Origin of the sequence: Marinomonas spartinae (assembly GCF_900089775.1) — a bacterium.
Lineage (GTDB): Bacteria > Pseudomonadota > Gammaproteobacteria > Pseudomonadales > Marinomonadaceae > Marinomonas > Marinomonas spartinae.
Genome location: NZ_FLOB01000013.1, coordinates 57,672 through 99,755, shown reverse-complemented (window position 1 = coordinate 99,755; position 42,084 = coordinate 57,672). Strand labels below are relative to the sequence as shown.

General features: G+C 44.6%; 40 protein-coding genes (1 of these 40 cut by a window edge). 12 read left to right on the top strand and 28 right to left on the bottom strand.

Annotation, left to right across the window (positions count from 1 at the left end; all coding sequences use genetic code 11):
• Positions 1-255: 255 nt before the first annotated feature.
• Positions 256-378: a hypothetical protein gene (locus MSP8886_RS22705; RefSeq protein WP_281197870.1), complete on the top strand. Its 123-nt coding sequence runs from the start codon at positions 256-258 to the stop codon at positions 376-378.
• A gap of 308 nt (positions 379-686) precedes the next feature.
• Here MSP8886_RS22705 and MSP8886_RS18715 read toward each other — a convergent pair whose 3' ends face one another.
• The gene (locus tag MSP8886_RS18715; protein WP_067019475.1) at positions 687-1,907 is read right to left on the bottom strand and encodes an EAL and HDOD domain-containing protein; all 1,221 of its coding nucleotides are present in this window, start codon (positions 1,905-1,907) and stop codon (positions 687-689) included.
• A gap of 139 nt (positions 1,908-2,046) precedes the next feature.
• Between MSP8886_RS18715 and ilvD the strand changes: the two genes are divergently transcribed.
• From ilvD to MSP8886_RS18700, 3 genes are all read left to right on the top strand, one after another.
• On the top strand, positions 2,047-3,891 hold the full coding sequence (ilvD, locus tag MSP8886_RS18710; protein WP_067019472.1) for a dihydroxy-acid dehydratase: 1,845 nt from the start codon (positions 2,047-2,049) through the stop codon (positions 3,889-3,891).
• A gap of 148 nt (positions 3,892-4,039) precedes the next feature.
• The gene (locus MSP8886_RS18705) at positions 4,040-4,882 is read left to right on the top strand and encodes a 23S rRNA (adenine(2030)-N(6))-methyltransferase RlmJ (protein WP_067019469.1); all 843 of its coding nucleotides are present in this window, start codon (positions 4,040-4,042) and stop codon (positions 4,880-4,882) included.
• Positions 4,883-4,906: 24 nt separating this feature from the next.
• Positions 4,907-6,145, top strand: a complete 1,239-nt coding sequence (locus tag MSP8886_RS18700; protein ID WP_245659145.1) for a sensor domain-containing diguanylate cyclase — start codon at positions 4,907-4,909, stop codon at positions 6,143-6,145.
• A gap of 93 nt (positions 6,146-6,238) precedes the next feature.
• Here the strand turns inward: MSP8886_RS18700 and MSP8886_RS18695 are convergent, their stop codons facing one another.
• The 3 genes from MSP8886_RS18695 to folA form a co-directional block, all read right to left on the bottom strand.
• On the bottom strand, positions 6,239-7,510 hold the full coding sequence (locus tag MSP8886_RS18695) for a cation:proton antiporter (RefSeq protein ID WP_067019466.1): 1,272 nt from the start codon (positions 7,508-7,510) through the stop codon (positions 6,239-6,241).
• A 311-nt stretch (positions 7,511-7,821) separates the two neighbouring features.
• Complete coding sequence (locus MSP8886_RS18690; protein ID WP_067019463.1) at positions 7,822-8,244, bottom strand: secondary thiamine-phosphate synthase enzyme YjbQ; 423 nt, start codon at positions 8,242-8,244, stop codon at positions 7,822-7,824.
• Positions 8,245-8,307: 63 nt separating this feature from the next.
• Positions 8,308-8,817 carry a type 3 dihydrofolate reductase gene (gene folA / locus MSP8886_RS18685; RefSeq protein WP_067019460.1) on the bottom strand — a complete coding sequence of 170 codons (510 nt, stop codon included), beginning with the start codon at positions 8,815-8,817 and terminating at the stop codon, positions 8,308-8,310.
• A 154-nt stretch (positions 8,818-8,971) separates the two neighbouring features.
• Between folA and MSP8886_RS18680 the strand changes: the two genes are divergently transcribed.
• Complete coding sequence (locus MSP8886_RS18680) at positions 8,972-9,823, top strand: thymidylate synthase (RefSeq protein WP_067019458.1); 852 nt, start codon at positions 8,972-8,974, stop codon at positions 9,821-9,823.
• Between the two features lie 80 nt (positions 9,824-9,903).
• Here MSP8886_RS18680 and MSP8886_RS18675 read toward each other — a convergent pair whose 3' ends face one another.
• The 4 genes from MSP8886_RS18675 to MSP8886_RS18660 form a co-directional block, all read right to left on the bottom strand.
• Positions 9,904-10,815 (bottom strand): hypothetical protein, encoded by a 912-nt coding sequence (locus tag MSP8886_RS18675; RefSeq protein WP_067019455.1) that lies wholly within the window; start codon positions 10,813-10,815, stop codon positions 9,904-9,906.
• Between the two features lie 78 nt (positions 10,816-10,893).
• A complete protein-coding gene (gene lgt / locus MSP8886_RS18670) occupies positions 10,894-11,691 on the bottom strand; it encodes a prolipoprotein diacylglyceryl transferase (RefSeq protein ID WP_067019453.1) in 798 nt (265 codons plus the stop codon).
• Positions 11,692-11,725: 34 nt separating this feature from the next.
• Positions 11,726-14,011 carry a phosphoenolpyruvate--protein phosphotransferase gene (ptsP, locus tag MSP8886_RS18665; RefSeq protein ID WP_067019450.1) on the bottom strand — a complete coding sequence of 762 codons (2,286 nt, stop codon included), beginning with the start codon at positions 14,009-14,011 and terminating at the stop codon, positions 11,726-11,728.
• Between the two features lie 14 nt (positions 14,012-14,025).
• Positions 14,026-14,526: an RNA pyrophosphohydrolase gene (locus tag MSP8886_RS18660; protein ID WP_067019447.1), complete on the bottom strand. Its 501-nt coding sequence runs from the start codon at positions 14,524-14,526 to the stop codon at positions 14,026-14,028.
• A 134-nt stretch (positions 14,527-14,660) separates the two neighbouring features.
• Here MSP8886_RS18660 and MSP8886_RS18655 point away from each other — a divergent pair, with 134 nt between their 5' ends.
• Positions 14,661-15,317: a histidinol-phosphatase gene (locus MSP8886_RS18655; protein WP_067019444.1), complete on the top strand. Its 657-nt coding sequence runs from the start codon at positions 14,661-14,663 to the stop codon at positions 15,315-15,317.
• 83 nt (positions 15,318-15,400) lie between these two features.
• Here the strand turns inward: MSP8886_RS18655 and MSP8886_RS18650 are convergent, their stop codons facing one another.
• Positions 15,401-16,597, bottom strand: a complete 1,197-nt coding sequence (locus tag MSP8886_RS18650) for a class I SAM-dependent rRNA methyltransferase (protein ID WP_067019442.1) — start codon at positions 16,595-16,597, stop codon at positions 15,401-15,403.
• Positions 16,598-16,704: 107 nt separating this feature from the next.
• On the opposite strand from MSP8886_RS18650, the gene MSP8886_RS18645 reads away from it, so the two are divergent.
• Positions 16,705-17,571, top strand: a complete 867-nt coding sequence (locus tag MSP8886_RS18645; protein WP_067019439.1) for an HDOD domain-containing protein — start codon at positions 16,705-16,707, stop codon at positions 17,569-17,571.
• A 235-nt stretch (positions 17,572-17,806) separates the two neighbouring features.
• Here the strand turns inward: MSP8886_RS18645 and MSP8886_RS18640 are convergent, their stop codons facing one another.
• The 6 genes from MSP8886_RS18640 to recJ all read right to left on the bottom strand — a co-directional run bounded on the left by MSP8886_RS18640 (position 17,807) and on the right by recJ (position 25,039).
• Positions 17,807-18,637: an HDOD domain-containing protein gene (locus tag MSP8886_RS18640; RefSeq protein ID WP_067019436.1), complete on the bottom strand. Its 831-nt coding sequence runs from the start codon at positions 18,635-18,637 to the stop codon at positions 17,807-17,809.
• 125 nt (positions 18,638-18,762) lie between these two features.
• Positions 18,763-19,968 (bottom strand): UbiH/UbiF/VisC/COQ6 family ubiquinone biosynthesis hydroxylase, encoded by a 1,206-nt coding sequence (locus MSP8886_RS18635; protein ID WP_067019434.1) that lies wholly within the window; start codon positions 19,966-19,968, stop codon positions 18,763-18,765.
• Positions 19,969-20,062: 94 nt separating this feature from the next.
• Positions 20,063-21,385 carry an aminopeptidase P N-terminal domain-containing protein gene (locus tag MSP8886_RS18630; protein WP_067019431.1) on the bottom strand — a complete coding sequence of 441 codons (1,323 nt, stop codon included), beginning with the start codon at positions 21,383-21,385 and terminating at the stop codon, positions 20,063-20,065.
• A gap of 59 nt (positions 21,386-21,444) precedes the next feature.
• Positions 21,445-22,035 (bottom strand): UPF0149 family protein, encoded by a 591-nt coding sequence (locus MSP8886_RS18625; protein ID WP_067019428.1) that lies wholly within the window; start codon positions 22,033-22,035, stop codon positions 21,445-21,447.
• Positions 22,036-22,354: 319 nt separating this feature from the next.
• Positions 22,355-23,197, bottom strand: a complete 843-nt coding sequence (gene folD, locus MSP8886_RS18620; RefSeq protein ID WP_067019426.1) for a bifunctional methylenetetrahydrofolate dehydrogenase/methenyltetrahydrofolate cyclohydrolase FolD — start codon at positions 23,195-23,197, stop codon at positions 22,355-22,357.
• 117 nt (positions 23,198-23,314) lie between these two features.
• Positions 23,315-25,039 (bottom strand): single-stranded-DNA-specific exonuclease RecJ, encoded by a 1,725-nt coding sequence (recJ, locus tag MSP8886_RS18615; RefSeq protein WP_067019422.1) that lies wholly within the window; start codon positions 25,037-25,039, stop codon positions 23,315-23,317.
• Positions 25,040-25,429: 390 nt separating this feature from the next.
• Between recJ and MSP8886_RS18610 the strand changes: the two genes are divergently transcribed.
• Positions 25,430-26,662, top strand: a complete 1,233-nt coding sequence (locus tag MSP8886_RS18610; RefSeq protein WP_067019419.1) for a sugar MFS transporter — start codon at positions 25,430-25,432, stop codon at positions 26,660-26,662.
• Positions 26,663-26,787: 125 nt separating this feature from the next.
• On the opposite strand, the gene MSP8886_RS18605 is transcribed toward MSP8886_RS18610, so the two are convergent.
• The 9 genes from MSP8886_RS18605 to ffh all read right to left on the bottom strand — a co-directional run bounded on the left by MSP8886_RS18605 (position 26,788) and on the right by ffh (position 34,861).
• Positions 26,788-27,540: a 16S rRNA (uracil(1498)-N(3))-methyltransferase gene (locus MSP8886_RS18605; RefSeq protein WP_067019416.1), complete on the bottom strand. Its 753-nt coding sequence runs from the start codon at positions 27,538-27,540 to the stop codon at positions 26,788-26,790.
• 60 nt (positions 27,541-27,600) lie between these two features.
• Positions 27,601-28,986, bottom strand: a complete 1,386-nt coding sequence (gene thrC / locus MSP8886_RS18600; protein WP_067019413.1) for a threonine synthase — start codon at positions 28,984-28,986, stop codon at positions 27,601-27,603.
• A gap of 13 nt (positions 28,987-28,999) precedes the next feature.
• Complete coding sequence (locus MSP8886_RS18595) at positions 29,000-30,301, bottom strand: homoserine dehydrogenase (protein WP_067019411.1); 1,302 nt, start codon at positions 30,299-30,301, stop codon at positions 29,000-29,002.
• 145 nt (positions 30,302-30,446) lie between these two features.
• Positions 30,447-31,181 (bottom strand): thioredoxin fold domain-containing protein, encoded by a 735-nt coding sequence (locus MSP8886_RS18590; protein ID WP_245659144.1) that lies wholly within the window; start codon positions 31,179-31,181, stop codon positions 30,447-30,449.
• A gap of 104 nt (positions 31,182-31,285) precedes the next feature.
• Positions 31,286-31,648: a 50S ribosomal protein L19 gene (gene rplS / locus MSP8886_RS18585; protein WP_067019408.1), complete on the bottom strand. Its 363-nt coding sequence runs from the start codon at positions 31,646-31,648 to the stop codon at positions 31,286-31,288.
• 69 nt (positions 31,649-31,717) lie between these two features.
• The gene (gene trmD / locus MSP8886_RS18580) at positions 31,718-32,470 is read right to left on the bottom strand and encodes a tRNA (guanosine(37)-N1)-methyltransferase TrmD (RefSeq protein ID WP_067019405.1); all 753 of its coding nucleotides are present in this window, start codon (positions 32,468-32,470) and stop codon (positions 31,718-31,720) included.
• A gap of 21 nt (positions 32,471-32,491) precedes the next feature.
• Positions 32,492-33,037, bottom strand: coding sequence for a ribosome maturation factor RimM (gene rimM, locus MSP8886_RS18575; RefSeq protein WP_067019402.1), 546 nt, complete (start codon positions 33,035-33,037; stop codon positions 32,492-32,494).
• Between the two features lie 15 nt (positions 33,038-33,052).
• Complete coding sequence (gene rpsP / locus MSP8886_RS18570) at positions 33,053-33,301, bottom strand: 30S ribosomal protein S16 (protein ID WP_067019399.1); 249 nt, start codon at positions 33,299-33,301, stop codon at positions 33,053-33,055.
• Positions 33,302-33,478: 177 nt separating this feature from the next.
• Positions 33,479-34,861, bottom strand: a complete 1,383-nt coding sequence (ffh, locus tag MSP8886_RS18565) for a signal recognition particle protein (protein ID WP_067019397.1) — start codon at positions 34,859-34,861, stop codon at positions 33,479-33,481.
• Positions 34,862-34,990: 129 nt separating this feature from the next.
• On the opposite strand from ffh, the gene MSP8886_RS18560 reads away from it, so the two are divergent.
• The 3 genes from MSP8886_RS18560 to MSP8886_RS18550 all read left to right on the top strand — a co-directional run bounded on the left by MSP8886_RS18560 (position 34,991) and on the right by MSP8886_RS18550 (position 37,673).
• Complete coding sequence (locus tag MSP8886_RS18560) at positions 34,991-35,758, top strand: cytochrome C assembly family protein (RefSeq protein WP_067019396.1); 768 nt, start codon at positions 34,991-34,993, stop codon at positions 35,756-35,758.
• 83 nt (positions 35,759-35,841) lie between these two features.
• Positions 35,842-37,098, top strand: a complete 1,257-nt coding sequence (locus MSP8886_RS18555; protein ID WP_067019394.1) for an HlyC/CorC family transporter — start codon at positions 35,842-35,844, stop codon at positions 37,096-37,098.
• Between the two features lie 29 nt (positions 37,099-37,127).
• Positions 37,128-37,673: an NUDIX hydrolase gene (locus MSP8886_RS18550; RefSeq protein WP_067019391.1), complete on the top strand. Its 546-nt coding sequence runs from the start codon at positions 37,128-37,130 to the stop codon at positions 37,671-37,673.
• Here MSP8886_RS18550 and MSP8886_RS18545 read toward each other — a convergent pair.
• The 4 genes from MSP8886_RS18545 to MSP8886_RS18530 form a co-directional block, all read right to left on the bottom strand.
• The gene (locus MSP8886_RS18545; RefSeq protein ID WP_067019388.1) at positions 37,654-37,962 is read right to left on the bottom strand and encodes a YqfO family protein; all 309 of its coding nucleotides are present in this window, start codon (positions 37,960-37,962) and stop codon (positions 37,654-37,656) included. The genes MSP8886_RS18550 and MSP8886_RS18545 overlap by 20 nt on opposite strands.
• A gap of 57 nt (positions 37,963-38,019) precedes the next feature.
• Positions 38,020-38,883, bottom strand: a complete 864-nt coding sequence (locus MSP8886_RS18540) for a DUF72 domain-containing protein (RefSeq protein ID WP_067019385.1) — start codon at positions 38,881-38,883, stop codon at positions 38,020-38,022.
• A gap of 830 nt (positions 38,884-39,713) precedes the next feature.
• Positions 39,714-40,154: a hypothetical protein gene (locus MSP8886_RS18535; RefSeq protein WP_067019382.1), complete on the bottom strand. Its 441-nt coding sequence runs from the start codon at positions 40,152-40,154 to the stop codon at positions 39,714-39,716.
• Positions 40,155-40,407: 253 nt separating this feature from the next.
• The gene (locus MSP8886_RS18530; RefSeq protein WP_067019373.1) at positions 40,408-41,118 is read right to left on the bottom strand and encodes a hypothetical protein; all 711 of its coding nucleotides are present in this window, start codon (positions 41,116-41,118) and stop codon (positions 40,408-40,410) included.
• A gap of 692 nt (positions 41,119-41,810) precedes the next feature.
• Here MSP8886_RS18530 and MSP8886_RS18525 point away from each other — a divergent pair.
• Positions 41,811-42,084: the 5' end (the start) of an FAD-dependent oxidoreductase gene (locus MSP8886_RS18525; RefSeq protein ID WP_245659143.1), read on the top strand. 1,235 nt of this gene lie beyond the right edge of the window; 274 of the gene's 1,509 nt are visible here — the first part of the coding sequence; its start codon is at positions 41,811-41,813; the stop codon falls past the right edge of the window.

The window sequence follows — 42,084 nt, the reverse complement described above, 5'->3', positions numbered from 1 at the left end:
CTGAGTTTCTGTAAGATGGCTTCTTTAAAGGCTCTTGAATGTCTTTGGTAATCCACTGGTTTTAACTTACCGCCCCCTGTCTATTTATAATATCAAATGAGGCGACAACTATCCTGACACAGGGGGATAAGCTCAATCTGCATACAAAGATGCTCACAATAAAACGCCGAAAAGTGAAAAGTGAAAAGTGAAAAGTGAAAAGTGAAAAGTGAAAAGTGAAAAGTGAAAAGTGACGATCTTATTTAGGATAGGTCAATGGAAATAAAAAAAGGCAGCCTAAGCTGCCTTATTTTCACCGTCATCCTATCGGGTAACTCATCCACTGAGCACATCATCCTGACTTTTTACCATCCTAGTACTAGCACCATCCTAGTGTGAGCAATCGCTTTCCTAGCGATTCATTCTCATCCATTGAGCGTCCTGAAAAAGGAGCATCCTATCCACCTACTGTCGCCATTGCTTCATGCACTGCTGCAAATCCTTTGCTTACATCCATGTTGTTCCCGTTCGACAAGGTAAATTTAGCAGAATTTGAGTCAGATACAAGCAAGAAAAAAAACACCGAAAACACAAAAAAGCCTTTTAAAACAATGAAATAAATAAAAATCATCGTAAAAGAACAAATGGCCGACACAACAAAATGTATTTGCCTACAGGATTGTCAGAAATAACCTACAAAACAGCCATTAAAATGTAGCGACAAATTGATCTGTCCACTGTATAGCTTCAAGGTACGTGTCTCTAAGATCAACAAGGTCACTCTCAAGCTTCACCTGTCGTCCATTGTCATAATACTCAATTAGGTCTAACGTTTGACCGACACGACCCGCTCTATTAATGATGGCATTAATAAATTCGTTAGGAAGAGGGAGCTCTTTCAAGACATCACCAAGGCTCATACCAGTACACACATCAATCATGGACAACATACCTGCTAGAAAGTATTTATCGTGATTACCATAGCCACGTTTTTTGGCAAACAGCTCTGCGTGTTTGGCTCGCACCATAATTTGCTCTAGAAGAACCGGACGATCACCAGTCATCTCTGACATCAACAATAAATTCGTTAACGATTTCAACTGATTGACACCAATCAACGAGATTGCCAAACGCACTGAGTCCACAGAGGCAACCAAACCAGTATAAGGAGAGTTAAGATAACGTAATAACTTATGAACCAATCCAACATCCTGACTCACTATGCGCTCTAGTTCATTCATGCTTAAATCATCACTTTTTAACATCTCAGCCATCAATTGCAGTAACGTCATGCTATTGACTTTTGAGCCCTTACTAGAGATGGTCTCCGGGCGTTCAAAGAAATATCCTTGAAAAAAATCCACTTCAAGCAAGCGACAAAAATGATATTCATCCCAAGTTTCAATTTTTTCTGCAATGATTTTCACATCAAAGCCACGGAGCGCTTCAACCTGCCTATGAAACTCATCCTGTCCCAGCGCTAAAATGTCCAACTTAACGTAATCAGCTAGCTCGACAAAAGGCGTCAGTTTAGGCTCAAACACAAAATCATCTAGCGCAATCTTAAAGCCTTGCTTTACCCAACGGCGTAATGAAGCTAAGAGGACAGCATCAAAACCGGAACCTTCTAACACTTCTATCACTACCTTGTTTTGATTTAGTGGCACGCTGCTTGGATTCAGCAAATAACTTCGGGGGAAATTGACAAATGCCTTATTAGAACCCACCAGATTATCCATGCCTATTTCCAATAGGCTCGCGGTAATCACCTGTGCGGTTGCCCCTATATCATCCACCACTTCAGCAACGAGAGAGTACTCACTTTTACGATACAGCAATTCATAGCCCATAATCGCAAGATTATTGTCGACAATTGGTTGACGTGCCAATGAGACCGGTGCGTAATTTAGGATCGAATTATTCGACATAGTTATTCGCTCTCGCCTTAATGTAAAAACCTCACTATTGCCAATGTCTTAATGTTGCCTAAAAAACATCATTGGGAATAGTCAATAAACTTGTTAACATGTGCGTCTATATAAAGCAAAAAAAACTGTGGGGAAATCAATGCCAGCATATCGTTCTAAAACGACAACCTCCGGCCGCAATATGGCAGGCGCTCGCGCTCTATGGCGTGCAACCGGTATGAAAGACGATGACTTTCATAAACCCATTATCGCGGTAGCCAACTCGTTCACTCAATTTGTACCCGGCCATGTTCATTTAAAAGACCTTGGACAGCTCGTGTGTCGTGAGATTGAAGCTGCCGGTGGTGTTGCCAAAGAATTTAATACCATTGCCGTTGATGACGGCATCGCAATGGGGCACGATGGTATGCTTTACAGCCTACCGTCTCGAGACCTCATTGCAGACTCAGTCGAGTACATGGTCAACGCCCACTGCGCTGACGCGCTCGTGTGCATTTCTAACTGTGACAAAATTACCCCTGGCATGCTAATGGCAGCCATGCGACTTAATATCCCTGTTATTTTCGTTTCCGGTGGACCAATGGAGGCGGGGAAAACCAAGTTATCTGAGCACAATTTGGACCTAGTTGATGCCATGGTCATTGCAGCCGATCCAACGGCTTCTGATGAGAAAGTCGCTGAATACGAACGTTCTGCTTGTCCAACGTGTGGCTCATGTTCCGGTATGTTTACCGCCAATTCAATGAACTGTTTGACTGAGGCTCTCGGTTTAAGCTTACCTGGCAACGGCACCGTTCTAGCCACCCACTCAGATCGCCATCGTTTATTCGTTGAAGCGGGTCGTCGTATTGTCGACATCACCAAACGTTTCTACGACAACGATGAACCTCAATGGGCGCCAAGGGCTATTGCTACATTCGAAGCCTTCGAAAATGCCATGACGCTCGACATTGCCATGGGTGGATCTACCAATACCATTTTGCATTTACTCGCCATTGCTCGCGAAGCGGGTGTTGATTTCACCATGGAAAACATCGACCAATTATCTCGCCGCGTGCCTCAACTTTGTAAAGTGGCACCAAACTCCCCTAAATACCACGTTGAAGATGTACACCGTGCTGGTGGTATTTTTGGCCTACTTGGCGAATTAGATCGTGCGGGCATTTTGCATAACCAATGTCATACTGTCCACTCTAATACCATGCTAGAAGCACTGGAAACGTGGGATATTATGCGCGCTCCCACAGCAGAAGTAATGGAACTTTACAAAGCAGGCCCTGCGGGGATACCAACGCAAACGGCCTTCAGCCAATCTACTCGCTGGCCTTCACTGGATGGTGATCGCGCTGAAGGCTGTATTCGTTCCATCGAAAACGCTTACTCGCAAGAAGGCGGTTTAGCCGTACTTTACGGCAACATCGCGTTAGATGGCTGTGTGGTAAAAAGCGCTGGAGTGGACGAGTCCTGCCTAGTATTTGAAGGGCCTGCTCACATCACAGAATCTCAGGATGAAGCGGTTAAAAACATCTTGGATGATAAAGTAAAAGCGGGCGAAGTCGTAATCGTACGTTACGAAGGGCCAAAAGGCGGCCCTGGTATGCAAGAAATGCTCTACCCTACCTCTTACATTAAATCCAAAGGGTTAGGAAAAGCTTGTGCTTTGCTAACAGACGGACGTTTTTCTGGTGGGACATCAGGTTTATCGATTGGTCACGTATCGCCAGAAGCCGCTGCAGGTGGTGCCATTGGTTTGGTAGAAAGTGGGGACATCATCCGTATTGATATTCCAAATCGCAGTATCAATGTTCTGCTCACTGACGAAGAGCTACAAGCACGCCGCGATGCAATGAATACCAAAGGAGCAGGCGCTTGGAAACCAGCCGAAGTGCGCCCTCGTAAAGTCTCACCAGCACTGAAGGTCTATGCTCATTTCGCAACCAGCGCAGACAAAGGCGCCGTTCGCGATTTGGATCAAATTCAATAAGATGATCTTTCAATAAAACTACCTAAGACGCAAAGGCTGCCTTTGATCCTCGTGACAGGGCAGCCTTTTTCTTTATATTCCTATGTTGCCATACTATCATTGCGCGTAAGGAAATCTTTTTCACCCCTTCACTGATGACAGGAACACCATGCTCAGCTATCGTCATATTTACCATGCAGGTAATCACGCCGACATTTTAAAACACATTACAGTCAGTGAAATTTGTCGTCATCTGACAAAGAAAGACACCCCTTTCTTCTATCTAGATACCCATGCGGGCATTGGTCAATACCTACTTGATTCTGAACAAGCACAGAAGAACAAAGAATTTCAAACAGGCATTGCCCGCCTTCTTGGTGAACACCACTTACCAGATGCCGTCGATCACTTTCTCGACATCGTTCGGGAAATGAACCCTAGCGATACATTAACGATGTATCCCGGCAGCCCCAAAGTCGTTGATTACTACACTCGATCCAAAGATAAGATGCATCTTTGTGAGTTACACCCAAACGACTATCCCGTCTTGGCGGCTTTGTTTCCTAATAAGCGCCGTGCCAATGTAGTCAAAGATAATGGTTTTGATGCCGTTCGAGCCATGCTCCCACCACCTCAAAAGCGTGGCTTTGTGCTCATGGATCCTCCTTACGAAGTCAAAAAAGACTACCAACATGTTGTCACGGCATTGCAAGATGGCTATAAACGTTTTGCTACAGGTACTTTCGCTATTTGGTATCCTGTACTCAGTCGCAAACAAGCAAACAATTTGCTAAAAGACGTCGAAAACACCAAGATACGCAATATATTACTACTTGAAATGTGCATCCGTGATTCACAAGAAGAACGCGGTATGGCTGGAAGTGGTATGATCATAGTCAATCCACCTTGGACATTAGAAAAAGAAGCGAAAGATTTCTTACCCATGCTAACGAAATTGTTAGCCGAGGATGACCAATCAAATTGTCAAGTTCGCTGGATCACACCAGAGTAACTTGTTTTAATAGGAGCAGAACTAATGAGCGCCGTGAATAACCCTTTTGAGTTGGCTTTTATCAATATGCCAACCCCCGCTTTCATCATAGAAAGCAAAACGGGCAAGCTAAATGCTGTCAACCACAGCTTCGCGATGTTATTTGAAAATTTTAACGCTGCTCCTGGTGACTCTTGGGTAGAACTAAGTGAAGAAGCAAAATCTGTTGAGGACTGGCTAAATCTCTGCCAGCAAATTCAAAACGGCGACATTGATCGTTGCGAAAGCTTATTAAACATTGGCACCAAACAGATCAATACCCAACTCGAATTTCACTATATGGGCGAGTATGTCTTGGCATGTGTCTATGATACGGACCATATGGATTTAGCCGATGCTGAAAACACCTTGCTGAAATTTGCGTTAACGGAATCCTCAGCAGGCTTATGGATTTGGGAAACCGATTCCGACCTTATATCTTGTTCTGCTTCCATTGCCTTATTACTCGGCTGCTCTCGAGAGCAAACGCCTAAATCGACTCGCGAATGGCACCAGATGGTTCACCCAGACGATGTAGAAAGGCTGAATAATACGGTGACGGAACACGTTATCCATCATCAAAATTATTACGAATGTGAGTACCGTATCCGCAAGGCCGATGGCGAATACATTTGGGTAAAAGAAAGAGGACGCACTTATACGAAACGTCCTGATAGCAGCATAAAAAAAATCATTGGTTTTGTAGAAGATATCAGCCCTCAAAAAGCACTCGAAGCTCACTTGCGTACTCAAGCCACCTTCGATGAGTTAACAGGGCTACTCAATCGAGGCGCAGCGAAAACCCACTTTAGAAAGCAACTTGGCCTTGCCAAGCGTCAATACACCCCATTGACCATGGCGAAAATTCACCTGGATGCCCATAATCGTCTAGCTGATTTACCCATGGAGATTCGTAACCTAAGAATTCAAACACTTGCCCGCCACATTTATAAAAAAATTCGTGAAGCGGATGTACTCGCAAGGGTCGAACCCGATAAACTGCTACTGCTTTTGCCAAATACCAGTGTTAAAGATGCGATGCAGTTGCTGAACCACATCATTCACCCTACCGATAAAGAAAAAGCGTTATTGTTAGAAGGCAAAGCAGACCCTCTCGACTATTGTTTCGGCATTGCCGCTTTTCCAGAAGATGGCGAAGACATAGAAGAGCTTGCACAAAGTGCCAACGATGCTTTAGAAGCAAGCCGATTAGAACACATCAAGGCATCTGGCCAAGCGCAATAACCTACTCCTTGAAGAAAACAAAATCCCCAAACCGGCAGGTCTTGGGGATTTATTGCGCCATTCCTAACGGCCATCCTTAGCGAACAAGATCGCTTATTGGTTTTTCCCTTCCTCAATACTGCGTTTGATAATCGGCGATATGGTCGACCCTTGAACGATGATCGAAAAAATCACCACCACATAGGTAATCATCACCACCAGAGTATGGTAATCACTACCATTGATAACAAGATGCCCCCGTGGAATCGAAGCGGCCATAGCTAGGGCTAATCCTCCACGTAGCCCCCCCCATGTCAGAATCTTAATGGCGTGAGCATCGTAAGTTCGGTAACGGCGAAATACCTTATAAGGTAAGGACACACTAATAAAACGAGCCAGTAGAACCAACGGAATCATTAATACACCGATCCCAGCCTCAGCCCAAGTCACAGGTAACACCACTAACAACAGGCCTATTAAGATAAACAATAGAGAATTTAAGAAAGCATCGACCGTATGCCAAAAGTGAGATAAGGTTTGCTGACTTTGTTCGGAGAAACCCACTGTACGGGTCACATTACCGATGAAAATACCACTAACCACCATGGCCAATGGTCCGGAAATATCCAACAGGTTTGCCAATGCGTAGCCCGCTGTCGGAATACATAAGGTAATCAACAATTCTATACTACTGTCATTACTGCGACAAATTAACCAATGAGACACTAAGGCAATAACCACACCAAATAAAATCCCACCAACAGCATCCACCAAAAATAACTGGGCAACACCTAAAAATGTGGGTGACTCTCCAGAGAAGGCTAGAGCAAAAATCGTCGTAAAAACAACCAAACCAACCCCATCGTTAAACAGCGACTCCCCTTCGACCTGTACCGAAATTTTATCCGGTGCATGCATTTTCTTAATTATCGCTAAGACTGCAATGGGATCTGTCGGACTAATCAGGGCACCAAATAGCATGCAATAAATCAGTGGTACAGCCCAACCCAATGCATTAAGCAGCGCATAGCTTAAAAAACCAACGATAAAGGTTGAAACTAATGTCGACCCTAACGCCATGATGGCAATTTCCCAGCGCTGATGCCTTAGCAAATGCAGATCGATTTCCAAGGCCCCAGCAAACAATAGAAAACCCAGCATTCCCTTTAACAGCAATAAGTTAAAGTTGATGCCTTCCATTGAGGTTTTAATGGCATCCGTTAACTCATTACTGGAAAAATGGGCCAGTGCCATTAACAACAAAGAAATCACCACGGAGCCCGTTGTGATGGCAATTGTCGTTTGTAGTTTGAGGACATATTGATTAGTAAAGGCGATAAAAATCGCCACGACGGATAAGAGACAAAGAAAGTACCACGCGTTCATTTGGATTCCATTTTGATAATTTAAATTAAAACTGGGTATCAGACTTGTATGAGAAAAGCCTTTAAAACGAAAAACCAATGACAAGTGTCAACCTGACGAAGAAGGGCTCTTAGTCTTGATTCTTGGTTTTAAAAACTAAACAACAAAGCGACCGAATGATGCCAAAAAACGTTCACAATCTTCATCGATTGAAGAAATATACTCTATTAAATTCTGTATTTTACCTCGACTCGAATAGTAGTCATCAGGAGAGATAGGCACAGCTATTCCCCTTCATTATCGCTTCGAGAAATGACCGATCAACAAAGAGTTTAAGACTCTCCATGTAATGTCATAAGCAAGCGTCTTGCCCCAGCATGCTCGCGATGCTCTCCTAGATACACCCCCTGCCAAGTGCCCAAATATAATTGGCCATTCTTGATAGGTATGGTTAGAGACGATCCCAACATACTGGCCTTTATGTGAGCAGGCATATCGTCCGCCCCTTCATAAATATGTTCATAATAGGGCTGATTTTCCGGCACCATGACGGAAAAATGCTGCTCCATATCACGACGAACAGAAGGATCGGCATTTTCATTAATGGTCAAAGACGCCGACGTGTGCAACAACTGCAAATGCAACAACCCTACTGATACAGGTGCTAATTCATCTAATCCCCGTTCAATATAATCAGTAATGAGATGAAAACCTCGACGGCTTGCTGGTAACGTCACTTCCCACTGTTGCCACATAGTTTACCTCTATTCTATAACATCGATTAATACTCGCTAATGACTTGGCTCAAAAGAGTCCCATTAGCTTGCACTGCTTCTTTGATAAACTGAAAAACGATAATCGTAAGGATTAGGACCTTCTGCTGCAAAAGATTCCTCCGCCAATAGAGTAAATGAAGGCCAATCTACCTCTGGAAAAAAGGCATCCCCCTCGACTTGTGCGTCCACATGGGTCACATAAAGGCGCTCGGCACGTTCTAAGGCCAATTGGTAAATTTGCGAACCTCCAATCACCATTACCTCTTCTTGCCCATTCACAAGGCAAATGTCTTCACCTAAAGCAATAGCATCGTCTAACGTGTGTACAACGTCTACTCCATCAGCCTGGAATGCCTCATCACGAGTAATCACAATATTGCGACGCCCCGGCAATGGCTTACCAATAGACTCAAATGTCTTACGACCCATCACAATGGGTTTGCCCATGGTGGCTTGCTTGAAATATTTTAAATCGTTCGGTAGATGCCAAGGCAAGGCATTATTGATTCCGATGGTTCGATTCGTCGACATCGCAACAATGAGTGATAGCATAAAAACACCCTTTAAAAATGACACCGCATCACGGCATTGGGTTAAGACAAAGTGAAGTTCTGATATAATCGTTGGCAATCATTATACTCATGGCAAACAAGAATGCATTTCTCATGCTTTACTATCTTTGCCAGCAACCAGACAAGGCCACCCCATGAAACAATATTTAGACCTCTGCCAGCGCATCATAAACGACGGTGAGTGGGTCAACAACGAGCGCACTGGTAAACGATGTCTGACGGTCATCAATGCGGATTTGACCTATGATGTCAGCAAAGGGGAGTTCCCTCTTGTAACAACCCGTAAAAGTTATTGGAAATCCGCTATTGCGGAAATTTTGGGGTATCTACGGGGTTACGACAATGCAGCCGACTTTCGAGCCCTTGGCACCAAAACATGGGACGCTAACGCCAATCAAAATGACGTCTGGCTAAACAACCCTTATCGCAAAGGCGAAGACGATATGGGACTGTGCTATGGCGCGATTGGTCGGGCCTTCCCCAAACCGGATGGCGGTCATATTGATCTACTGCAACAAATCATCGACGATTTGAGCCGTGGTGTGGATAACCGTGGTGAGATTTTGACCTTTTATCACCCAGGGGCATTTCATATGGCCTGTCTGCGCCCTTGTATGTACAGCCACCATTTTTCGTTACTGGGTGACACTCTCTATCTAAACAGCACTCAGCGCAGCTGTGACGTCCCTCTAGGCCTAAACTTCAACATGGTTCAAGTATACGTATTGCTTGCTCTTGTCGCACAGATCACCGGACATAAAGCGGGACAAGCCTTCCATAAGATAGTGAATGCTCACATCTATGAAGACCAGCTAGAGTTGATGCGCGATGTTCAGCTAAAACGCGAACCCTATCCACTGCCAACGCTGAAAATCAATCCAGAGATCAAATCCCTAAAAGACATTGAAACCTGGGTGACTTTGGATGATTTTACAGTGGAAGGCTACCAGTGCCACGAACCTATTGCTTATCCCTTTTCGGTTTAACCTCTCTCAAATTAAAAAAACGGTGAATCCGAAAGGGTTCACCGTTTTTTGTTACACGATTTCGCGTGGTACCGAGACCGCTACACAACATCCTCTCGGCTTAGAAAAACATAATCCAGAATACGTTCACGCCCACCCTGCTCTGCGGTTTTAATCGATGGAATATTATCGTTATCAATGTGTCCTATTAACACTCTGTCTTCTGTGTCATGGGTAAGCTGTTGGCATAAGAGCATTTGTGCTTTAGACGATAAATGTTGGCCTTGATACTCAGGTAAAATCACTTTTTCGATCATCCAATAGGCATGAATAAAACCTCTAAGACTCTCTTCGTAAGCCATAAGACCCACCTTGGTCTGGCCTTGCATTATGATCATAACACTATCCATTTCGATCAATTCTTGCAGATAGTCTTTATCCGTTGGTGACAGCCTGTCTTTTAATTGAGGCATACGGCGATAAGCTTCTTGATAAGACACATCAAGCGTATTTAGACACCATTGAAGGTCAGACATAAGCGCTGTTTTAAGCACAACTTGAGTAGTGGAAGCATCATCAACATTGTTATCCTGAACCGCTTTAGCAGGTAATGAACAGGCGTAAAAGCCCTGATCCCCAATGCCTTTGCCTTTTTCTTTGGCAGGTCGAAGCACACGAATACGTTTGGCTTGCAACGGCTCCCATAGCTTAAATATTTGTTCTGCGGCTTTGGGTGTCAATGGACCGGAACTGGCAGCAAGCTCAATATAAGGCGCTTCTATATTCATATTCAAAAAGCGCGGCCCCGTCAGATAATCCACCCCATCGCAGTGCATGACTTTTTGCAAAAAGAAATCTTGCGGCAACCCCAGCTCTTTAAACGGAAACAAAGCTGAAAAGTCCGCACTCTCACACCAGTCTCGTTGCTCAGACAAATAGGTTTCTAACCCAGATTTTAAGACATCTGGAGCAATGGGAAGAAAACGAAATGACTTGTACAGATAATCCAACATACAACAAAGCTCCTGCTCATCATTCTCAGTAAAAACAAAAAACCAGCACATTGGCTGTTTTTTTTATTTTTCTGCGTTTTATGTTGTGGGGTATTGTTTCATTTTATAACCAAAGACAATCAAAATAATGCCGATAATGACCATTGGCAAAGATAAGACCTGCCCTTCGGTGACCCATCCCCAAGCGAGATAGCCGATTTGCGGATCTGGCTCGCGTACGAATTCTGCCAATATACGGAAAATACCGTAACACAATAAGAATAAGCCCGAGACGCAGTAGCGAGGTTTACTCTTTTTTGAGAAGAACCACAAAATACAAAACAACAGCACACCTTCCATTGCAAATTGATACAACTGAGAAGGTTGACGAGGAAGATGTAATGGGTCTTTGGGAAAGATCATTGCCCATGGTAATGTACTCGGCTTACCCCATAACTCTCCATTAATAAAATTACCAATACGACCTGCCCCTAAACCAATTGGCACAAAAGGCGCCGCAAAATCGGTGACATCCATCCAGTGTTTATTGTAGCGACGAGCAAAGATCATCATCGCAATAATGACGCCAATTAACCCACCATGGAATGACATGCCGCCATCCCAAATTTGAAACATGACTAAAGGGTGCTTGATAAAAACGGGGAACTGATAAAAAAGGATATAGCCAATACGCCCCCCTAAAATGACCCCCAATGCACCATAAAAGATCATGTCACTGACCATTTCTTGCGTCCACAAACCATTGGATTTCTTAGCACGATAATTCCCTAAAAGATACGCGCTAGCAAAGCCAACTAAGTACATAATACCGTACCAATGTACGGCAAGTGGGCCTATGGAAATGGCAACAGGATCAAAATCTGGATAAGCTATCATAACGGTAGGAACAACCTTTTAATGGACAACTAAATTAATGCGTTGTGGTTTTTGCTGGACGCACCAAACGTTCGATATTTGCTTCGCGCATTAATCGCGTCATGGTCTGAGTCACAGCGTCAGCATGAGTAAGATGAATCACCTGATCCAACATGTTTTGCGCTTGATCCATGGAGATATTGCGGATAACCGCTTTTACTTTCGGTAAGCTGGTGGAACTCATCGATAGCACATCATAGCCCATGGCCATTAATATGATGGCTCCCATAGGATCGCCCGCCATTTCACCACAAACACTTAAGTTAATCCCTTCGTTTTTCACTTGTTTTACAATCGAGTGCAAAGCACGCAAAACCGAAGGATGAAAACAGTTATATAAATCCGCCACACGAGGATTATTTCGATCCACCGCTAACAGATACTGAGTTAAATCGTTACTCCCCACAGACATAAAGTCTACCAGCGAGGCAAGCTCTTTAACTTGATAGACGGCTGCCGGAATTTCAATCATCACCCCCACTTGGGGCATTTTAACATCGTAGCCTTCCTCTTTAATTTCCGCATACGCTCGACGAATCAGTGCTAAAGCTTCTTCCACTTCAGCCACATGGGAAATCATTGGCAACATAATTTTTAGATTATGAAGCCCTGCGCTGGCTTTGATCATGGCACGAATTTGCGCCATGAAAATCTCCAAGTGATCCAGCGTCACACGAATACCACGCCAACCAAGGAAGGGATTTTCTTCGCTAATGGGGAAATAAGGTAACGATTTATCGCCACCAATATCTAAAGTCCGAACGGTAACTGGTGCGGGAGCAAAACCTTCTAATTGTTGGCGATAAATGTGTTCTTGTTCTGCCTCGGTGGGAAAGCGATCCCGTACCATAAAAGGCACTTCCGTTCGATAAAGACCAATCCCCTCCGCCCCACGATCTAAAGATCGAGCAATGTCAGCGGTTAAACCGGTATTCACATAAAGCGATAAACGGTAGCCATCTTGAGTGACACAAGGTAAATCCTTGAGCGTTTCATACTCTTCTTCTAACTGGCGCTCTTCATCAACAATTTGTTGATAATTCTGTGTCAGGTGTTCAGAAGGGTAAGTGAAAATTTGCCCAAGATAGCCATCCACAATTAAATTGACTTTATCAAGCTGAGCGTAGGGCAAGTCCAACGCCCCCATCACCGTAGGTATTCCCATAGCACGGGCTAAAATCGCCACGTGGGAGTTGCCCGACCCCATCACGGAAACAAGGCCTTTGATCTTATCAAGAGGAACTTCACCTAACATAGAAGCCGTCAGCTCTTCACCAATAATAATAGAAGGCTCCTCAAAACGCTCTGCTAAGTTGGGCGCCTTAGCCTGTAAATGCGAGAGAATCCGACGACCTAAGTCTCGAATGTCCGAGGCTCGCTCACGTAAATAAGGGTCATCCATGCGATCAAAATGCGCGATATGCGTTTGAATGACCTGCCTAAGCGCCCCTTGTGCCCAATTTCCTGCGTTGATCTTGCTCTCAACGTCTTTAGACCAAGCATTGTCATCGAGAATTTTTAAATACACATCAAACAGCGCTTTTTCATCATTTGACAAATGCTGGCTAAGGCGATTACTGGCGCGGCGAATATCTTGACGAACGGCATCAAGCGCTTGATTAAACTCTTCAACTTCCGTGGCACAATCATCCACGGTACGATCAGGAATCACATCCAAATCTGCAGGTGGGTAAACCACCACCCCACGACCAATAGCAACCCCCGAACTACCGGCAACCCCCTTATATCGGAAATCCGATCCAGCTGATGCCGCGTTAACACTTAAGCTCGTCATCGCGCCCGTGGCTTCTGCATGGGCAATCACCCCTGCAAGCTGAGCCGATAAGGTAATCAAAAAGGCTTCTTCACCTTCATCAAAGCGACGCTTATCTTCATGCTGAACCACCAGCACACCAAGCACTTGACGATGGTGAATAATAGGCACACCAAGGAACGAGCGATAACGCTCTTCACCAGTGCCTTTTAAATAGTGAAATGAGGGGTGAATGTGTGCATCTTCTAGGTTAACAGGCTCGGCACGGCGCCCCACCAAGCTAACCAAGCCTTCATCGGCTTTCAGGCTGGCACTACCCGCAACATCCGCGTTCAAGCCGCGCGTTGCCATTAGAATGTATTCATTGGTATTGGGATCAACTAAATAGATCGAACATACTTCTGCTCGCATTGCTCTGCGTACACGTCGGACAATAATGTCCAACGCAACAGGCAATGATTGTGCTGCGGTCACTTCTTGAGTGATACGTCTGAGCAGGCTGAGCATGTTTGTGTTTTCCCCTAGCTAGTCTTTACTATTTTCTCTAATTTACGATGGGCATTGGGGATCAACTCCTTCAACGCTCGTCGATAGACATCTTTTTTAAACGAGACAACCTGGCCTAATGGATACCAATAACTCACCCATCTCCAACCATCAAATTCAGGGCATTCGGTATCATCAACACACACGCAGGTATCAGCACATCGAATGGACAGCAAAAACCACTTTTGCTTTTGCCCAATACACAAAGGCTTACTATTATGCCGAAGCATGCGTTTGGGTAGCCGGTAACGCAACCATCCTCGGGTTTTCCCCACGATTTCTACTTGATGAGGCTCCAATCCGATTTCTTCTTTCAACTCTCGAAATAGTGCATCTTCTGGTGTTTCATCATGCTTTATACCGCCTTGGGGAAACTGCCAAGCATTTTGACCTACTCGTCTCGCCCAAAGAAGTTGGCCACGCTCGTTCATCAATATGATGCCCACATTCGGTCTATATCCGTCTGCATCAATCACGAGCTATCACCTTTTAACTTAAATACAAATTTGATTCATTGTTCCATAATTCGTCTTGCCGCACAATTGACAGACGTGTTATTTGTAGTACTCAAGGTTATACTTTCTATCATTCTCAATCCCAAGGAAACCCAGTGACGCTCGCAATATTTGATTTAGATGGCACCCTACTCAGTGGCGACAGTGATTATGCATGGGGACAATTCTTAGTAGAAAAACAATTGGTCGACACTCAGGCTTATAAAGAAGCCAATGATCGCTTTTTTCAACAATACCAAGCAGGTACCTTAGATATTCACGAATATTTAGCCTTTAGCCTAGCACCGCTTACTCAATTCACCCCATCAGAGTTAACCCAATTGCATCAGCGTTTTATGGCAGAAAAGGTAGTTCCCATGATGCAAGAAAAAGCCAACGCCCTGATTCAAGACCATAAAAAACAAGGTCATTTTTTATTAATGATCACAGCCACCAATCAGTTTGTCACCGGCCCCATTGCCACCGCTCTGGGCATGGACCATATTATTGCCCCTATTCCAGAGGTCATTAACGGACAATACACAGGCAATATTGTTGGCGTGCCAAGCTTCCAAGAAGGCAAAGTAACCCGCTTAAACAACTGGCTTAAAGAAACCGGTTATTCAATGGCGGGGAGCTACTTCTATAGCGACTCACGCAACGATCTGCCGTTATTAGAGTTAGTCGATCACCCAGTCGCAGTTGACGCAGACGACGTTCTAAGCAAGATCGCCAAAGAACGCGGTTGGCCGCACCTTTCCCTTCGCAGCTAAGTCATTAACAACCAAAATAAAAAACCCCTTTGCTCAGTGAAACAAAGGGGCTTGTTTACCATCAATAGATGGCCATAGGGATATTACAATCCCATATTGTTATGGATGCGGTAGAACAAGGCTTTTAGGTATTCCGTTTCTTCTATTGCCGGATGAACAGGGTGATCTGGTGCCTGTGTACCACGATAAATTAATTGTGAAAAACGCTCAAGTTGGCGACTATTACTACGCACTATATCATGTAAACGGTTGGTCTCAAGATGCATAGAACAAGAGCCGGTGACTAAAACGCCCCCTTTCGCGACCAGACGCATCGCAAGCTGATTGGCGCGATGATAGGCCCCTTCCCCTGCTTTGATGTCTTTACGGCGGGCAATAAACGCGGGAGGATCCATGACAACCACATCAAAACGGGCTTTATCGTCGATCAAGGATTGCATGGCATCAAACGCATCACCATGCATGAGATTCGCATCGCCTTCGTATTGGTTCAGCTTTAAGTTTTCGTCCACGTGACTTAATGCACTTTCTGATGCATCAATAAAGGTGACATCGGTTGCTCCAGCAGCGGTCGCTTGCACACCCCAACCACCTACATAAGAAAAAACATCCAGCACTCGCTTACCATCACAAAAACCTTGCATGGTTTTACGATTTTCTCTGTGATCATAAAACCAACCCGTTTTTTGTCCATCCCACACAGGCGCTTGAAATAAAACGTCGTTTTCTTGCAAAAAAACCAACTCAGGAACGGTTCCAAAAGCTTCTTCTACGTACGTCTCTAACCCTTCGATTTGACGCATTTTGCCATCGTTTTTCAACAAAATCGCACTCGGCTTGATGACTTCCTGTAGGGCTTCGACAATCTCGTTTTTCAAACGCTCCATGCCCGCTGTCGAAATCTGTATCACTAGAATATCGGCAAAACGATCCACGACTAAACCCGACAACCCATCCGAATCCCCAAATACTAGGCGATAATAAGGGCCTGGATAAACCATTTCACGCAACGACAAGGCAATTTTAATACGATGCACCAAGGTGGATTTATTCAATACGGTATCCACACTTCGGCTCACTAATCGACCACAAATCAAGGTATTAGGGTTCACCATCGCAATACCAAGGGGTTTTCCTTGTGCTGTTTCGACAACCACTTGATCACCCGGTGTAAATTGCTTTAATGGCGTCTTATTGGTATCTACTTCATTACTATAGATCCATTGATGGCCTGCTCTAAGACGACGATCTGCTTGCCCTTTTAGTCGAATAACGCTCAAAATTTTCCCCAGTACATTTAAAAAAGGCTATTATAAAGCGTACAGGCTCAATTGCCATGTATTACGCTACTGAAACCCTAATTGTCTTTGTGTGAAGCGGTCTTTTTATGTCCTCAGAATTAAATGAAAATCAACTTAAACGAGTCCTTCAAGGCATTAGCATCCCACCACAACCTCAAGTGATGGTGGATCTTCATATGGAACAGGCCATGCCTGAGCCAGATATGACACGGATTGCTGAGATCATTTCACAGGATGTGGGCCTATCTGCTGCCGTGTTAAAATTCGTCAACTCAGCATTTTTTGGCTTACCAAGAAAAATTACCTCGATACAACAAGCCGTCATGTTACTTGGTGTGACCACCATCACCAATATTGTAAATGGCTTAGCGGTCAAGAGTGAATTGTCAGACGATGCCATTCAAGCCATGCATTCCTTTTGGGACAACGCAATGGATGTGGCCGCCGTTAGCGCAAGTATTGCCAAACAATTAGGCTTCAAATATCAAGACGAAAGTTATGCCCTTGGCCTTTTCCACAACGCAGGCATTCCTTTAATGATGAAGCGCTTTGATGGCTATAAAGACGTTCTAATAAAAGGTTATCAGGATGAGAACTTTGAGCTTACCAATGTTGAGAACCAAACGTTTAAGACCAACCACTCCGTTGTTGGTTACTACCTCGCAAAATCTTGGGGGCTACCAAAGAGCTGTTGTGCCGTCATCGCTTATCATCACCGAATTGATCGCCTATTTACCAATCGAGTACCAGGAGACACCACCAATCTCACCTTTGCAGCCATTCTGAAAATGTCAGAGCACATCGCCAGTACATACAAACACTTGGGCTGTGCCGAAGAAGATTACGAATGGAATAACAATAAACATTTTGTTCTTGAACACCTAGACCTGACGGAATACGATTTTGAAGGGTTAGTAGAAGTATGTAAAGAGCAAGGCATCGGCACTGAATAAGACGCCTGACGGTCTACCATTCAAATAACCACTATAAAGAATTCAGCTTAATCAATATACCATGGAAGGTGCGTTTATATTTTCTTACCTTAGTCACTACGCCGACGACATCATCCTTCTAGCCATCTACATCCATGTAAACATCAACAAATGGATGACAGCTAATTATCTGACATTGTCATCCATGTAAACATCAACAAATGGATGACAGCTAATTATCTGACATTGTCATCCGTTAATACATAATATAGCTAAGTTCGTTATCCAAATTAAGTGCTTGGTCTACATCATCTAAGGTTAGAGGCGTTATGCCTGCCGCTTTGACAACCGCTAACGGCAAACCTTCATGAACAGTCTCCATCTCTCGTTCGTTTCGAATGCAAGCATTGAAATAACAAGCTAAATTTAAGATACAGGCTAAAGGCTGAGGAGGCTGCTGTTCAGCAAAAGGACGTTTATGATGCTTCACCGCCTCGCCTAATTCAGGGGGAAACTTCCATAGATCTAATAAGGCTTTACCCGCGTCTTGCGTCGTAAAACCAAGCGCTTCCGTTTCTATCCTAAATCGACTCCCTTTACCCTGCCTGATTTGCTCTTGAATTGAAATGGCTAATTCAGATTCAGCAAGATGCAGCAATAGCCGTCCAATATTATGAACAATTCCCGCCGTAAAAGCCTCGTCATCATCCACTAAGCTAGTACGTTTGCCTAACCACTGAGCTAACTCCGCGACGGCAAAGGAGTCATACCAAAAACCTTTTAAATCAAGCCCTTGAACACTCTCAACCGAGTTAACAAAACCAGAGGCAATCACCATGGTTTTTAATTTATTCGTACCGAGAATAGCGATGGCCTCATCAATCGAATAGACTTTCCTAGACAAGCCAAAATAGGCAGAGTTAACCGCGCGTAATACCTTCAAAGAAATGGTCTGATCGTGTGCCACTTTTTCCGCTATAACAGAGAAATGAACATCAGGGTTTTTCAAGGCTTCGATCAACTCTAAAACGACATCTGGTACATTAGGGAGCTTATCCGTTTGTTTTAATAATGTTGATATTTGCATAAAGCACTGCCTCTACTTCTTATCAATAAGACAACATCAGCCTATGTCACAGTATGGACTTTGCAATCTCAAAAAAGTAGCGTTTTGCAATCCGGCTCAATAATATTTATTCCGCTGCCTTATGGCTAGGAGAAAGAGGATAAACCAGCAGCCCTAGCCACCAGCTTTTGTTTTAACGTTGGCGTATTATGAAATCCTTTCATTCCTATATTGCGCAGTTGCACAATAAGGGGGTTTTGCGTTGCAAACAAACGTTTGAAACTTTCCATACCAGCAGCCATCGCAATATTATCTAACATACGCGCACGCTGAAAACGCCTTAATACCCGAGACTGCCCAAGGTGTTCACCACGTTTTTTTGCTTTTGTCAGTACCGCCACCAGCGCTTTCACATCACCAAAACCTAAGTTCGCTCCCTGCCCTGCTAACGGATGAATGGTGTGTGCAGCATCACCAATCAAGGCTAGACCTGACTTAACATACTGCTTCGCATGACGCTGACGCAGTGGAATCGCATAGCGTTTCGTGGTTAGCCCTAACACCTTAAAGCGCTTACCAATGGCATAATGCAAACGGGTGGCAAACGCGTTGTCATCAAGCGCCATTAAGGCATCACTTTCTTTAGGCGGCACCGACCAAACAATTGAGACGAAGTGTCGATCATCTACATCCGGCAAGGGGAGAAACGCCAAAATCCCCTCTTCACCAAAACACTGCCACGCCGTATTCTCATGGAAATGGTCTATTTCTAAGGTCGCAACAATCGCATGATGACCGTAATCCCACTCTACCGTATCGAACGCATTTTGCGTTCTCAGTAAAGACAAGGCACCATCTGCGGCAATCAGGGTTTGTGCCTCTAACGGAAGACCAGAAGCCAACTCCACCTTAACGCCCGCGTCACTTAACTGATGAGATGCCAAGGTTTCTTCAAAGTATAAATCAATGTTCGACTCTTGTTTAGCTTGCTCTATTAAGGCATCACATAAGACATTGTTTTCGACCAAGTGCCCTAATTCCGGCATGGCAGCTTTTTGCGCATTAAAGTCAATGTAGCCTTGTCCTAAGCCATCCCAGACAACCATGTTGTTGTAGGCCGCCAGACGATTTTGATCAATACGTTGCCACGCCCCAGACGACTCAAGGAGCGTCTTAGATTGACTAGAAAGAGCACTGACTCGCGCATCATAATGTGGTGGTGTGGACAGGGGATAACGTCCATCGTTTTTATCAATAATAGCAACACGTAACGATGACTGAGCAAGCAAAATTCCAGCGAGTGCGCCAACCATACCGGCTCCGACCACTATTACATCGTATTGCTTTGCCATCTTTACTGCTCCATTTATTGTGATTCATCAGGTTACTGCAGCCTATCAGCTGACTAACAACGTCATAGGCTGACTAGTTTTATCATATTGCTTGCTATCGGTTTTCTGCCATAAAAGCTTCTATTTCAGCAATCTCTTTTGGCAGACCATGGGTGAGTACATAGGGCCCTTCTTTGCGGATCAAAATATCGTCTTCAATGCGAATACCGATACCACGCCACTTTTGATCTACGGATTCATTATCGGGTGAAACATAGAGACCAGGCTCTATGGTCAAGGTCATGCCTTCTTCCAATAAACGGGACTCGCCATTGATTTTATAGGCACCACAATCATGCACATCCAAGCCTAACCAATGTCCCGTATTGTGCATATAGAAATCACGGTAGGCTTTGCTTTCGATCAGGGAATCCACTTCCCCTTTTAGCAATCCATGTTCGACCAAGCCCTGCGTCAACACTCTGACTGCCGCATTATGATAAGACTCATAAGGCGTCCCCACATTAAGCTCTTTCATGCCTGCATGATAAGCGTCCAACACCACTTGATATAAGATGGCTTGGGGCTCGGTGAATTTCCCACTGGCTGGGAAGGTACGGGTAATATCTCCAGCATAACAGCCATACTCCGCCCCCGCATCAATTAGGATAAGATCATCTTGCTTAATGGTTTGGTCATTTTGGATGTAATGCAATACACAGGCATTACTGCCAGAGGCGACAATATTGTTATAAGCAGGCTGACGCGCGCCAGACTTCATAAAGACATAATTTAATTCTGCTTCTAGCTCGTACTCTTTCATACCTGGACGAACGGTTCGCATGGCTTGTTTATGCGCTTCTACGCTGATTTGAGCCGCTTTTTCCAATAAGACAATTTCTTCTTCGTCTTTGTGCAAGCGCATCTCAGCAATATAAGGAGTCAAATCAATCAAACTAGTCGGCGCGACCGCCCCCGCGCGGGCGCGGGCAGCCAATTGATCGCGCCAGCCCATCAGCTGTTGACGCAGATGGTCATCACCGAATAAAAACGCAACCTGTTCTGCACCGTCTAAAAATGCCAATGCAGTCTTATCCAGTTCATCAGTGGTAGTGGCGTCATTCACACCAAATTCCTTCATCGCGCCCTCTACACCATAACGAAAGCCGTCCCATTGCTCTCTTTCCGGGTCTTTAGGTAACGTCACCAGAAGCGTATCACCGTTGCCCTTGATCAAGGCATAGGCACTGGGCTCAGGAAACCCAGTTAAATAGAAGAAACTACTGTGAGGACGAAATTCGTATTCACAATCATTATTACGAGTAGCAAGCTCACCTGTGCGAATAATGGCGACCGCGTTGTTTGGAAGTGACTCAATCAAACGCTGACGACGAGCTTGGTATGTGTGCTTCTCTACTATCAGACTTTCTGTATTCATCCTACTCTCTCTTATATTGATTGGCCGTCCATCACGCTAGCCGACACGATAACTTGGGATTAGTGTATTGAAGATTGTTTGGTATGATCCACATCTGGATTCACTTCATGGTGCTCAGAATAGAGCATCATGGCCGACAAACGAGCGTATTCAACCAACTCGGTCAAATCCGCCTCATTATCATTGTTCTCTTCTAGGGTTTCCATTTGCGCTTTCATACCAGAAATATTGGCAAAATCACGTAGAATTTGCTTGGTTTCTTCGGATAAATCTTTCTTTTGGCCCGACAAACCATAGCCCGCCAAGAAGCCATGCGCCCATTGCGACAATGTTGTTCCACGCTCGCTTAGGGGCGAATCATCGTCACTGATACAAGGAACAAGAGCGTATTCACCATTTTGGAACAGGGTCAGTGTCGCGGTATAAAGCTCCACAATCGCGGCACGACTCGCCTCTTCTTGCCAGCCTTCAATATCACAAAACTCTACCACCATGGTGAGCCAATCTTCTAATGGCAAGGCAACACCAGATGCCAGATAGCCACATAATTGACCATGTAATTCGGCGGGTGACGCGGTAATGGATTCGGTGACAAACACGTCAGCAATGAGGTCAAAATCTAACGCGTCTTTTAACATTTCTGTGGACATGGAATGTCTACCTATTTCTGTTCACTTTAAGAAAAACCTATATTGCTCTTGAAACATAGCGCTTTTGAAATCAGAGCAAAGGCTGCAAAGCAAGAAGCCGTACCCGACTTAGGCACGGCTCCCTATTTTATACTATCCATTTAGATAATAGAGGCTGTTGCAAAACTACTGTGCTTGATAATTCAGTGTTAAAAACCGCCTCAAAATGCTCATTTATAGGTATGTATAAACTCTGCTTTTTCAGCGATTTTTGCCTTGCCTTATCTTCGCTCGCTACCTTTTGCGACACCCTCTAATATGGGGAAGTATTATGAGAGTTTCAAGCCAGCTGTTTAAGACCTGACTCGAGTGTTTGTAAAATCAAGGTGTTGATTGTCATCGGACCCACTCCACCAGGAACAGGCGTGTAAGCGGCCACACGGTCAACTAATGGCGCCAGCTCAATGTCTCCTACGCCACCTGGATGGTAACCCGCATCGACAACGATGGCGCCATCTTTGATCCATTCGGCTTTAATAAATTCCGGCTTACCTACCGCTCCAACGATCACATCCGCTTGTTTAATAAAGTCGGGGAGATTTTGCGTACGAGAATGGCAAATCGTTACTGTCGCATTGGCATTCAGCATCATCATCGCCATTGGCTTACCCAGAATGGGACTACGACCCACAACCACAACGTGCTTACCTTCCAGATTTACATCGTAGGCCTCCAGCAAACGCATAATGCCAGCAGGTGTCGCAGCACCATAAGCTGGCTCTTGCATAGCCATACGGCCAAAACCAAGACAAGTCACACCATCAACATCTTTATGAGCGGCGATCGCATCAAAACACAAGCGCTCATCAATTTGCGCTGGTACGGGATGCTGAAGCAAAATACCATGCACATCCGAGTTGTTATTCAGTTCTTGAATTTTAGCAAGCAGTTGCTCAGTGGTGGTGGTCTCCGGCAATTCTATCGCCATTGAATCCATACCAACACGACGACAAGCATTGCCTTTCATTTTTACATAGGTCGCGGAAGCTGGATCCGCTCCAACAAGAATGGTTGCCAAAATAGGGGTGCCGCCTGTGTGCTCTTTCAGCTGTGCAACTTGCGCTTGCAGACGGGTTTCGGTTTCTTTGGCGCAAAGCTTGCCGTCAAGAACCTGTGCAGTCATGGATGAACTCCTGCAAAATTAATAAGTGGTGGATTGAGGGAGAGGCATTATACCTCAACTTTTTGCTGGATAGGCAGCTTGGTGATTTTTTCTTCTCTGACAAAACCTGAAACGACATTAGGCTGGTTCAATATGGTCGACCAATAGCTGTAAATTGCGCTGGCCCCGAAACTCATTGATATCCAGTTTATAGACCAAGTGCGCTTGCTTGCACTGCTCATTGGGCCACTGTTCCAAGTCCACAAAAAAGCGAATCGCATCCAGCAGTAAGCCACTATTGGGTTCACGCACCATCAACTTCAAATGCTTTTCCCCCACAAGGCGCTGCTGCAAAATATCAAATACCCCATCAAAACTCGGCTCAGGAAACGCTTGCCCCCAAGGCCCAGATAAACGCACTTGCTCGGCAAAACTTAAACTGAAATCTTCAGGTGCCAGTGGCCCATCGGTCCAGGCAACGGCTTCCAACTGTTCTGGCGTCACCCATTCACTGATAATGACATCAAACGCCAAACGAAATGCCTCATAATGGGACTCTTTGATCGACATGCCTGCAGCCATTGCATGACCACCAAATTTACTTAGCAGCTGAGGATAACGCTTTGCCAATAAATCCAACGCATCACGAATATGCACTCCGGGTATCGACCGAGCCGAGCCTTTAAGCTCATCCTCTGAAACTCGCGCAAAAGCAATCACCGGTCGATGGCACTTCTCTTTCATTCGTGAGGCTAAAATCCCAATCACCCCTTGATGCCAATCTGGGTCATAAAAGCACATACCATTAGGCATGGCTTGCGCATCCTCTTTCAGAGAGGCCAATGCCAATTCAGCTTGCTCTTTCATGTCCGCTTCTATGGTTTTTCGCTCTCTGTTGAATTGATCTAACTGCTGAGCCAATTGACGTGCTTGATGAGAATGTACGGCAAGCAAACACTCAATTCCCACCGACATATCGTCAAGGCGTCCAGCCGCATTGAGCCTTGGGCCAACCACAAATCCCAGATCAGACGCCTTTAATTGTGTATGGTCACGGCGCCCAACCTCTAATAGGGCCAAAATGCCAGGACGAGCTTGGCCCGCTTGGATACGTTTAATACCTTGCTGCACCAAAATGCGGTTATTACTGTCTAGGGGCACCACATCCGCGACCGTCCCTAACGCCACCAAATCCAAATACTCTGCCAAATTCGGCATGGCTATATGCTGTTCTTCGAACCAATGGCGACGCTTGAGTTCGGCACGCAACGCGCTCATGACATAAAAAATCACCCCGACACCCGCCAGATTTTTGCTTTCAAAGCCACATTGTGGGTGGTTGGGGTTGACGATCGCGTCGGCTTGCGGCAGCGCCGCACCCGGTAAATGGTGATCCGTTACCACCACCTTCATACCATAGGACTTTGCAGCGAATACCCCATCGATACTGGCAATGCCGTTATCCACCGTGATCAGGACAGCAGGCTGTTTGTCTTTGGCTACCTCCACAATTTCAGGCGTGAGGCCATAACCAAACTCAAAGCGGTTGGGCACTAAATACTCCGGCGCAATAGCCCCCATCGCTTCTAATGCCAGTATGCCTAAGCTGGTGCTGGTGGCACCATCCGCATCAAAGTCTCCGACAATAAGAATTTTCTGACCTGCTACAATGGCATCCGCCAAAATGTTCGCAGCATCGGTTAAGCCAAAAAGAGGTTCCGGACGCATTAAACGTGGGAGCCGATAATCCAGTTCGTCAACAGAGCTCACCTCCCGAGACATCAATACACGCTGCAAGGTCGGGGGCATGGTGCTAGGAAAATGATTGTTTTTCGTTAATATGGGGCGACGTTCAATGCGCATAAAACTTTAGACAGTCCACAGATGAAATTTTAGTCAGCGCTAGATAATAACATAAAGCGTTAACCCAAGATTGACAGAGTCATGACCTATTCATCGATCTAGCACTATTAATTAGAGCCGTTTCTATCTAAATCCGCGTCAATTTCATTACAATCGCGTAAAATTCCGCAAGACTTCCTTACACTAATGAAATAAAAAAGGAAGGATATAGGTTTATCAAATAATCCAAGCCCCTTTTACACACATTGTCGATATTCCAATGCTACGATTAGCCGCTTTTTTGATTTGGGCTAGAACTACTGTTCAATCCCCCTATGCCCAAAGATAAAGTGTTTAAAAAATCTAAAGATAAAAATTAAGCTTTCTCTTTAACACTTATCGGAAAAAATTATGACAACATATTCCCAAGATGCGGCAAAAGGCCAGCCAAATTACCGATTTGCGCTTACAGCCTTAACATCATTATTTTTCATGTGGGGTTTTATTACCTCGCTCAACGATATATTGATCCCCCACTTAAAAGGAGTCTTTGACCTCTCCTATACCCAAGCAATGTTGATCCAATTTTGCTTCTTTGGGGCTTACTTCATTATCTCCATTCCGGCCGGTAACTTGGTCAAAAAGGTAGGCTTTCAACGGGGTATTGGCATTGGCTTGATGATTGCTGCTGCTGGCTGCTTATTGTTTGTTGCTGCCGCCAAAGCACAACTTTACATAGTCTTTTTAGGGGCGCTGTTCGTACTGGCAGCAGGCATTACCATTCTTCAGGTTGCAGCGAACCCACTTGTTACCGTAATGGGCCCATCAGAAACCGCTTCTAGCCGTTTGACACTTTCTCAAGCCTTTAACTCATTAGGCACCACTGTTGCTCCATTAGTGGGTGGTGCCTTGCTATTTACTGTCGTCGGTCAATACGCCAGTAAGGCACAAGAAGCGGAAAGTGTTATCGTTCCATACATCGGCTTAGCGGTCATTCTATTAGCACTGGCCTTTATCTTTACTCGCATCCATCTGCCTAAACCTGAAGAAGAGCAAGCAGACGACACAGCAGCTCCGACTATCAGCATTTTAAAACATCGCCATTTGGTGTTAGGAGCAGTTGGCATCTTTATGTATGTCGGCGCGGAAGTGTCTATTGGTAGCTTATTGGTTAACTTCTTTGGCTTAAAAAATATCGCCAACTTACCAGAAGCCACAGCAGCCCATTACGTAGCTTACTACTGGGGCGGTGCAATGGTTGGTCGCTTTATTGGTGCCGTGTTAATGCAACGTATGTCGGCTGGCAAACTGCTTGCGATTAACGCCAGTGTCGCGATTTTGCTCTTGATCAGCACCATTATGAATGACGGTCACGTGGCTATGTGGTCTGTGTTAGTGATTGGTTTATTTAACTCAATCATGTTCCCAACCATCTTCAGTTTGGCACTAAAAGACTTAGGCCCTCAAACAAGCCAAGGCTCGGGGTTACTTTGTCTTGCCATTGTAGGTGGTGCCATTTTGCCTGTGATTCAAGGTTCGCTTGCTGATCACATTGGTCTACAAGCCTCTTTCATCATGCCAGTGGTTTGTTACTTGTACATTGCCTACTATGGTTTGATTGGCTCCAAGCCAGCTAAAAGCTAATTATGGAATAAGTGGTTTCAGCAAACCGCTTCAATAAAAAATCCCCCAACACCAAAAGTGTTGGGGGATTTTTTTATGGCTGAACCCATTAAAACCTTACCAATGGGCTAACAACTTTCATTTTCCTATGACGATAACCCTGCTGGATATAAACGTGACAGCAAGACAGGTACCACGGTTTCGACACGCAAAATCCGCTCTCCAAGATGCACCGACTCCATTCCCGCCGCTAGCCATTTAGTCACCTCAAACTCGTTCCAGCCGCCCTCTGGGCCAAGAGCCAACACACTTGGCTCATGAAGATTCACAGGACAAGCTTGAGCTTGATAAGGATGCGCTAACAACCCCTTCTTTCCTTCCAGAATCTCAGGCAACTGATCTTCAACAAAAGGACGGAAACGAGGCACCAACTGACACTTAGGCATCATGGTATCCTTTGCTTGCTCCAACCCTTCCAAGAGTACCGAGTCAATCACATCAGGCTGCACAACAGGGCTTTGCCAATAACTCTTTTCCACTTTCGCCGAGTGAATCAGGTAAATTTCTTTCACGCCCATTGCACTCATGTTTTGTAATGTCCGCTTCAACATATTCGGGCGAGGCAACGCCATCACAACCACTATAGGCAAGGGCGCTGGCGGTTCTAAGGTAAGCGAGAGGGAATGTATGGTCCCTGTACCATTAACACGATCGCCCTTGGGCTCCTTATCTGGCGCTTGATATACCCCTTCACCAATCTTGCCATTCAACCCCCCTACACGGAGGATATCCCCCGATGAGGCCTTGATGACATGACTAATGTGCAGCTGTTGGCGATCGGACAGCGCATACACACCCTCCCCCAGAGATTGCTTAGGGTCTAAAATAATGAGGTTCATAGATTGATTTACTTATTGGAAATGAAAAGAGCCCGCGTAAACCAACGGGCTCTCTAACGGTTAGATATTATTAGAAACAAACGCTTGAACGTCACTCAAGCTATTGTCGAGCACCGTATAAGACTCTTCACGCTCGAACAAATCTTTCATGTGCTCAGGCAACACTGGCGTTTGACAACCCGCTTTCTCTACCGCTTCTGGAAACTTCACAGGGTGAGCCGTTGCTAAGGTAATCATTGGGACCGATGCATCTTTGCGACACTGACGGGCTGCTTCAAGGCCAATCGCCGTATGAGGGTCAAGCAGATACTGTGTATCAGCAAAGACTTTCGCGATCACGTCACAAGTCTTCTCATCATCGACTTTGTAACTATCAAAGTGCTCTTTCACATAAGACCAAGCTTGATCATTCAGCGATACATCGCCTTTATTAAAGCGCGACATTAAATCATCAATCGCAGCACCATCACGGCCATGGGCATCAAATAACAAGCGCTCAAAATTACTGGACACCATAATGTCCATACTAGGCGATAGAGTCACGTTCAATGACTGACGACTCATATCGTTTTGCGCGATAACACGGTGAAGAATATCGTTTTGGTTTGTCGCAACCACCAATTGATCAATCGGCAAGCCCATTTTTTTCGCCAAATAGCCCGCAAAAATATCCCCGAAATTTCCGGTTGGTACAGAGAAAGACACTTTGCGATGTGGGGCTCCAACGGACAAAGCGGACGAAAAGTAGTAAACGATCTGCGCCATAATGCGCGCCCAGTTGATCGAGTTAACCGCCCCTAACTTAGCACCATTTAAAAAAGACTGGTCCGCAAAGCTGGCTTTTACCATGCCTTGGCAGTCGTCAAAATTACCTTTTACCGCGATATTGAAAACATTATCGTCAATGACTGTCGTCATCTGGCGCCGCTGTACTTCTGATACTCGTTGGTATGGGTGCAAAATAAAAATATTTAAGCGATCTGAATGACGACAGCCTTCAATGGCGGCAGACCCAGTATCACCCGAGGTCGCGCCCATTATGACTAATTTTTCATTACGTTCAGATAAAACGTAATCCATCAATCGACCAAGTAATTGCAATGCAAAATCTTTAAAGGCAAGGGTTGGGCCACGGAATAATTCGAGAACCCATTCGTTGTTATCCGTTTGCACCATAGGGGCGATGGCTTGATGATTAAAGTTTGCATAGGCATCGTGGATCATGGACTTAAACGCATCCGCTGGGATATCCCCCTCCACAAACGGCCACATGACGTTAAACGCTAATTCTTGGTAGCTCAGGTCCGCCCAAGAAGCAATCTCTTCTTTGCTATAATGTGGCAAGGTTTCTGGTACATATAAACCACCATCGTTTGCCAAACCTGCCAACAGCACATCACTAAAAGACAGAGCTGGCGCTTTACCTCGAGTCGAAATGTATTTCATATCTTGTTCTCTCTTATGCCAAATTTTCAACACGAATGCGCTGTACGGTTCCTGCGACATCCGGTAAAGCTTCAATGGAAGCAATCGCGGCATTCATATTTCGTTCTTTTACATCATGCGTCATGATCACCAGCGGCACCAGTTCACTGCCTTCTCGTTCACGCTGGATAATGGATTCGATACTAATCTCATTTGATGACAAAATTTGCGTAATGGTAGCCAATACACCTGCACGATCTTTAATCGTCATATTCAGGAAGAAACCACACTCAATTTCTTCTATTGACAAAACGTTCGTATCAGACAACGCATCGGCTTGAAAAGCCAGATGCGGCACACGGTTATGAGGATCCGCCGTTAACGTACGGGCAACATCAATGACATCAGCCACAACAGACGATCCGGTAGGCAATCCACCTGCCCCAGCACCATAAGTCAAAGTTGGACCAACCGCATCCCCTTTGACCATAACGGCATTCATTACACCGTTCACATTGGCCAATAAATGCTTATGAGAAATCAGTGTAGGATGAACTCGCAATTCAATTCCTGTTTTTGAGCGACGCGCCATACCAAGATGTTTTACCGCATACCCTAAATCATCAGCAAAGGCCACATCTTCCGCCGTAATACGACTGATGCCTTCGGTGTAGGTTTTTTCAAACTGTAACGGAATACCAAAGGCAATGGACGCCAAAATAGTCAATTTATGTGCCGCATCAATACCTTCAATGTCAAAAGTCGGATCAGCTTCGGCATAACCTAACGCTTGGGCTTCCGCTAACACGTCGTCAAAATCACGACCTTTTTCACTCATTTCAGAGAGAATGAAGTTACCTGTACCATTAATGATACCCGCCAACCATTCAATACGGTTCGCCGATAAGCCTTCACGCAAAGATTTGATAATGGGAATACCACCAGCCACTGCCGCTTCAAACGCAATCATGACGCCTTTTTCACGAGCTCTCGCAAACAGCTCATTACCATGTTCGGCAATCAAGGCCTTGTTGGCCGTCACTACGTGCTTACCGTTCTCAATCGCTGTTAATACCAGCTCTTTCGCCACGGATGTACCACCAATCAATTCCAGCACGATATCAATATCTGGATTGTTAGCGACATCAAAAATATCACGGGTCACTTTAATACCTGTGGTATCACAAGCATCATTATCACGTCGGGCACCCACTTGCTCGATCACAATACTGCGGCCAACACGTCTGGTAATCTCTTCCGCATTCTTGCGAAGAATATTAAAACTGCCAGAACCTACTGTTCCTAGCCCACAAATCCCGACTTTTACCGGTTCCAAAACTACACCCCACAGAGACAGTTTAATTTTTATAAAACTCGTTCAAAAATTACCATTTAAAGTCATTATACCGCCACAGTCCAGCAAACCCAACGCCGAAACGACTGAAGACACTTCATGTTTAGTGGAATATTTCGCAATAACGCTATAACCCAAGCTCTTTTGCTAACACGTTCGCAGGCAAATAACCTGGCACTAACTTACCATTACTCAAAATCATCGTCGGCGTGCCGCGCACTCCGATATCATTGCCTAAATTGTAATCAGAAGCGACAGGGTTAGCACAGGTGTTTTCAGGGATGTCGTCTCCCTCCGTTGCTTTAGTAAACCACTCTTGGGGATTATCAGAACACCACACACTGACCATTTTTTTGTAGGCAGGAGAACCAATCCCTGCTCGCGGATAAGCAAGATAACGAACGGTAATACCCAGTTTATTCAATTCCGGCACTTCTTTATGCAGCATTCGGCAGTACGCACAATCCACATCCGTAAAAACCGTTATATGGGCTTTCTCATTTTTCGCTTTAAACACAATCATTTTGGAAACGGGTAAAGACTCAACTTTCGCCAATTTCCCTCGCTGTGTTTCGTTCTCGATTTGCGAACCATCAATTTTATACATATCCCCAACGATAAAATACTTACCATCAGGACTCATATGCAGCGTTGGTCCATCCTTTAATTCAACGGTATAAAGATTTGTTCCTTTATGAAGCGTCATGCTGTCGATTGAGTATTGAGGTAAGGCTCGCTTAATTGCGGCTTTGACTTCAGCCGTCCCCGCCTGTGCTGCACTAGAAAACAATGTAAAAGAGAAGAGATATGCCAGAACACAAAAGAACGACATGCGAGATAGGAGCGAACGAGGATTCATCATGAACACCTTAAATAATCAAAATACAGAGACTATTAGGCCACAATAGAGCAGATTGGTTCCATAAAAAAAGGCGACTTTCGTCGCCTTTTTTTAATACTGAAAAATTAACGTTTCGCCAATTTTTCTTTAATACGTGCTGATTTACCAGAACGCTCGCGTAGGTAGTAGATCTTAGCCTGACGCACGTCACCGCGACGTTTCACTTCGATGCTTTCAACCAATGGGCTGTAAACTTGAAAAGCACGCTCTACACCGATACCGCTAGAGATTTTACGAACGGTAAATGCAGAGTTAAGGCCGCGGTTACGCTTAGCAATTACAACACCTTCATAGGCCTGTAGACGCTCGCGTGAACCTTCCTTTACTTTAACTTGGACAACAACAGTGTCACCAGGACCGAAGGCTGGGACTTCTTTTGTCATCTGTTCAGCTTCAATCTGCTGAATCAGTTTAGTTTTATTACTCATGGATGTGACTCCTAATGATATGGTTTCTTATCAGCATGAAGGTTCTTCTGTCCGATAAGCTCGCAATTCCTACTCTGCCGAGGTTGAATCTTCAGTTTCGCGAATAAACTCTTCTAACAACTTTTGCTGTTCCTTGTCCAACTCAAGGTCTTGCAAAAGGTCTGGCCGGCGTTGCCAAGTTCTTCCGAGCTTTTGCTTTAATCGCCAGCGTCTGATCTCCTCGTGGTTGCCACTAAGTAATACAGAAGGGACAGGTTCACCATCCAAAACTTCTGGGCGAGTGTAATGCGGGCAGTCCAACAACCCATCAGCAAACGAATCTTCGTCCGCCGAGGCCTGCTTTCCTAGCACTCCCGGTACCATACGAAATACAGCATCCATAAGCACCATTGCCGGCAATTCACCACCACTTAGGACAAAGTCGCCGATCGACCATTCTTCATCAATCTCAGATTGAATCAAACGCTCATCAACGCCTTCATAACGGCCTGCTACCAGAATAAATTCTGCTTGTTTAGCAAGCTGTTGCACACCTTCTTGCGTCAGCGTACGCCCTTGAGGGGACAGATAAATAACTTTTGCATTGGGCACCAATAATTTGGCACTCGCAATCGCATCTTTGAGAGGCTGAACTTTCATCAGCATCCCTGGACCACCACCATAAGGCCGATCATCTACTGTTTTATGTCGGTCATGGGTAAAGTCTCGGGGATTTATAAAATCCATCTCGACTAAACCAGACTTAATGGCTCTGCCCGTCACACCATATTGGGTAATGGCTTGAAACATTTCCGGAAAAAGCGATATCACGCTAACCTTCACGTTGTGACCTCAGTTTGTCAGTTAAAATTCCGGATCCCAATCGACCACCATTTCCTGCTGCTCAAGATTAATATCTAAAACATAAGTACCTGGTGCATAAGGAATCAGGCGTTCTTCACGATCAAAACTGCCTTCACACGCACGGATAACAAGAACATCATTCGCACCGGTTTCCATCAGTTGAGAAACCTTCCCTAAGAGGACACCCTCTTTGGTTGTAACCCTAAGACCTTCCAGCTGACTCCAGTAGTAATCACCTTCCTCTAATGCTGGGAGCTCTTTGGCATCAATGTAGATATCTAAACCACAGAGCTCTTTTACTTGATCTCTGTCGCTATAACCTTTTACCGATGCCACCAAGCCACGACCTTGCAGACGCCCTTGGTTTAGTTCTACGGTTTTCCACCCACTAGGAGTTTTCAACCACCAATGCTTATAATCAAAGATTCCTCGCATCGGATCGGTGTGTGAATACAACTTCACCCACCCTTTAACACCATAAACTGATGTAATGCGTCCAACCACAAGGGCTTGCTCAGGAGCGGCCGCTTGCTTTAATTGAGACATAGCACTACCTCAGTATTAAGCGTTTTTGCCAGCTTCTTTAACAAGCTGAGCAGCACGGTCAGATAATTGAGCGCCTTGGCTAACCCAATGGTTTACGCGATCTAGATCGATGCGTAGACGTTCTTCTTGACCACGAGCGATAGGGTTAAAGAAACCCAAACGTTCGATATAACGACCATCACGAGCACGACGGCTATCAGCCACGTTCAAATGATAGAATGGGCGCTTTTTAGAGCCACCACGAGAAAGACGAATAGTTACCATATGATTGGTTCCTTATTGCTTAACGAAACACCCCTTGCCGAGTCGATTTTTGACTCATACTACAAGAAGGCGGCATATTCTAGTCGATTAACCAGAAAAACAAAAGGGCGAATTACTCGCCCAGACATTAAAAACGGCAGTTTTTTAACTGCCGCTAATAAAAACAAGAAGATATCTTTAAAATTTAGGGAAATTTCCGCCGCCAGGCATGCCACCACCTGGCATCATTCCACCCAAGCCACGCATCATTTTCTTCATGCCACCTTTTGCGGACATCTTCTTCATCATCTTTTGCATTTGCTTATGCTGTTTTAAAAGACGATTTAAATCTTGGATCTGCAATCCCGCACCCGTTGAGATACGTTTTTTACGGGAGCCATTAATAACATCCGGATTACGACGTTCTGCTGGCGTCATGGAGTTAATCAAAGCTTCCATTTGAACAAACATTTTGTCGTTCACTTTGTCTTGAATATCACCTAGCTGCCCCATACCTGGGAGCTTGTCCAACATGGAGCTCATTCCGCCCATATTTTTCATCTGTTGAAGCTGTTCTTTAAAGTCTTCTAAATCGAAGCCTTTGCCTTTTTTCAGCTTACCCGCAAGCTTTTCCGCTTTTTCTTTATCGATCTTTTGCTCAGCTTCCTCTATTAAGGAAAGCATATCGCCCATCCCCAGAATACGAGATGCCAAACGATCGGGGTGGAAAGGCTCTAATGCGCTCGTTTTCTCCCCTACACCTAAGAATTTAATAGGCTTACCGGTAATATGGCGAACCGACAAAGCCGCACCGCCACGAGCATCGCCATCGGTCTTGGTTAAAATCACCCCTGTCAGTGGTAATACATCACCAAATGCTTTCGCGGTATTCGCCGCATCTTGACCGGTCATGGCATCGACCACAAAAAGCGTCTCGATCGGGTTAATGGCACCGTGCAACGCTTTAATCTCAGCCATCATGTCGTCATCAATGGCTAAGCGACCTGCCGTATCGACGATCAATACATCTTTATGGGCTTTCTTGGCATAATCGATGGCATTGTTCGCGATATCAATCGGCTTTTGCGTCAAGTCACTGGGGATAAAGTCCGCCCCAACCTCACCCGCAAGCGTTTCAAGCTGTTTAATGGCCGCTGGGCGATAAATGTCGGCACTGACTACAGAGACCGATTTTTTGTGGCGCTCTTTTAGGTACTTCGCCAACTTCGCAACAGAAGTCGTTTTACCCGCTCCTTGCAACCCTGCCATCAAGATCACCGCAGGACGGGCAGCTCGTAAATTCAGCTCGTCATTGGCTTGGCCCATGACATTTTCTAGTTCTTGCTTAACAATCTTAAGAAAGACTTGGCCTGGACTTAAACTTTTTGTGACTTCGGTGCCCACGGCGCGCTCTTTAATCGCCGCAATAAAATCTTTAACAACTGGCAAAGCAACATCGGCTTCGAGAAGCGCCATACGCACTTCACGTAGTACGTCTTTGATATTGTCTTCTGTTAATTTGGCACGACCTCGAATACGATCAAGCGAGGAGGTTAAGCGATTCGATAAATTGTCGAACATGTTGCCCTCAAAATTTGCTCTATTATGGAAAAAACCTTCATTCACGGTTTAACCAAGGTGAAATTAATCCTATTATAACGGATAAATGATTGTCACCCTATACCTTTACTTAATGGATCTATCAGTTTCATGACTCAATTATCGCTTTGGCTTGCCTGTATTGCATGTTTTACCTCTGGTATCACGTACTATTTTTGCCCTAAAGCGCGCCCTACACAACTTATTGGCGCACTTGCCATCGCGTTACACGCCTGTGCATTATCCCTCACACTACTTGATAGAAATGGCTTTACCTTTTTAACCATCGGATTATTAATTGCTGTAATTGGCAATGCATTATTGTGGTTTAGTAGCCGTGATAAAGATTTATCCCTATTGATGGCAATATCGTTTCCCCTAACGGGCATTATTATTGCTCTAAATGCTATTCAGCCTTGGAATCTACATGAATTGCATAGCAACTCTTGGGGCACCAGTATCCATATATTAATTGCCTGTGTCGCCTATAGTTTATTTACCGCCGCCTGTGGAGTGGGAATTTTATTATCGATTCAAGAGTACCAACTTAAAAATCATAAGTTAAAACAGCTTCTTAGAGTACCACCACTGCAAGTACTGGAACGCCTGATGTTTGAGTTCATCTGGGCCGCTTTTATTTTCTTAACCGCAGCCATTGCTACAGGCTTCTACTTCATTGAGGATATTTTTGCCCAGCACATGGTTCATAAAACCTTCTTTACCATTGCTTCTTGGTTTGTCTTTGCTGGCTTGTTGATTGGCAGACGTTATGCTGGATGGCGTGGCCAGTTGGCGGTCAAGCTTACTCTCAGTGGTTTCTTCTTGCTTATGTTAGGCTATTTTGGCAGTCAAATTGCGTTACAAATTATTATGCATTAACGTTTAATACTATAAAGTCATTTGACAGCAACTTTTTAAGCACTAATAATCCCTTTTATCTTAACAATTGAGGCAGTCCCTTCTTGAACGATGTTCCCTTAAGTATTCTCGGTGGCATACTTTTTAGTCTAATCTTAATTTCCGCCTTTTTCTCTAGCTCAGAAACAGGCATGCTAACCTTGAACAAGTACCGTCTTAAGCATCTGGTGAAAAACAAAAATCGCACAGCAATACGAGTCAGCAAATTACTCGAGCGCCCAGATCGCCTACTTGGCCTTATTCTAATTGGCAATAATTTTGTTAATATTTTAGCGTCTGCGATTGCAACCATCATTGCCGTACGCATTTGGGGCGACGCAGGTGTCGCCATTGCTACAGCAGCACTTACTTTGATTGTCCTAATCTTTGCCGAAGTAACCCCAAAAACCATGGCGGCACTTCATCCTGAAAAAGTCGCCTTTGCAGCCTCTTGGTTGCTATCAATCCTGCTAAAAGTGTTTTACCCAATCGTCGTTTTTGTTAACAGCCTGTCTAACGGTTTATTAAGGATTTTTGGTGTGCATGCCACTCAGAATGACCAACACAAGCTAGACTCCGAAGAGCTTCGTACAGTGGTCAATGAGGCAAGCGGTTTGATTCCAGCCGCTCACCAAGAAATGCTCTTGTCTATTTTGGATCTTGAAAAAGTCTCTGTAGAAGACATCATGATTCCACGCAATGAAGTAGTGGGCATTGATATTGAAGACAGCATTGAAGAAATCATTGAGCAGGTCTGTAGCAGCCGCCATACCCGCATGCCTGTTTATAATGGTGAGCTTAATAAAGTCATCGGTATTCTTCATTCCCGTCGCGCGGCCACTTTCCTACAAGACCCAAACCCATCGAAAGCGGCGTTATTAAAAGCCACGGTTGAACCCTACTTTATCCCAGAGAGCACCTCTCTCAATACGGTCTTACTGAACTTCCAAAAAGACCACCAACAAATGGGCATTGTGGTGGACGAATATGGCGATGTTCAAGGTATTGCCGCATTAGAAGACGTGTTAGAAGAAATCGTCGGTGAATTCACACCACCAACACAAGACGAAGAAGAAGAGATTCAGCCCCTTGAAGACGGTTCCTTTAGAATCGAAGGGTCGACTCACATTCGTGATATCAATAAAACCTTGGAATGGCATTTGCCAACCGATGGTCCAAAAACCCTAAACGGCCTTATTATTGAAACACTAGAGTTTATCCCTGAACACCCTATTAGTTTATGGGTGGGTCACTACCAGATTGAAATTCAAGAAATAGAAGATAAGGTTGTTAAATTCGCCAAACTCAAGCTCAAACGCTAAGTTTAAGCGAAAACGTTAAGGATGTACCCATGAGATTTTGTCCAAACTGCGGCCATGCCGTGAATATGACGATACCGAAAGGCGACAACAGAGAACGAGCCGTATGTCCTCAATGTGACTTTATCGACTATGACAACCCAAGACTCATCACTGGCACCCTCCCTCTCTATAAAGGAAAGGTACTCTTGTGTAAACGCAATATAGAGCCCCGCTTCGGCTACTGGACGTTACCTGCTGGCTTTATGGAAAATCAGGAAACCACAAGAGAAGGTGCTCTGCGCGAAACACTTGAAGAAAGCGGCTCAAATGCAACCTGCAAGCAAGCATTTAGCATGATTAGCATTCCGCATATTAACCAAATTCATTTGTTCTATCTTGCAGAACTTGAACAAGACGACTTTCACGCCACAGAAGAAAGCTCGGAAGTCGCCTTATTTGATCTAGATAACATCCCATGGGACGAATTAGCCTTTAGCAGCGTCAGCAAAACGCTCAATTTCTTTATTGAAGACCACAAAAAAGGCCATTATGGTTTCCATGAAGACACCATTATATTTAACGCTGTATCGGAATAATATGATAAGCCACTTCCTCATAAGGATGTGAGGACAGCAAGGCATTAATAGCACTTTGTTTGACATCTTCTTGCAGCAGCATTTCAACACGATACTCGCAGATGTGTGAAATCTCATTTACTTTCCCTGAATGTGGATCTGCCCCCTCAAGAGGACGAAACTGTCCCTCCCCTTTTATTTGCCAACAATAATGATCATAATTCCCTAATGCCCCTGCCCCCACAGAAAACAACGCCTGTTTTACTTTATCCAAATCCGTTTCGGGCACATAAAATATGAGTGAATACATAAAACTCTCCTTAGTTATTAACAAACTATGATAGGTAAAGCCATTTTCAACATACCTCTACCATAGACTAACTTGCTCTTGACTCTGAGGTAAAGACAATTTCGTTTGATACTCAGGGAGTAAATTTCGCACCTTTTCATCCAATTGAGCCGCCAATGTGGGCGCGGCAATATTATCCGAGGAATGCACAAATACGCTCGGCGTCAGCCCTTCAGACAACCATTGCGACAGTTTCATCGCCCACTGGCTCAGCCAAGCGTCATTAAGAGGTAAATCTGGATGCCCAATAAAACGCACTACAGGATGCCTCGAAGTCGCAATAGGATGACAAGGCACACGAGGCTTTTTCTTTTGCGCATCCACCAAGCTGTCACAATAGGCGTCCGTAGAAAACACCGGACGTGAATCCATAACAACCCGATTCACACCACGCTCAGACAGTGCGGATAAGAAATAACGCTCTGTATTACCTTTATCAAAATACGCCAAATGACGCACTTCCACCGATAACGGTGCCGACAGCGACCACAAATCACATAAAGCTAGAATCGTCTCCAGCGCACGCTCATCGCACACAGCGGGGAACTGCAGCATTGTTGGCCCAAGCTTACTCAACAGAGGCTCCAACGACCCCATAAATTCCAACCAATCCCGTTGCACCTCTTGCCAAGATCGCTCAATTAAACGATGAGTGACCGTCTGCGGGGCTTTAAAACTAAACTTAAACCCATCATTAACCGATTCGTACCAGCGCATCAGCTGAACATCATCCACCTTAGTGTAAAAAGTACTGCCCACCTCAACAGTAGAAAACACCTGTGAATAACGGCCTATTCGCTCTCCTGTTGCCAAAGAGGCCGGATACAACCAGTTCACCCAAGCAGGGTGTTGCCACTGAGCCATGCCGTAATAAATCTTCATTGAGGACATAAGTCTTATTATTCCACTCTACTTCTTTTCATCAGTATATGGCGAAACAAATCCTTAAAAAACCAAACAGGGTAATTTATCGGAGATACAAACATCGAATCATGCCACCAAGCTAAAGCCACTCTAGACACAGATAGACGAATCAATGAGGCGTGCTGTGGAATAGAATCCAATAAGGTGAATTGAAAACAGGTACTAGTAGAAATAAACCAGTAGAAACGGATGGTACTACCCAGATTACCTCGATATATTGTGTAAACGTAACGCTAATACGGCTCTGAAGTGCAGTATTAACGTTACTTAGGAAGCCGATAAATAAGCCGTCAAAACCCTAGGCTTTCAGAGAAATCACCAATTAAGACACGACCTTGAAGGAATATACTTTCGAGAGGTCGCAACAATAAGTAACATTTTTCTTAAAAGCCATCCTGTATTGGTTATTTCGGGTTAGGAGGGGTAACCATTTGCTCAACCCAACCGGAGCCCACTTCCGTTCCATCTTTCATATATGCGGCTTGCGCCTTCATAGATCGGAGCTCCTAAAGATGAAGATAGCATTGTGGTCCTCGTATAAGGGGTGACGGTCTTAATCGTAAACGTAAGATCTTGATCTACCCCACATGCTTCCTCTCGACCTGCACGCTTGGCATATGCCGAAAGTACGTAACGTGCTTGAGAAAAAGCCTTAACGGTTACCTCAATTTCACATGCCCAACATTGTGGATATGGCGAGTCGCCTACTTCTTGAAATTGCTTGGTAAATTGAATGCGATAATTGTTCCCCTGATCATTAACTTGTGGGTCTATTGCCTGATACGGATTTAACAAATCCGAAATTGCATAAGCGGGTAAGTATCTATTGCATTAGGCCCTAAAATACCTGTATACAAATTCATAAAGCTAGCCGGCTTTGCATCCCCCTTATCAGTATCATAATTGCCCACACTATGCGCTTTATTCCAAAAAGCAACAAACAACAGCGTTGATCCCGCATAGGCACCTTTAGTTAATACCACAGGCAGCCAACAGCCTAAGTATAATTGTTTGCTTGCAGGAGATTTGGATGAAAGTGAAGCAATATGGGAGGCCAGTTTGCCTGTCAGGCTATCCGATGGTAGCGATTTACCCTCTTGTTTCACCTCGTTTAAAATGCTTCGTTCTTCTGGCTCTAGTATGCTTTGAGCCTTAGCTAGAATCTCCACTATCTGGTTGGCTTTACAAGCTGAAGAGCTGGGTAATGTTTCAAAAGCCTGTAAGATCAAGAGGGATCACTCATCCCACCACAAACCAATGGTATCTATGGCAGGTTTCCATAAAACGATAATGAACGAGTTTGATTAAGTGATATTTCTGAAATCCGCCAAAGGATCTACAAGAAAACCTAGAAAAAAGGATAGTCAATAACCGAACTGATAGGGAGAAAATACACTGTGGAAGGAGATTATTAGATGAGAAAGCAATCTGGGTAGAAAAGACTTCAACCCAGATCTAAGCTAGCATATTCGATTTTAGCTTTTACGAAAATCCATTTTCAATATCGCGAAAAGTCCACTGCCCATTTGGATCAGCGATATCAATTAGCTCACACGCTTTTTTATTCCATGCAGCTAAACAAGCAATATAATTTGTTAATTGATAATAAGCTCGATCAGGCGCATCAGGACGAATTCTTGACATGGTAAACCCCGAATAAGTCGCACCACTTCCGATCCAATTAACTATTGAAGAAGCAACACCACCGCCAGGAACAACAAAACCAACAGTCGTCGTGACAAGACCCAATATGGTTGCCACCTTCTCAATACCATTTCCTGTTTTTAGAATATCCTCGTTGATTGCATGATGTAATAAAGCTAATAAATTGATTGCCTGAGGTTGATTTGAAGCAACAGCAACATCATTAGATGTTTTTGAAGCCGCCCCAGGGGCTGAAGCCCCGCCTCGCATTGCAGGGAGTAAGCTATTAAATGATTTCTGGCTACCATTTTGGGTTGAAAATTCAATAGATTGCACACTCAGGCCACCCGCTTTAACACGCTTTTGGTCTTTTGGAGTGACAGTCGATTTATAAGTTCGTTGCAAACGACGATAAACAGCAGCACTACACTGGGTTACTTGTATCGCTAAAGCGGCTTGATCTTTAAATGCTTGCCCAATTGCACGTTCTGAAAGATGAGTTAACTGGGCTTTTTTCTTAAGCACACTCTGACCAATCATAATGTCCACAACAATATCCCTATCTGTTATATGAGGATCGGAATTCTAGCATAATAACCAAAAATTTTAACACCTAAACCCCCTCCCTTTAGCTTTGATTAGCGCACCTGAAGCAACATAAAATCAAAATCGAAGCTAAACAGATTATCAAGGCTATATTCTAAAATGACCTTAATCTAACCTATAGTATTTTAGATACCATCGCAAAACTCATAAAGCCAAACACCTTGATACCGTGTCTTCTTGACTCTACTCATCATACAGATAAAAACCTAACATCGCTCAAGAGAAAAATAAAAAGTAAGATGGACTTCACGGCAAGCAACTCCACATCAAATTTTAAGAGTCTGGAGGCAACACCCAAGTAACCTTCCTCTAGTGTTGCCTATTATCTAGTCTTTTTTGTCTAACGCTTTCATAGCGACCCTCTCCAACCTTATTGTTATTACCCTATACAGACGAAGGCTGCCGTACACTGTGTAGTATCCAATTTCCATAGGTGATGGCCATATCCGCCGCCCCAACAGGTAGAGCCACTCAAGTAATTTTTCTGAGACATTTTGGCTTGTACAATTTAATCATTAGGCCTCCCTTAGTGAATCAGCTACTATTTGTCCTATGACAATAGCCCCACATTAACGGAAAAACTCGATATTACAGAGGGCTCGCCCTCCGTATCCGAATGTTCTAGGTAACAAGACGTGAATTCATTGGAAAACGAAGAAAGCAGCTGGACGGTTTGTCCCAAATGTCATGGTCAAGGCAAGCGAAGCAGAAGATTACGTAAAAAAGTGCGACTGCAATATTTAAAAGAACTGAATGAGTTTGAGCAGTTAAAAGGAGAAGGTCCTGCACCGATTCGCCCTAAAGGCCATTTGGAAATGTGCCTTCATTGTGCAGGTTCCGGTTTGGTACCATCCCCCAAGCCTCCACAGGCGGATACAGAAAACTACCCTCATGTTGCTATTATTGGTG

Coding starts and splice junctions, on each gene's coding strand:
- thrC (WP_067019413.1), bottom strand. CDS start 28,986: ATGAAATACATTTCGACTCGAGGTAAAGCGCCAGCTCTGTCTTTTAGT.
- MSP8886_RS18590 (WP_245659144.1), bottom strand. CDS start 31,181: ATGATGAATCCTCGTTCGCTCCTATCTCGCATGTCGTTCTTTTGTGTT.
- rpsP (WP_067019399.1), bottom strand. CDS start 33,301: ATGGTAACTATTCGTCTTTCTCGTGGTGGCTCTAAAAAGCGCCCATTC.
- folA (WP_067019460.1), bottom strand. CDS start 8,817: ATGCTATCACTCATTGTTGCGATGTCGACGAATCGAACCATCGGAATC.
- folD (WP_067019426.1), bottom strand. CDS start 23,197: ATGACTGCACAGGTTCTTGACGGCAAGCTTTGCGCCAAAGAAACCGAA.
- MSP8886_RS18675 (WP_067019455.1), bottom strand. CDS start 10,815: ATGTTGGATTATCTGTACAAGTCATTTCGTTTTCTTCCCATTGCTCCA.
- MSP8886_RS18695 (WP_067019466.1), bottom strand. CDS start 7,510: ATGAACGCGTGGTACTTTCTTTGTCTCTTATCCGTCGTGGCGATTTTT.
- MSP8886_RS18545 (WP_067019388.1), bottom strand. CDS start 37,962: ATGTATTCACTCATATTTTATGTGCCCGAAACGGATTTGGATAAAGTA.
- MSP8886_RS18605 (WP_067019416.1), bottom strand. CDS start 27,540: ATGAACCTCATTATTTTAGACCCTAAGCAATCTCTGGGGGAGGGTGTG.
- MSP8886_RS18540 (WP_067019385.1), bottom strand. CDS start 38,883: ATGAAGATTTATTACGGCATGGCTCAGTGGCAACACCCTGCTTGGGTG.
- MSP8886_RS18635 (WP_067019434.1), bottom strand. CDS start 19,968: ATGGCAAAGCAATACGATGTAATAGTGGTCGGAGCCGGTATGGTTGGC.
- MSP8886_RS18705 (WP_067019469.1), top strand. CDS start 4,040: ATGCTCAGCTATCGTCATATTTACCATGCAGGTAATCACGCCGACATT.
- ptsP (WP_067019450.1), bottom strand. CDS start 14,011: ATGCTCAGCCTGCTCAGACGTATCACTCAAGAAGTGACCGCAGCACAA.
- MSP8886_RS18560 (WP_067019396.1), top strand. CDS start 34,991: ATGACTCAATTATCGCTTTGGCTTGCCTGTATTGCATGTTTTACCTCT.
- recJ (WP_067019422.1), bottom strand. CDS start 25,039: ATGCGCATTGAACGTCGCCCCATATTAACGAAAAACAATCATTTTCCT.
- MSP8886_RS18690 (WP_067019463.1), bottom strand. CDS start 8,244: ATGTGGCAACAGTGGGAAGTGACGTTACCAGCAAGCCGTCGAGGTTTT.
- MSP8886_RS18630 (WP_067019431.1), bottom strand. CDS start 21,385: ATGAATACAGAAAGTCTGATAGTAGAGAAGCACACATACCAAGCTCGT.
- MSP8886_RS18715 (WP_067019475.1), bottom strand. CDS start 1,907: ATGTCGAATAATTCGATCCTAAATTACGCACCGGTCTCATTGGCACGT.
- ilvD (WP_067019472.1), top strand. CDS start 2,047: ATGCCAGCATATCGTTCTAAAACGACAACCTCCGGCCGCAATATGGCA.
- MSP8886_RS18645 (WP_067019439.1), top strand. CDS start 16,705: ATGTCCTCAGAATTAAATGAAAATCAACTTAAACGAGTCCTTCAAGGC.
- MSP8886_RS18625 (WP_067019428.1), bottom strand. CDS start 22,035: ATGTCCACAGAAATGTTAAAAGACGCGTTAGATTTTGACCTCATTGCT.
- MSP8886_RS18550 (WP_067019391.1), top strand. CDS start 37,128: ATGAGATTTTGTCCAAACTGCGGCCATGCCGTGAATATGACGATACCG.
- MSP8886_RS18680 (WP_067019458.1), top strand. CDS start 8,972: ATGAAACAATATTTAGACCTCTGCCAGCGCATCATAAACGACGGTGAG.
- rplS (WP_067019408.1), bottom strand. CDS start 31,648: ATGAGTAATAAAACTAAACTGATTCAGCAGATTGAAGCTGAACAGATG.
- MSP8886_RS18640 (WP_067019436.1), bottom strand. CDS start 18,637: ATGCAAATATCAACATTATTAAAACAAACGGATAAGCTCCCTAATGTA.
- rimM (WP_067019402.1), bottom strand. CDS start 33,037: ATGTCTCAATTAAAGCAAGCGGCCGCTCCTGAGCAAGCCCTTGTGGTT.
- lgt (WP_067019453.1), bottom strand. CDS start 11,691: ATGATAGCTTATCCAGATTTTGATCCTGTTGCCATTTCCATAGGCCCA.
- MSP8886_RS18610 (WP_067019419.1), top strand. CDS start 25,430: ATGACAACATATTCCCAAGATGCGGCAAAAGGCCAGCCAAATTACCGA.
- MSP8886_RS18700 (WP_245659145.1), top strand. CDS start 4,907: ATGAGCGCCGTGAATAACCCTTTTGAGTTGGCTTTTATCAATATGCCA.
- MSP8886_RS22705 (WP_281197870.1), top strand. CDS start 256: ATGGAAATAAAAAAAGGCAGCCTAAGCTGCCTTATTTTCACCGTCATC.
- ffh (WP_067019397.1), bottom strand. CDS start 34,861: ATGTTCGACAATTTATCGAATCGCTTAACCTCCTCGCTTGATCGTATT.